The 57,671-nt window shown below is 69.0% G+C and carries 45 protein-coding genes and 1 other annotated feature (1 of these 46 running past the window's edge); of the genes, 14 read left to right on the top strand and 31 right to left on the bottom strand.

Annotated features, from left to right (window positions below; translation table 11 throughout):
• On the top strand, nucleotides 1–1,809 hold the 3' portion of the coding sequence (locus GXY15_04075; GenBank protein NLV40390.1) for an insulinase family protein. 1,110 nt of this gene lie to the left of the window's left edge; only the last 1,809 of its 2,919 coding nucleotides appear in the window; its start codon lies beyond the left edge, outside the window; it ends in the stop codon at nucleotides 1,807–1,809.
• Between the two features lie 9 nt (nucleotides 1,810–1,818).
• Here GXY15_04075 and GXY15_04070 read toward each other — a convergent pair whose 3' ends face one another.
• Together GXY15_04070 and GXY15_04065 are read right to left on the bottom strand one after the other, a co-directional pair.
• The gene (locus tag GXY15_04070) at nucleotides 1,819–2,967 is read right to left on the bottom strand and encodes a SpoIIE family protein phosphatase (protein ID NLV40389.1); all 1,149 of its coding nucleotides are present in this window, start codon (nucleotides 2,965–2,967) and stop codon (nucleotides 1,819–1,821) included.
• A gap of 1 nt (nucleotide 2,968) precedes the next feature.
• Nucleotides 2,969–4,726 (bottom strand): 4Fe-4S binding protein, encoded by a 1,758-nt coding sequence (locus GXY15_04065; protein ID NLV40388.1) that lies wholly within the window; start codon nucleotides 4,724–4,726, stop codon nucleotides 2,969–2,971.
• A 313-nt stretch (nucleotides 4,727–5,039) separates the two neighbouring features.
• Here GXY15_04065 and GXY15_04060 point away from each other — a divergent pair, with 313 nt between their 5' ends.
• Genes GXY15_04060 through GXY15_04050 form a run of 3 tightly spaced genes read left to right on the top strand, consistent with a single transcriptional unit; the run spans nucleotide 5,040 to nucleotide 8,017 of the window.
• Complete coding sequence (locus GXY15_04060; protein ID NLV40387.1) at nucleotides 5,040–6,542, top strand: DUF2961 domain-containing protein; 1,503 nt, start codon at nucleotides 5,040–5,042, stop codon at nucleotides 6,540–6,542.
• 7 nt (nucleotides 6,543–6,549) lie between these two features.
• Nucleotides 6,550–7,629 (top strand): DNA replication/repair protein RecF, encoded by a 1,080-nt coding sequence (gene recF, locus GXY15_04055; GenBank protein ID NLV40386.1) that lies wholly within the window; start codon nucleotides 6,550–6,552, stop codon nucleotides 7,627–7,629.
• Nucleotides 7,616–8,017, top strand: coding sequence for a DUF721 domain-containing protein (locus GXY15_04050; protein NLV40385.1), 402 nt, complete (start codon nucleotides 7,616–7,618; stop codon nucleotides 8,015–8,017). Before recF ends, GXY15_04050 begins: the two co-directional genes overlap by 14 nt.
• 411 nt (nucleotides 8,018–8,428) lie before the next feature.
• Here the strand turns inward: GXY15_04050 and GXY15_04045 are convergent, their stop codons facing one another.
• The 9 genes from GXY15_04045 to GXY15_04005 all read right to left on the bottom strand — a co-directional run bounded on the left by GXY15_04045 (nucleotide 8,429) and on the right by GXY15_04005 (nucleotide 19,309).
• Nucleotides 8,429–10,141 carry a hypothetical protein gene (locus GXY15_04045; GenBank protein NLV40384.1) on the bottom strand — a complete coding sequence of 571 codons (1,713 nt, stop codon included), beginning with the start codon at nucleotides 10,139–10,141 and terminating at the stop codon, nucleotides 8,429–8,431.
• Nucleotides 10,142–10,976: 835 nt separating this feature from the next.
• On the bottom strand, nucleotides 10,977–11,669 hold the full coding sequence (locus GXY15_04040; GenBank protein ID NLV40383.1) for an ABC transporter ATP-binding protein: 693 nt from the start codon (nucleotides 11,667–11,669) through the stop codon (nucleotides 10,977–10,979).
• A complete protein-coding gene (locus tag GXY15_04035; protein ID NLV40382.1) occupies nucleotides 11,662–12,915 on the bottom strand; it encodes a lipoprotein-releasing ABC transporter permease subunit in 1,254 nt (417 codons plus the stop codon). Before GXY15_04035 ends, GXY15_04040 begins: the two co-directional genes overlap by 8 nt.
• Nucleotides 12,905–13,597 (bottom strand): HAD-IA family hydrolase, encoded by a 693-nt coding sequence (locus GXY15_04030; protein ID NLV40381.1) that lies wholly within the window; start codon nucleotides 13,595–13,597, stop codon nucleotides 12,905–12,907. Before GXY15_04030 ends, GXY15_04035 begins: the two co-directional genes overlap by 11 nt.
• Nucleotides 13,598–13,858: 261 nt before the next feature.
• A complete protein-coding gene (locus tag GXY15_04025; GenBank protein NLV40380.1) occupies nucleotides 13,859–14,041 on the bottom strand; it encodes a hypothetical protein in 183 nt (60 codons plus the stop codon).
• Nucleotides 14,042–14,515: 474 nt separating this feature from the next.
• Nucleotides 14,516–15,364: a hypothetical protein gene (locus GXY15_04020; GenBank protein ID NLV40379.1), complete on the bottom strand. Its 849-nt coding sequence runs from the start codon at nucleotides 15,362–15,364 to the stop codon at nucleotides 14,516–14,518.
• Between the two features lie 18 nt (nucleotides 15,365–15,382).
• Nucleotides 15,383–16,198 carry a hypothetical protein gene (locus tag GXY15_04015; protein ID NLV40378.1) on the bottom strand — a complete coding sequence of 272 codons (816 nt, stop codon included), beginning with the start codon at nucleotides 16,196–16,198 and terminating at the stop codon, nucleotides 15,383–15,385.
• A gap of 64 nt (nucleotides 16,199–16,262) precedes the next feature.
• Complete coding sequence (locus GXY15_04010; GenBank protein ID NLV40377.1) at nucleotides 16,263–18,602, bottom strand: M20/M25/M40 family metallo-hydrolase; 2,340 nt, start codon at nucleotides 18,600–18,602, stop codon at nucleotides 16,263–16,265.
• A 182-nt stretch (nucleotides 18,603–18,784) separates the two neighbouring features.
• On the bottom strand, nucleotides 18,785–19,309 hold the full coding sequence (locus GXY15_04005) for an RNA methyltransferase (protein ID NLV40376.1): 525 nt from the start codon (nucleotides 19,307–19,309) through the stop codon (nucleotides 18,785–18,787).
• A gap of 52 nt (nucleotides 19,310–19,361) precedes the next feature.
• Here GXY15_04005 and sfsA point away from each other — a divergent pair, with 52 nt between their 5' ends.
• Complete coding sequence (gene sfsA, locus GXY15_04000) at nucleotides 19,362–20,531, top strand: DNA/RNA nuclease SfsA (GenBank protein ID NLV40375.1); 1,170 nt, start codon at nucleotides 19,362–19,364, stop codon at nucleotides 20,529–20,531.
• A 4-nt stretch (nucleotides 20,532–20,535) separates the two neighbouring features.
• Here sfsA and GXY15_03995 read toward each other — a convergent pair whose 3' ends face one another.
• The gene (locus GXY15_03995) at nucleotides 20,536–21,027 is read right to left on the bottom strand and encodes a hypothetical protein (GenBank protein NLV40374.1); all 492 of its coding nucleotides are present in this window, start codon (nucleotides 21,025–21,027) and stop codon (nucleotides 20,536–20,538) included.
• A 273-nt stretch (nucleotides 21,028–21,300) separates the two neighbouring features.
• On the opposite strand from GXY15_03995, the gene GXY15_03990 reads away from it, so the two are divergent.
• A complete protein-coding gene (locus tag GXY15_03990; GenBank protein ID NLV40373.1) occupies nucleotides 21,301–23,862 on the top strand; it encodes a glycosyltransferase family 1 protein in 2,562 nt (853 codons plus the stop codon).
• A gap of 133 nt (nucleotides 23,863–23,995) precedes the next feature.
• Here GXY15_03990 and GXY15_03985 read toward each other — a convergent pair whose 3' ends face one another.
• The 7 genes from GXY15_03985 to GXY15_03955 all read right to left on the bottom strand — a co-directional run bounded on the left by GXY15_03985 (nucleotide 23,996) and on the right by GXY15_03955 (nucleotide 28,337).
• Nucleotides 23,996–24,373, bottom strand: a complete 378-nt coding sequence (locus GXY15_03985) for a DUF559 domain-containing protein (GenBank protein NLV40372.1) — start codon at nucleotides 24,371–24,373, stop codon at nucleotides 23,996–23,998.
• 337 nt (nucleotides 24,374–24,710) lie between these two features.
• Nucleotides 24,711–25,142, bottom strand: coding sequence for an acyl-CoA thioesterase (locus tag GXY15_03980; protein ID NLV40371.1), 432 nt, complete (start codon nucleotides 25,140–25,142; stop codon nucleotides 24,711–24,713).
• Nucleotides 25,143–25,146: 4 nt separating this feature from the next.
• Nucleotides 25,147–25,617: an SsrA-binding protein SmpB gene (gene smpB / locus GXY15_03975; protein ID NLV40370.1), complete on the bottom strand. Its 471-nt coding sequence runs from the start codon at nucleotides 25,615–25,617 to the stop codon at nucleotides 25,147–25,149.
• A gap of 27 nt (nucleotides 25,618–25,644) precedes the next feature.
• On the bottom strand, nucleotides 25,645–26,520 hold the full coding sequence (gene rfbA / locus GXY15_03970) for a glucose-1-phosphate thymidylyltransferase RfbA (GenBank protein ID NLV40369.1): 876 nt from the start codon (nucleotides 26,518–26,520) through the stop codon (nucleotides 25,645–25,647).
• Nucleotides 26,517–26,720, bottom strand: a complete 204-nt coding sequence (locus GXY15_03965) for a hypothetical protein (protein ID NLV40368.1) — start codon at nucleotides 26,718–26,720, stop codon at nucleotides 26,517–26,519. Before GXY15_03965 ends, rfbA begins: the two co-directional genes overlap by 4 nt.
• On the bottom strand, nucleotides 26,720–27,727 hold the full coding sequence (locus GXY15_03960) for a radical SAM protein (protein NLV40367.1): 1,008 nt from the start codon (nucleotides 27,725–27,727) through the stop codon (nucleotides 26,720–26,722). The genes GXY15_03965 and GXY15_03960 overlap by 1 nt, the downstream gene beginning before the upstream one ends.
• Before the next feature lies 1 nt (nucleotide 27,728).
• Nucleotides 27,729–28,337, bottom strand: coding sequence for a hypothetical protein (locus GXY15_03955; protein NLV40366.1), 609 nt, complete (start codon nucleotides 28,335–28,337; stop codon nucleotides 27,729–27,731).
• A 177-nt stretch (nucleotides 28,338–28,514) separates the two neighbouring features.
• Between GXY15_03955 and GXY15_03950 the strand changes: the two genes are divergently transcribed.
• Entirely contained in the window at nucleotides 28,515–28,931 is a 417-nt protein-coding gene (locus tag GXY15_03950; protein NLV40365.1) for a hypothetical protein, read from the top strand.
• On the opposite strand, the gene GXY15_03945 is transcribed toward GXY15_03950, so the two are convergent.
• Nucleotides 28,913–29,818, bottom strand: a complete 906-nt coding sequence (locus GXY15_03945) for a metallophosphoesterase (protein NLV40364.1) — start codon at nucleotides 29,816–29,818, stop codon at nucleotides 28,913–28,915. The two genes, GXY15_03950 and GXY15_03945, sit on opposite strands and share 19 nt — an antisense overlap.
• A gap of 4 nt (nucleotides 29,819–29,822) precedes the next feature.
• Complete coding sequence (locus tag GXY15_03940; protein NLV40363.1) at nucleotides 29,823–32,357, bottom strand: DUF4965 domain-containing protein; 2,535 nt, start codon at nucleotides 32,355–32,357, stop codon at nucleotides 29,823–29,825.
• A gap of 238 nt (nucleotides 32,358–32,595) precedes the next feature.
• Here GXY15_03940 and GXY15_03935 point away from each other — a divergent pair, with 238 nt between their 5' ends.
• The 3 genes from GXY15_03935 (at nucleotide 32,596) to GXY15_03925 (ending at nucleotide 37,155) form a co-directional block, all read left to right on the top strand.
• Complete coding sequence (locus tag GXY15_03935; GenBank protein NLV40362.1) at nucleotides 32,596–33,459, top strand: ComEA family DNA-binding protein; 864 nt, start codon at nucleotides 32,596–32,598, stop codon at nucleotides 33,457–33,459.
• Between the two features lie 100 nt (nucleotides 33,460–33,559).
• Nucleotides 33,560–35,689, top strand: coding sequence for a hypothetical protein (locus GXY15_03930; GenBank protein NLV40361.1), 2,130 nt, complete (start codon nucleotides 33,560–33,562; stop codon nucleotides 35,687–35,689).
• Complete coding sequence (locus tag GXY15_03925; GenBank protein ID NLV40360.1) at nucleotides 35,686–37,155, top strand: glycosyltransferase family 39 protein; 1,470 nt, start codon at nucleotides 35,686–35,688, stop codon at nucleotides 37,153–37,155. The genes GXY15_03930 and GXY15_03925 overlap by 4 nt, the downstream gene beginning before the upstream one ends.
• A 66-nt stretch (nucleotides 37,156–37,221) precedes the next feature.
• Here GXY15_03925 and GXY15_03920 read toward each other — a convergent pair whose 3' ends face one another.
• The 4 genes from GXY15_03920 to GXY15_03905 form a co-directional block, all read right to left on the bottom strand.
• Entirely contained in the window at nucleotides 37,222–38,505 is a 1,284-nt protein-coding gene (locus GXY15_03920) for a sulfatase-like hydrolase/transferase (protein NLV40359.1), read from the bottom strand.
• A 1-nt stretch (nucleotide 38,506) separates the two neighbouring features.
• Nucleotides 38,507–38,944 (bottom strand): hypothetical protein, encoded by a 438-nt coding sequence (locus tag GXY15_03915; GenBank protein NLV40358.1) that lies wholly within the window; start codon nucleotides 38,942–38,944, stop codon nucleotides 38,507–38,509.
• Between the two features lie 72 nt (nucleotides 38,945–39,016).
• Nucleotides 39,017–39,508 carry a hypothetical protein gene (locus GXY15_03910; protein ID NLV40357.1) on the bottom strand — a complete coding sequence of 164 codons (492 nt, stop codon included), beginning with the start codon at nucleotides 39,506–39,508 and terminating at the stop codon, nucleotides 39,017–39,019.
• 9 nt (nucleotides 39,509–39,517) lie between these two features.
• Nucleotides 39,518–41,086: a hypothetical protein gene (locus tag GXY15_03905; GenBank protein NLV40356.1), complete on the bottom strand. Its 1,569-nt coding sequence runs from the start codon at nucleotides 41,084–41,086 to the stop codon at nucleotides 39,518–39,520.
• Nucleotides 41,087–41,357: 271 nt separating this feature from the next.
• Between GXY15_03905 and GXY15_03900 the strand changes: the two genes are divergently transcribed.
• Nucleotides 41,358–42,584, top strand: a complete 1,227-nt coding sequence (locus tag GXY15_03900; protein ID NLV40355.1) for a hypothetical protein — start codon at nucleotides 41,358–41,360, stop codon at nucleotides 42,582–42,584.
• 6 nt (nucleotides 42,585–42,590) lie between these two features.
• Here the strand turns inward: GXY15_03900 and GXY15_03895 are convergent, their stop codons facing one another.
• From GXY15_03895 to topA, 6 genes are all read right to left on the bottom strand, one after another.
• Nucleotides 42,591–43,733, bottom strand: a complete 1,143-nt coding sequence (locus tag GXY15_03895) for a response regulator (protein NLV40354.1) — start codon at nucleotides 43,731–43,733, stop codon at nucleotides 42,591–42,593.
• A gap of 28 nt (nucleotides 43,734–43,761) precedes the next feature.
• Nucleotides 43,762–46,851 (bottom strand): hypothetical protein, encoded by a 3,090-nt coding sequence (locus GXY15_03890; protein ID NLV40353.1) that lies wholly within the window; start codon nucleotides 46,849–46,851, stop codon nucleotides 43,762–43,764.
• A 393-nt stretch (nucleotides 46,852–47,244) separates the two neighbouring features.
• Nucleotides 47,245–47,691 (bottom strand): IS200/IS605 family transposase, encoded by a 447-nt coding sequence (gene tnpA / locus GXY15_03885; GenBank protein ID NLV40352.1) that lies wholly within the window; start codon nucleotides 47,689–47,691, stop codon nucleotides 47,245–47,247.
• 274 nt (nucleotides 47,692–47,965) lie between these two features.
• Nucleotides 47,966–48,910: an NAD-dependent epimerase/dehydratase family protein gene (locus GXY15_03880; protein NLV40351.1), complete on the bottom strand. Its 945-nt coding sequence runs from the start codon at nucleotides 48,908–48,910 to the stop codon at nucleotides 47,966–47,968.
• Nucleotides 48,672–48,728: a sequence feature (possible 16S ribosomal RNA but 16S or 23S rRNA prediction is too short), on the top strand. It overlaps the preceding gene by 57 nt.
• A complete protein-coding gene (gene gmd / locus GXY15_03875; GenBank protein NLV40350.1) occupies nucleotides 48,907–49,905 on the bottom strand; it encodes a GDP-mannose 4,6-dehydratase in 999 nt (332 codons plus the stop codon). Before gmd ends, GXY15_03880 begins: the two co-directional genes overlap by 4 nt.
• A 36-nt stretch (nucleotides 49,906–49,941) precedes the next feature.
• The gene (gene topA, locus GXY15_03870; protein NLV40349.1) at nucleotides 49,942–52,764 is read right to left on the bottom strand and encodes a type I DNA topoisomerase; all 2,823 of its coding nucleotides are present in this window, start codon (nucleotides 52,762–52,764) and stop codon (nucleotides 49,942–49,944) included.
• A 223-nt stretch (nucleotides 52,765–52,987) separates the two neighbouring features.
• Here topA and GXY15_03865 point away from each other — a divergent pair, with 223 nt between their 5' ends.
• From GXY15_03865 to GXY15_03855, 3 genes are all read left to right on the top strand, one after another.
• On the top strand, nucleotides 52,988–53,845 hold the full coding sequence (locus GXY15_03865) for an SPFH/Band 7/PHB domain protein (GenBank protein ID NLV40348.1): 858 nt from the start codon (nucleotides 52,988–52,990) through the stop codon (nucleotides 53,843–53,845).
• A gap of 199 nt (nucleotides 53,846–54,044) precedes the next feature.
• Nucleotides 54,045–55,457, top strand: coding sequence for an MATE family efflux transporter (locus tag GXY15_03860; protein NLV40347.1), 1,413 nt, complete (start codon nucleotides 54,045–54,047; stop codon nucleotides 55,455–55,457).
• Nucleotides 55,458–55,926: 469 nt separating this feature from the next.
• On the top strand, nucleotides 55,927–57,171 hold the full coding sequence (locus GXY15_03855; protein NLV40346.1) for a Gfo/Idh/MocA family oxidoreductase: 1,245 nt from the start codon (nucleotides 55,927–55,929) through the stop codon (nucleotides 57,169–57,171).
• Nucleotides 57,172–57,671: the final 500 nt, after the last annotated feature.

Below are 57,671 nucleotides of genomic sequence, written 5' to 3'. Positions count from 1 at the left end.
CAGCAGGCGGGCGCCTTCCCCCTGCCCATGAACGACGGCGGCGCGCAGTACCTCTACGGCGTGCCCAAGCCCGGGCAGACCCTGGAGGAGGTCGAGCGGCTGCTGCTGGACCAGGTGGGCCTGCTCAAGCGCGGGGAGTTCGAGGACTGGCTGATGGAGGCCGTGGTCAACGACTTCAAGCGCAAGCGCAAGACCGACCTGGAAAACGACGAGGACCGGGTGCGGACCATGCGCTCCGCCTGGATCGGCCTCGAGCCCTGGGAGCACGCCGCGGGCATGATCGCCCGGCTGGAAAAGGTCACCCGCGACGACGTGGTCCGCGTGGCGAACCAGTATTTCAGCGGCGGCTATGTCGCCGGTTTCCGCGAGGATGCCGACCGCGACCCCGTGCGCGTGGAAAAGCCGCCCCTGCCGAAGCTGGAGATAGACGCGTCGCGCTCCTCCGCCTTTGCGGCGGACGTTCTGGCCATGCCCGCCAAACCCATCGAGCCGTCCTTCCTGCGCGCGGGCCGCGACTACACGCGGAAGGAGGACCCGCGCGGCGTCACGTTCTACCATGTGCAGAACCCCGTGAACGATGTGTTCACCTTCACCCTGTCGGTGGACCGGGGCGCGGTGGAAGACCCCGTCACCGCGCTCGCCGCGCGGCTGATGGACCGCTCCGGGGCGGGCGACCTCGACGCGGGGGAGCTGCGCCAGCGCTGGTACCGCCTGGGCACCACCTTCGACCTGGACGCGGGCGAGCACGAGACGTCCTTCATCCTTTCCGGGCTGGACGCGCATTTCGAGGAGTCCCTGGCCCTGCTCATGGACCTGGCCTGGCGGCCCCGCGTGGACGATGAAACCCTCGGGCAGCTCAAGGAAATCGTGCTCCAGCAGCGCGAGGACGCCCGCAAGGACATGGAGACCATGGCCGACGCCCTGGTCCAGTGCCACCGCCACGGCGACCAGTCCCGCTACCTCCGCATCCCGCCGTCGGACGCCGTGCGCGCGATGACTGCGGCGGAGCTTCAGGGCGTCATACGCAGGCTGGTCTCCAGCCGGCAGACGGCCCAGTACACGGGGTCCCTCCCCCTGGCGGAGGTCATGGACATCTTCCGCCGGACGCATCCGGTGCGCGGGCTGCTTGACGACGTGGCACCCGCCGCCGTGCTTCCGGTGCGCCGCGCGGCGGGCGGCGAGGTGTGGTTCCTCCACCGCGACGCCACCGCGCAGGCCCACGTGCAGATCGAGTTCGGCAGCTTTCCCTACGACCCCGCCCTCAGCCCGCGGGTGCAGCTCTACAACACCTACTTCGCCGACGGCATGGCGGGCATCGTGTTCCAGGAGCTGCGCGAGGCGCGCGGCCTGGCCTATGTCGCCGGGGCGCGCTACATCCCCGGCCGCACCCGGCGCGACCAGAATCTCATGATGGGGGTCATCCAGACCCAGGCCGACAAGGCCGCGGACGCGCTCGGCGCCTTCACCGGCCTCCTGGACGACATGCCCCTGGAGGAGAACCGCTTCGCCGCCGCCCGGGAGGCCATCATCACCGGCTACCGCACCGGAAAGATCGGGTTCCGGCAGATCATCCGGACCGTGCGCGACTGGGAGCGCCGCGGCCTCGCGCCCGACCCCCGCGAGGCGTGGTTCGCCGAAATCCAGGAGAAGGGGACGCTGGACGTCGTGTCGGCGTTCCAGCAGGAGCACATCGCCGGGCAGCCCAAGCTCATCTCCGTGGTCGGCGACCGCGCGGCGGTTCCCCTGGAGGACCTCAGGCGCTTCGGCGACTTCCGCGAGCTGACGCTGGACGATGTTTTTGTGAAATGACCCGCGGCGTCACACGTACTCGACGGTGACCAGCCTTCCCCCGCGCTCCAGGCGCTCGCGGAGCAGGGGGATGATCACCGTGCGCGGGAGGATGTGCTGCTGCTGGAAGCGCACGTCGTTGGACGCCGTGTTCGCCGCCGTGCCCACGATGAAGTTCACGCGGTCGGCGTTCTCCATGAGGGCGCACAGCTCCGAGACGCCCGAGGGGCTGATCCGGCGCTCCGGGGGCACGTCCATGATGTTGTGGGCCTGGTTCATGGTCACCGCGCCCTCCGTCACCAGGTCCACGCCGTCCAGCGCCCACGCGGGCGGGTCCACCGCGCCGGGCGCGCGCGGCAGCAGCCGGGGCTCGCGCCCCGTCACCCGCGCCACAATGGACGCCGTGGTGCCGCCGCTGACTACCCGGTGTCCCGCCATCCCCAGAAAGCGCCCCACCACCTCGCGGTCCCGGGCGGAGTCCGCCGGGGGGCCGGTCAGGATGTTCAGCACAATGCCCCGGCGCACGCGGCAGACCACCGCGGTGGCGTCGTCGCGGGGCCCCGCGCCGCAGAGTTCGTCGGCGCGGGCGCACACCGCGCCGGACAGCTCCGCCGGCGGCACGCCCCGCACCACCGCGTCAGACAGGAAACGGCACAGCCCGGCGACGCCCCAGCCGCCGTGCAGCCCCGCGCCGCGTCCCGCCTCGGTGACCCCGTCGGACACCAGCACCAGCGCCTCCCCCGGCCCGAGGCGGCAGTCGGCCTCCCCCGCCGCGCCCTCGACGCCGTCGAGCCGCCGGACCGGCAGGCTTTCCGCGCCGACAGGGGAGAGGCGCAGGGGCGGGGGCGCGTCATAGGTGAGCACGGTGGCGCGGCCGGCGGGGGAGAGGCGGGCCACGGAGAAGGCGGCGTAGGGGAGGCCGGGCCGCCGGGCGGCGTCCATGGCCGCGGCGGCCGAGCGGAAGGCGTCGCGGAGGGACCATCCGGCCAGCAGGTGGCCCTTCAGCAGGGAGGCGCAGAAGTTCGCCGAGATGTTCGCGCGCGCGCCCGAGCCCATGCCGTCGGCGCAGACCACCCAGGCGGCCTCCGGGGCGCGGAAACACTCCACGACATCGCCGCAGACCCCGCCGGGGGTCTTCGGAATCTGGCGGGGGAAGATGTCCGCGTGCAGGTAGGGCATGTCAGGCGCCGCCTTCGGTGTCCCGCCGCGCCCCGGCGAGGGTCATGAGGTGGCGCACCAGCTCCTCGCTCTGGGCGGTGCTCGCGCCGAGGAAGCGGGCCAGCTCCTGGGCCATGCCGAGCTGGTGGTCGAGCAGTTCCTTCGCCTTGCGGGCGGTCTCGGCGCGCAGCCGCTCCAGCGACTCCTCCGAGGCGGCGGTGCGGGTGATGTCCACGAAGATGCCGACGATCTGGGAGTCCTCCGTGAGGGGGTAGACGAGCTCGTGGCAGACCTTGTGGTAGTTCTCGTGGCGGACCGTCTGCTCCACGGGCTCACCGGAGGCCAGCACCCGCTCGAAGGGCTCCGCGTCCATCAGGCAGGACACATGGCGGCCCAGCACGCCGTCGCCGCACTGGAAGAGCCGCCGGAAGGCCGGGTTCACGCCCAGCACCTTCAGTTCGCTGTCCACGATGAGCACCCCGTTCGGAGTTGTCTCGATGATGCGGTCGCCGCGCTGCTCCGCCAGCCGCCGCATGTGGGGGATGCACATTTCGGGGGTGGCCATGCCCGACAGCACCGCCTCGGCGTGCTCGCGGCAGGAACCATAGCCGCAGGCCCCGCAGTTCAGCCGGTCCTCCTCCGCCTCCTTGCCCAGCGCCTTGAGCACCCCCGCGATCTCCGCCTCGGGGAAAACCGTGCCGGGTCCGGACACCGCCGCGTGGGCCGCCGCGCCGCGGGCGCGCACGGCGGCGGGCACCGGGGCCGCAGGGTCCGCCTCCGCCCCGGGATGGGCACCCGCGTAGTCCAGCACCGCCGTGCGGCGGGCGAAGGGGTTGTCCGGCGCGGGCATGCCGGGGCCGTTCACGCAGCCCTGGGCGCAGAAGAGGGGCTCCAGCACCACGGGGCGGTCCGTGTGGCGCAGGGCGTCCAGCGCCGCCTCCAGGTCCTCCACGCCGCTCACGGCGACGACCCGCGTGTCCAGCAGGTCCGTGGCCAGGCCCGCGGTGCGGGCGAGCCCGCCGGGCACGGGGAAGAAGCGGGCGTCGCCCGGGGGCGTCTCATCGTAGGTTTCCGGGGGGCAGTCGGCCAGGGCGATGTTCCGCTGGGAAAGCCAGTCGAGCATCTCCTCGAAGGTCAGCACGCAGTCCACGTCGCCCGCAAACTCCGGGCGCTCCGCCTCGGCCTTCTTGGTCACGCAGGGGCCGAAGAAGAAGACCCTGGTGTCCGGGCCGTGCTTCTCCCTGAGCTGGCGGGCGTGGGCAATCATGGGCGACGCCACCGGGGCCAGCCGCGACGCCAGGTCGGGCGCGTACTGCTCGATGTGGGCGACCACCGCGGGGCAGGCCGTGCAGATGGTCTGGCGCCCCGGATGGGCGCGCACGTGGGCCCCCGTGAGCGCCGCCGACTCAAAGGCCCCCACCGCCGTCTCGCCGACATGGTCAAAGCCCAGCCGGCGCAGCGCGGCGGGCAGGCGGTCGCGGTCCTCCGGGCCGAAAAGCGCCGCGAAGGACGGCGCCACGCTGGCCGCCTTTGCCCCCGGCCCCGCCATCAGGCGCTCCGCCCGGTCGAGGTCCCGGCGGTACTGTTTGGCGTGCTGGGGGCACTCGCGGATGCAGGTGCCGCAGGCGATGCAGCGGTCCGCGTCCACATAGGCCTGCCCGTCCACCACGCGGATGGCCTTCACGGGGCAGGCCCGCAGGCAGCGGTAGCAGTCGCGGCAGCGGGCCGTGTGGGTGAAGACCACCTGTCCGGGCCGGCGTTGCCATTTTTTGGGGGGCATGGGGGGGCGCCTTTCCCGCGCGCGGGGCGCGCTAATAAGGAAAATTTTCTCTATTGTACCCCCTGGAGGCGCGGCCTGTCAACCCGTCCGTAGCGCCGCCGTCCCGGCGGCCCCGGGGAAACGCGCGGCCACCGTCGTGTTTCGCGTGCCCCCGCGCGAAGAAAGGCTTCAGCAGGCGACCGCACTCCAAGGCGCTGCGCGCTGTGCGGGCCCGGGGCTGCGGTGATGGGCGGCGGCTGTCCATGGCGCGCCGAAAAGGCTATAATGGCTCCAGGGGCGGACGGGCCCGCATCCCCGAAACAGGAGACTCCCCATGAAGACAAAGACGGCCGGACGGGCGCTTTGCGCGGCGTGCGCGGTGTTCCTGCTGGCGGGGTGCCAGACGGCGCCGCCGTCGCCGCTGGTCGGCAACCCGCTGGACGGGCTGGCCCTCCTGCGGGGCGGCGAGACCATGCGGTCCTCGTCGTGCGACCCCGACTGGGTCAACGGCAACGGCGACGCGCGCCCCATCGCGCCGGGGAAGACGCTGACCATCGCGGCGCTGGAGGGGCCGGGGGTCATCACGCACCTGTGGAACACCGTGGCGGCGCAGGACCGCGAGTATTCGCGGATGCTCGTGGTGCGGATGTACTGGGACGGGGAGGAGTGCCCGTCGGTGGAGGTCCCCCTGGGCGACTTTTTCGGCATGGGCCACGGCAAGGACCACCCGTTCAGCTCCCTGCCCGTGACGGTGACCTCGGAGGGCCGCGCGCGGAACTGCTACTGGCCGATGCCCTTCCGCAAATCGGCGCGCATCACCGTGACCAACGAGGGCGAACGCGACGTGAACGCGTTCTATTACTACGTGGACTGGCACAAAGTGGACCGGCTGCCGGGGAACGCGGCGTATTTCCACGCCATGTACCGCCAGGAGCACCCGGCGGTCATGGGCCAGAACTACCTCGTCGCCGACATCGAGGGCCGGGGCCACTATGTGGGCACCCTGCTGAACGTGCGCCAGCGCATCGCGAGCTGGTGGGGCGAGGGCGACGACTTCTGGTTCATTGACGGCGCAGAGGCGCCGCAGCTGCGCGGCACGGGGTCGGAGGACTACTTCTGCGACGCCTGGGGCCTGCGCGAGATGAGCACCCCCTTCTACGGCGCGCCGCTCATGGAGGGCTACGAGGCCATGAACCTGACCACCTGCTACCGGTGGCACATCACGGACCCCGTGGTCTTCCGCAAGGCGCTGCGCCTCGAGTTCGAGCACAAGGGCGTCACGTTCAACGACGACGGCGCCCTCCGCTCCGGGTTCGAGGAGCGCCCCGACGACTTCTCGTCCGTCGCCTTCTGGTACCAGACAGAGCCGCACAAGCCCCTGCCCCCGATGGCCCCGGCAAAACAGCGCGTCTACCGCGACTGGTCCGGCGTGGTGGAGGCGGAGGAGGCGCTGGACACGGTGAAGGTGACCGCCGGGCCCGTGTCCACGCAGGACGGCGGCTACAGCGGCGCGCGGCAGCTCTTCTGGACCCCCGGCGCGGCGGACCAGAAACTGGACTTCCCGCTGGACGTGCCCGCGGACGGCTCCTACGAGCTGGTGCTTGTCCTGACCCACTCCTGGGACTACGGGAAGTTCGAGGCCCAGCTCGACGGCAGGCCCCTCGGCGCCGCCGTCAACCTGCACAGCGAGAGCATCGTGTCGAAGGAGCACTGCTTCCCGACAGGGCCGCTGGCCGCGGGGCCGCATGTGCTCTCCCTCGTGAACAAGGGGAAGGACGCGGACAGCCCGGGGCATTTCCTCGGGTTCGACTGCCTGCTCCTGACCCCGCTGCCGTGACGCCGCCATGCGCCTGACCCGCGTCGTCTGCCGGAACTTCCGGAGCCTCGCCGCCGTGGACTTTGCCCCCGTCCCCGGCGTCAATGTCGTGTGCGGCCGCAACGCCCAGGGCAAGACCTCGCTCCTGGAGGCGGTCGTCTACGCCGCCACCACGCGCAGCCACCGCACCCAGACCGACACCGAGCTGGCGCGCCACGGCGAGGAGGAGTTCCATGTGCGGGTGGAGGCCGGCGCCGAAACGGCGGCGGCGCCCGTGGTGGTGGAGGCGAACTGGTGGCGCGGCGCGAAGCGCTTCAAGGTGAACGGCATCCCCCAGGGCCGCCTGAGCGACCTGCTCGGCCGGGTCAAGGTGGTCCTCTTCTGCCCCGACGACCTCGCGCTGGTGAAGGGCGCGGCCTCCGTCCGCCGCAGGCTCCTCGACATGGAGCTGTCGCAGCTGAGCCCGCCCTACCTCTTCGCCCTCCAGCAGTACCGCCAGGCGCTCCGCCAGCGCAACGAGCTGCTCCGGCGCGGCGAGCCCGACGGCGCGCTTCTGGACGTGTGGGACGCGCAGCTCATCACCCACGGCCGCGCCCTCATGGAGGCGCGGGCGGCCTATATCGGCGAGCTGTCCGAACTGGCCGCCGGGATGTACCGCCGCATCGCCGAGGCCGAGCCCCTCGCGGCGGCCTACCTGCCCGACGTGCGCACGCCCGACGAGCTGGCCCAGACCCTCGCGCGCGGCCGCGCCTCGGATATTCGCCAGCGCCTCACGGGCCGCGGCCCCCACCGCGACGACCTGGAGCTGCTCGTGGCCGGACGGCCCGCCCGCACCTACGGGTCCCAGGGGCAGCAGCGCTCCGCCGTGCTCGCGCTCAAGCTGGCCGAGGTGGAGCTGGTGCGGCGGCGCGCCGGCACCCTGCCCGCGCTCATGCTCGACGAGGTGCTGGCCGAACTCGACGCGGACCGCGCCCGCAGCCTCTTCAGCGCCATCCCCGAGGGCACGCAGTCCCTCGTCACCACCACCCAGACCGCGGAGCCCCTCCGGGGGATGGGCGTGGACTTCGCCGTGTTCCGCATGGAGGGAGGCTGCCTTGGACAGGAATGACCCCGAATCCCTGAAGCGCATCCTCCACCAGATGATCACGCGCACCCCCCTGGGAAAAACCCTGGAGCAGGCGCGCATCTGGGAGCACTGGCCCCACGTCGCCGGACAGGACCTCGCCGGCCACGGCGAGCCCGTCGCCGTCAAGAAGGGCGTCCTCCGCGTGGCCGTCGAAAACGCCGCCTGGATGCAGTCCTTCGCCTACGCCAAATGGGACATCCTCCGCCGCATTAACCGCCTCGCCGGCCGCGAGCTGATCTCCGACATCTTCCTCATCCTCCGCGAGGACCACGAGCAGGAAAAGAAGAAGCCGAAAAAGCGCGGCCTGAAACAGAACCGCCCGCCGAAGAAGGCGGAGGAGACGGGGGGGGAAGCCCTGGACGAAAGTTGACCCCGCACGCGGGTTTGCGGTGAAATGGGGCGGCGCGGGGCCTATCCGACGGGGCAAAGAATGACCGTGGAGACGCCGCCGGTGGGCACCCGCCGCGTCTATCATTCCTCGGAGGAGCTGCCCCCCGGCATGCGGGAGGAGGCCATGCGGCACCGCTGAAAGAGCATCCAGGGCAGGCCCGCATCCGGGGAACGGGGGGGGGCGGTCTGGAGCCGTGGGAGAGGGGACTTGCTTTGTATCTTCGTGGTGAATCTTTCCGGAGTTTTCACCACGAAGGCACCAAGGACACAAAGAAGAAAGGGCATTGGGAAAGGAAAGCAAGGGCAGGGCGCTTTTCCTCTTCCCCTCTCCGTGCGCGCCGTGACTCCACGGTGCGCCGTCCTCAAACCGCCGGGAAGAGAACCCGTTCCCTCACGCCCCCCCGTCCTCCACATCCGCCTCCTCCTCCCGCGCTCGCTGCCGCTCCAACAATTGCTTGAACCACGCCTCCCCCCGCACAGGGTTCATGTCTGTGTCCTCTTCCAGATGCTCAACGGGTGGGAGATCACGAAGTTTCTCCGCCTTCTCCAGCCATTCCCGGCACTTGTCCTTGTCCCCCCGCAGCGAGGCAATGCAGGCAAGGATGTACGCCCCCCTTCGTGAATCTATTTCATTGGCTCTCTGGGCCATTTTCTCGGCCTGCTGAAGTAACTCCAGCCACTTGTCTGACTCTCCCAAGTCCCTTGCAATTTGCGCAAGGAATTGAAGCGCGACCCCTTGGCCGCACCAAGCGGAGACAAGCGAACCATCTCTCTTGATCGCTTCCTTGTATTTTTCGCGGGCCATCTCCCAAAGCAGGCGCTTCTTCTCTTGATCTTCCTCTGTGCCCGCAATCTTTCCTATGACTTCGCCAAGACAAACCCAAGCCAGGGCGAGGGGATCATTCCTCTTGATCGCTTCTTCGAATCTATCTCGGGCGGCCTCTAAGAGGCCGCGCTTCTTTTCCCGATCCCTCTCCGTGTCTGCAAGTTGTTCAAGCGCCACTCCCAAGCCAACCCAAGCTTTGGCAAGCATATCATCCCGTTTGATTGCCTCCTTGCAGATTTCACGAGCCTTTTCCAGCAGTATGCGCCGCTTTTCACCCTTCGCCATGCCCGCAAGTTGTAGAAGCGTTACGCCGAGATTCCCCCATGCAATGGCAGGCGCATCATCCTGTTTGATCGCCTCTTCATACTTCTTGCACGCATTTTCCAGAAGGATACGTATCTTGGCAGTATCGCTCTCGTTGTCGGCCTGCTTCCCCGCGCAATACGCTGCCCCAATAAGAGCCCTGCTGTTGGCCGGTCGCAGAGCAACGAGCGCCTCCCACATCGTAAGTGCTTTTTTCCACTTCTTCTCATCCTCATACACCAAAGCCTTGGCCATGAGACGGTCTGGCATTTCTGCATCCTCGCCATTTGCGGCAGAGGTGGCGACTGCAATCGTTTTGGGCGACGGGGGCTGGCCCATCGGGGCGTCTTTCAACTGCTGCAATTGGTGCATCCAGTCTTGTACTGCCCTAGCAGTGCTTTTTGCCTCTTTCACTTGTTCTTTTGCTTCGGCAAGGGCCGTCATTGCGTGTAATGCTTGATCTTTGGCCTCCGTGAGAGCATTCCTTGCTTCTTCTAGTTTCTTCTTTGCCTCGGCTACGGACTCTATTGCGCCTGACGCCTGGTCCTTGGCCCATTGTGCTAACACGGCGATGGCTATAGATAGCATTGCTGCGAGGACTCCCAGGACTGTTGCAAGGAATCCCAAGATCGCCAAGCCAATCTGGGTCCACCCGATGAACCAGCTGGCACTCCTCTCCATACTTGCTGTGGCCTCGTCAATGCGCTTGTCCTCTAGGCTGTTGATCTTTTCCTCCAGTAGCGTGAGTTCCTTGCCGTCAGTTGCCGGAGGACTTGAGATGGCGGGAGGGGAGGCAGGGGTTGCTTGTAACGCCGGAGTCTGGACGGGCGTTGTCGTGACGGGGGCGGCAGGAGGGACCGCCGCGACAGGGGGGGCGGCTTGTGGCGGGGCTGTGGTCGGGGCGGGGGATTCCTGCGCGGGGGCGTTGAGGGCGCAGAGGATTGCGGCGAGGAGCAGGAACAGGGCAGGGCGCATGGCAGGTCTCCCTCTCGTTATCGGGGAGAGTGTACGGCACGCCGGGGGGGGACGGGCAACTTGTTCCAGGCGCGCGCAGTTGCCGGGCGGGAGGGGCGGGGTATTGGGGCGATGGCGGGCACGGGATTGCTTCAGGCGCTGCGCGCCTTCGCAATGACTGGGGAAGACTGTGGTGATGGCGGGAACAAGATTGCCGCACTCGCTTCGCTCGTTCGCAATGACGGGGGGACACGCGTCATGGCGAGCCCCAGACCGCCCGGAGGCGGGAATTCTGTTCATGAAGGTATGGATGCGAGAGTCCTTTTCCTCTTCACCCCGGAGGGGTGAGGGCTATTAGCCGGTGGTTGAGCGCAGCGACACCACCGGGAACGGGTGTCGCCTCTCCCCTCTGTGGCACCCCGGTAGGGGTGCGGGACTCCGGGGCCAACGGGAGCCGACGCGTCCTGAACCCCTGCCGGGGTTCTTCAAGAAGGGAGGAGGCCTGCTGTCCGGTGGTGTCGCTGCGCTCAACCACCGGCTAATGTCGTGCATCCCTCCGGGATGCCCAAGGCGCTCGTTTCCGGCCATTTCCGCGTTTGGGATTCGTGTTCGGGCGGCAATCGGCAGCCTGCGTTGCGGAAGAAGACGTCTACTTCATTAGCAGCACCGCGAAGCCATCTCGTTCCCGCCGTGGCCCTGCCTGCAAGAGATTGCTTCAGGCGCTGCGCGCCTTCGCAATGACGGGGTGGACGGCTTGCGCTCTCCCTGCTTTCTTTGTGCCTTCGTGGTGAATCTTTCCGGAGTTTTCACCACGAAGGCGCGAAGGCGCAAAGGGAAGAGCGAGCAGGGGAGGCGCTTACACGCGCTTTTCGGCGCGGCCCTCGTGGAGGGCCACCCAGTGGTGGGCGCGGGCGGCGAGGCTCTCGTCGTGGGTCACGAGGACGAGGGTGACGTTTTCGGCGGCGTTCAGCTCCCAGAGGAGCTCGACGATTTCGCGGCCCGTCTTCTCGTCGAGGTTGCCGGTGGGCTCGTCGGAGAGGACGATGGAGGGCTTGTTGAAGAGGGCGCGGGCGATGGCGGCGCGCTGCTGCTCGCCGCCGCTGAGCTTGCCGGGCTTGTGGGTCATGCGGTCGCGCAGGCCGACGCGCTCGAGGAGCTCCTCGGCGCGGGGGCGGCAGGCACGGACCGTTTTCCCCTTGCAGAGGGCCGGCATCATGACGTTTTCAAGGGCCGTGAACTCGGGGAGCAGGTGGTAGAACTGGAAGACGAAGCCGACCTCGCGGTTGCGGATGGCGTTGACCTTGGACGCGGCCATGCGGTGGAGGGGCTCTCCGCGGAAGAGGACCTCGCCGTCCGTGGGCCGGTCGAGGGTGCCCATGATGTGGAGCAGGGTGCTCTTGCCCGCGCCGGAGGCGCCGCTGATGGCCATGATGCCGCCGACGGGGACCTCGAGGTCCACGCCGCGCAGGATTTCGAGCGTGCGCTCGGCGTCGCGGAAGACCTTGCGGACGCCGCGGCATTCGATGAGGCTGGGCGCGGGGTCACTCATAGCGCAGGGCGTCCACGGGGTTGAGCCGGGCGGCGCTCCACGCGGGGTAGAGCGTGGAGAGGAAGGTGAGCGCCACGGCGGACACGGTGATCCAGAGGATGTCGAGGGGAACCACGGCGACGGGGATGCCGTCGAAGTAGTAGATGGTGCTGTTGAACAGGTCAATGCCGAAGAGCCCGGCGACGAACTCGGCGACGGGGTTGATGTTGTAGGCGAGCAGCGTGCCCGCGATGACGCCGAGGAGGGTGCCGCCGACGCCGATCATGAGGCCCTCGAGCACGAAGAGCCGCAGGATGGACCAGCTGCTGCTGCCGAGGGTGCGCAGGATGCCGATGTCGCGCCGCTTCTCCATGACGATCATGATGAGGGTGCTGGTGATGTTGAAGGCGGCCACCAGGATGATGAAGACCAGGATGATGAACATCGCCAGCTTCTCCTGCTTGAGCGCCTCGAAGAAGGCCTCCTGGTTCTGGTACCACGTCTCGGCGCGGTAGGGAAGCGCCTCCTCGACCCGGTTTGCCACGGCGTCCGCCAGGAAGGGGTCGGTGAGCTTCATGTGGATGCCGTCGGCGCCCGGGCGGCCCGTCAGCATCTCCGCCGTCTGAATGTCCACGAAGGCGTAGAGGCTGTCGAAGTCGGACATCTTCGCCTGCGAGATGCCGCTGACGGTGAGGTAGACCTGGTTGCCCGGGCGCACGCCGAAGGGGGTGACGGTGGGCTTGTCGGTGATCACGCCGACCTCCGAGCCGACGCGGGCGCCGATGCGGTGGGCCAGCCGGTACCCCAGCACCACCTCCTTCTCGCCGGGCAGCTTCCCGGCGCCGAACATGCGCCCGCCCTCCTTCGTGAGGTTGCGCTCCAGGTCGGTGACCTCCGCCTCCAGCGCCGGGTCCACGCCGAGGATGATGGCGCCCGTGGTGTCGCGGCCCATCTTGAGCAGCCCCTCCACCTGCGTGATGGGCCCCGCGGCCAGGACCTCGGGGCAGGCGGCGCGCACCTCGCCGATCACCGATGAGTAATCGTCCATGCGCTGCCCGGCGGGCAGCACCACGGTGACGTGGGCGCGGTTGCCGATGATGGTCTCGCGCAGGGCGATGTCAAAGCCCGTCATCACGCTCATCACGACGATGAGCGCGATGACGCCGACGCTCACGCCGGCCACCGAGATGAGGGTGATCAGGCTGATGAAGCGCGTCTTGCGCTTGCCCCGGAGATACCGGGACGCCGCATACCATTCAAACCGCAAGGGAAAGGTCCTTTTCCACGTCCCGCACCAGGGCCCCGAAAGGAACCGCGTCCAGCGACGCCAGGCGCCTCGGGGCCGCGCCCAGGTCCATCCGGGACGTGACGGGGTTGGGCACCGCCACGCAGTATAGGGAAGCCGCCCGCGCGGCGGCAACCCCCTTGGGGGAGTCCTCCAGGGCGAAGGCCGCGCGCGCGCCCACCCCCAGTGTATCCAGCGCGGCCAGATAAAGTTCCGGCGACGGCTTCACCCGCGCCACCTCGTCGCCGCAGACCAGCGCGTCGAACTGCGGCAGCAGCCCCAGCCGCTCCAGATGCCCGGCCACCCAGGCCCTCTCCGAGCTCGACGCGACCCCCAGCCGCAGCCCCATCCGCCGCGCCTCCGCGACGGCCTCCACGACGCCCGGCATGGGCGGCTGCACGCGCACCCGCTCGCGGTAGCGCGCCCGCCGCTCGCCGTTCACCTTCTCCCGGTCCACGGGCCGGCCCAGGCACTGCTCCAGATAGTCCATCGGGTGGAAGGTCTCATAGGAGTACCCGCCGACATTGGCGGTCCAGAGGTCCAGCGGCAGCTCCTGCCCGAAGGCGGCAAAGGTCTCCCGCCACGTTCCGTAGAGCGTGGTCTCCGTGTCCAGGATCAGTCCGTCAAAGTCGAAGAGGACGGCTTGGATTTTGTGTTCGGTCATGGTCGCTCCGGAGAAGTTTTCTCTCGTTCCCAAGTTTCGCTTGGGAATGAGGTGAAAGTCCGGGTCCCCCCTTGAGGGGGGTGGCCGCGTCTTCGCGGACGGGGGATGTTCTTACTGCCCGCCAGCATCCCAGAATCCGGAACATCCCCCGGTTCGCTCCCGCGAACCACCCCCCTCAAGGGGGGACCTAGAGGGAAGGCCTCCGGAATCATCTCGCTCAAGAGGCAACCCGAAGACGTCAGACATCCTTTCGTGGTCACGTCAATGCTCCAACACAATCTTGATCGCCCCGGATTCCCGCTTGTTGAGGAAGGCGCGGACGGCCTTCCGGTAGTCACGCAGGGGGAAGCGGTGCGTGATGAGGAGGCCGGGCAGCTCCGGCAGCCCCGCCAGCGCCTCCGGGTTGCGCCGCGCCCCGCCGGGGGGGCGCATCCGCGCGCGCACAAGGATACACCATGCCGCGGATTCGACAGCCAGCGTGATCGGGCCCGGATTGCCGGACAAGAGGCTGTGAGAGCCGGAGCCGAAGCGAGAACGAGATTGCCGCAGCCGCTCCGCCCCTGCTAATGAAGTAAGTCGGCGAGAACGCCCGCAATGTAGACGCGCCATCTTGGCGCGTTCTTTGGGCCAACGAAAATCCCAGGAACGCGCCAAGATGGCGCGTCTACGTTTCCGGCGCTCCCGCAGCCCTCAGTGTTCATTGGCGGAATTCCCGCCTCCGGGCGGTCTGGGGCTCGCCATGACGTGTGTTTCCGACGGTTATCGCGGGGAGGCCGTCCGGCGGCCGGCGCGGCGGCCTCTTGCCGCAACGTCCGCGGTCGGGCGCATTGCGCGGGCGAACAGGGCCCCCTCGCGCGGCAAGCAGCGGTCCTGCACGCGCTTGCCCTGGACTCTCATGAACAGAATGTTCCGCTTTGCCTACCGGTTTTCGCGGAAGCGGCGGATGTCGTCCAGGGCCGCGGTGATGCGCTGGCGCCCCATGAGGATTTCGCCGGGGGCGATGGCGGGGGTGCCGGGGTTCTCCGGCGCGCGCTTCAGTGCCGCCTCGATGCGCCCGCAGAGGCGCTCCGCCTCGCGCAGCACCTGCTCCCGCTCCCGGTTGCGCTCAAGCAGCAAATCCCGCCGCGCCGTGCCGTCCTGCACGTCCTGTTCCGCCAGCGACTGGTGGCTCATGTATCCGATCTGGTCCGCCAGATAAAGGCCCGCGTGCAGCCGCAGCACCCCCGCCACCCGCTCGTCGCGGAACACCCCCCCCGCCAGACGCCGCACGCATTCAAGCCGCTCCTCGACAGGCAGGCCCTTTGTGTGCTCCGGGTCGTCCGCATACACCCGCGCAAGGTAGAACCGGAGCTTTGCGGCGAGGTCCACATCGTTCTCCGGGGCTGCCGCCGCCCAGGCCTCCACCGCCTTCTCGGCCCCCGGAACGTCCCCCGCCGCCACCAGCATCCGCGACTCCATGAAGACCAGCCACGGCGCGACGGCGGGCGAAAGCCCCGGGAAATCCCGCCGGACGGCGGCCACCGCCGCAGCCACCTCCTCCAGCGGGCGTTCCGTGGCCAGCAGGACGGTCAGCCCGTTCATGCGCTCCTGCAACGCCGGGGGAATCTCCCCGCGCGCGGCGAGCCGCTCGAAGTTGGGCTTGAGGTTCAGAATGTCCCCGTCGTGGCCGGAGGAGATGAACGCGGAAATGTCCTGCGCCGCCGCGAGGGGGAGCAGGGAAAGGCCGGCGGCAAGCGCCAGCAAAAGACAAAATGAACGATGTTTCATGGGATGCCTCCTCCCGAGTCAGGGCATGGGGGTCTCGCCGGGAATGATGTCCACAGGCGGCCGCCCCTGTTCCCGGCGGTCTATCTGGTCGTCCAGGTACTCCAGGCACTCCAGCAACTTCGCATCGCCGGCATATTCCGTCCGAACCCGCGCCAGCAGCGCCCGCGCCTCTGCGGGAGGCAAAACGTAAACCTGACTGCTCACAACACAAGACCGGAACCGGGCGCGCAGTTTCTCCGGATCGCCGCCGCAGGTCACATGCGTCCACGCCTCCGGACGCAGCAGGCCCATGAACTCCTCGTAGTATTCCTCGCCCGCCTCGTAAAGCCCGCCCACGGCGGCGCCCACCGTCATTTCGTAGGAGGTGTAGGCCTGGATCTCGGTGCAGCGGCCGTGCATGACCTTGCGGAAGAGCGCCGCCACCTCCGGCAACTCCGGCGTGAGGCTCGCCAGCGGCCAGATGGCACTGTAGACATACCCCCAGTCCACTTCGGGCTCGGCGAGGGCCTCGGAGGCCATGGCTATCAGATCGGCCGCATGGGTGATCTCGGCCTTCTCTGTTGGGGTCAGCGTCGCCTTGTCCACCTTGCCGCTGCGTGGCAGGGTATACAGGATGTATTCCTGCAGCTCGAACAGCCAACGTTTCTCGTCTTTTCGGTTGCCGGTCGTTGGGCGTGGGCCGGGACCGTTCGCCTGGGACGCCGACCGATCAAGGCTGCTGCCGCTGCCAGGCACGCGCAGCAGGGCCGCGTCTTCCTGGGGAACTTCCTGGGCGGCGCAAAGGCACGCGGCCACCGCCAGGACGGCGATTCCGAAAGGCAGAGATTTCAGCATTTTCGGTCCCTCCTGCCTCAGATGCTACCACAAGGCCAAGCCGCCCTCAAGGACCGGCCTTCTCCTAAATCCTCACCATCCGGGTGACGACGGTCTCATCGGTCTTGAGGCGGTCCTTGTTAAAATCCACGGTGTTGGGCTTGGGGATCATGTGGGGCGGGCGGGGGGAGATGTCCGCACCCTCGGGGAATCCGTAGCTGAAATCGGTGACGTGGAGCTGGAAGACGCGCCCGGCGTCCACGTCGAGCTCAAGGTCGAGGCCGCCGCCCCGGTAAATGCTGCACGTGAGGAACCAGCGGCCGCCGTCGCCCGGTTTCAGGGGGACGCCGTTCAACCGGGCGGCGCGGACCACCAGCCCCGGCTCGGCGGCGATCTCGAGCACCTGCGCGCCGCGCGGCGAGTCGGCGCGGAGTTTTACTCTGCGGACGCCGTCCTGCGTCTCGTCGGCGAGGATCTCGAGCGTGGGTGGCGCGAGGGGGAACGCGGGGGCGGGCGCGCGCAGGTAGTCCGCCGGGCGCGTGGCGAGGGGCAGCAGGTCGTGGATGATCTCGCGGCGCGGGGACTCGCCCAGCTTTTCGGCGGTCCACGCGTCGGGCTCGTCGTCGCAGCTCAGCCAGAAGGCCTGGCCCGTGTCGGCGTTCAGGGCGTAGGTGAGCGAGTTGAGCTTGGGGCGTTCCGGCGAGAAGCCGGCCCTGGACCCCGCGACGGCCAGCGCCGCGACGCCCACGGCAAGAAAGACGGCGGAGGTGGTGCGCAGGTGGCCCCCGGCCATCCACGCGAACAGGGGGAAGACCGCGCCGAGCATGAGCACGAACAGGCTCACCTGGAGGGCGACGCCCAGCAGGAGGATGGCGGTGTAGAGCCCCTGCGCGGTGCCGGTGAGGAAGAACATGGCGGGAAACGACAGGGCGAGCATCACGAGGGCGTCGCCGAAGCCGCATTTCTCCGGGTCCTTCCGGCGCAGCATGAGCCACAGGAACCCGAGGGAGGCCAGCAGCAGGGGAACGAGGGAAAGGTAGCTCGCTCCGGGCATGAAGCGGGAGGACAGCACGAGCAGGGCCGCCCACGGCAGCAGCAGGGCGGCCCACAGGTCCGCAATGCCCAGCCGCCGGTGGGCCAGCCCCATGACGAGGAAGAACAGCGCGCCCGCGGCGGCCAGCGCGGTGACCATCAGGGGCAGGGAGGTGTAGACGAAGTAGAAGCTCTCCCCGTGGTAGGCGACGAGGAAGATGGCCAGCCCGACGAGGGCGCAGACCAGCCAGACCACGGCGTAGAGCAGGAGCCCGTAGAACACGGCCAGCGGGCGGATCCGCCCCCGACGGAGGCCCACGGCCAGCCCGGCGACAAACACCGCGAGGGCGAGCGCCGTCAACGGCCACACCCAGGAGAGGGAATACTGGACCATGCGGATGAGGGGGACGTAGAAGAACACGCTGTTGCCGCCGCGCCCCGCGCCGTCCAGCGGCACGGACCCCAGCCGCAGCGCCATCCCCAGCGCGTTCTGGCCGTGGTGCTGGAGGCTTTTCAGGGAGAGGTTGTCCGGGTTGTCCAGCGCGGTGTGGTAGTGTTCCAGCCCGTCAATGAACGCGAAGTTCAGCCCCGGAATCCCCTCATCGAAGAACATGGTCAGGTCGGTGGCCACGGGCATGCGGTGGTAGATTTCCGCCATGGACGACGTGGCCACGGCGCGGGTGTCGGCGTGGTTCAACTGCCGCACCAGCCAGCGGTTCGGCGCGCTGCACTCGTACATGTAGGACACGCCGCGGATGCCCCGGCAGTCGAAGTTCACCGCCACCCTCACCTCCTTCGCCCAGGGATGGTGGTGGACGAAGCCGTAGGCCCCGCGCAGTCCGGACACCCCGGCAATCCGCCCCTCCTCGCCGTCCGTAAAGAGAAACACCAGGTCGTTCTTCAGCGGCGGGCCCGCCTTAACGGCGCGCAGCGCCTCCAGCAGCCCCGCGCACCCCGCCCCGTCGTCCGCCGCCCCCGGGCCGAAGGCCACGCTGTCGTAATGCGCCAGCAGCAGCACCACCCCGTCGCTGTCCGTGCCGGGAATCCGCGCGAGCACGTTCTGCACCATGGCCGCCTCGCCCGGCCCCCGGTTCACCGTCGCCTCCTGCACCTGCGGCTCCGTGCCCAGGGCGCGCAACTGCTCCACAAGGTAGTCGCGCACCCGGTCATTCTCCGCGGACCCCGCCGGGTGCGGCGCCCGCGACATCGCGCGCACATGGACCATGGCCCGCTCGGCGGAGAAGTCCCGCTCCGGCGCGGTGGCCGGTTTCGGCTGCGGGGCCAGATGCCCCGTCCACGAGAAATACATGCAGCACGCCAGCCCCGCCCCGATGAGCAGGCGCACAAAGATCCTGCGTCGCGGCTTGCGCGCGCCCGTCACTTCATCAGCCATGGCCGAATGACTCCCTTCAGTAACCCGAAATAATCGCCAAGATCCCTGAGGGAGAGTATAAGCAGAAATTCACAAAAAAGACAAAAAATGAGAGGTGTGTAAAATAATAGGGCGGGCGGTGCTCGAGAGAGAACGGCTTGGGGATGTCTGAAAGACGTTTTGCGCGGACGAATGAGTCGGGATCAGACCACGCCCCAATGGTGCAGGATGCCGTAGGCGACGACGCCGAAGGCGGTGGCGACGTTCATGCTGTTCTTGTGGCCGAGCATGGGGATGCGCACCACGGCGTCGCAGCGGCGGAGTACCCGCTCGTTCACGCCGTTCTCCTCGTTGCCGAAAACAACGGCCACGGGCTGGGGCCAGTCGAAGCGCGTGTGCGCCACGGCGCCCTCCACGGTCTCCACGGCGATGACGGGCAGCCCCATCTCCTTCAGCGCGTCAATGCAGTCGCGGTTGCGCTCATAATAGGTCCAGGGGACATAGTCAAACGCGCCGAGGGCTGTTTTCTCCAGTTTGGGGTGGGGCGGGTGCGCGGTCATGCCGCAGAGGTGGACATGCGCCGCGCCGCAGGCGTCGGCGGTGCGGAAGATGGAGCCGACATTGAACGCGCTTCGCAGGTTGTCCAGCACCACATGCAGCGGCACGCGCGCCACTTCGGGGCGCTCGCAGGGGTCCAATCCGGCATAATAGGGCTCAAGATCCGACATGCAAACCGTCTCTCCCGGCGGGAGAGTGTACCCCAGAAGGAGCGCCCCGCGCATGTCCCCGCCCCAGGAATCCCCGCTGCCCGTAAACCCCTCCCGGCTCGTGCGGGCGTCCTTTGTGTCGCGCCCCAACCGATTTGTGGTGGTCGCGGAGGGGCCGGACGGCGCGGCGGTGGAGGCGCACATGCCCAACCCCGGCCGCCTGCGCGAGCTGCTGCTGCCCGGCGCGCGGCTGCTCCTCGCGCCGCCCCCGGCGGAGGCGCCCGGGCGGCGTCCGACAGTGGTCGCCGTGATGCGCGGAAAGCGGCCCGTGCTGCTGCACACGCAGTGGAACAACCGGGTGGCCCGGTGGCTTCTCGACCGCCGTCTCGTGCCCGGCTGGGGGGACCAGGAGGTGGTCCGCGCCGAGGTGCCCGTCGGCGGGAGCCGTTTCGACTTCCTGCTGCGCGGCCCGGCGGGGGAGATGCTGGTCGAGGTGAAGTCCTGCACCCTCTTCGGCGGGAACTGCGCCATGTTCCCCGACGCGGTGACCGATCGCGGCCGCCGCCATCTGGAGGAACTCGCCGAGCTTGCGCGGGCCGGGCGCCGCTGCGCGGTCCTGTTTCTTGTGCACGACGCGGAGGTCGCGTGGTTCAGCCCGGACTACCACACGGACCCGGCGTTCAGCGGGACCCTGTGCGCGGTGCGGGAGCAGGTGCGGGTGGTCCCGCTGGCCCTGTCGTGGAACGCGCGGATGGCGCTGGACACGTCCCGCATCCGGGAGCTGCCCGTGCCGTGGGGGCATGTGGCGTGCGAGCAGGGCGACCGGGGGGCCTACTGGCTGATCCTGCGGCTGGACCGTCCCAAGACGGTGGAAACGGGCGCGCTGGGCCCGCTGGCCTTTCCGGCGGGGCACTGGGTGTATGTGGGGTCGGCGATGCGGGGACTGCGGGCGCGGATGGCGCGGCACCTGCGGCGCGGCAAGGCGCGCCATTGGCACGCGGACTACCTGCGGGACGCTGCGGACGGCGCGGAGGTGCTGGCGCTGCGGAGCGCGGAGCGCCGGGAGTGCGACATTGCGCGGGCGCTGGGGGAGGTGCTGACGCCGGGTCCGAAGGGGTTTGGATGCGGCGACTGCGCGTGCGAAACCCACCTGTTTTTCAGCCGGGAACACCCGCTGGACCGCCCGGAAGTCCACCGGGTTCTGGAGCGGTTCCGCATGACGGTGCCGGACGGGGCGGAGTAGGGGCTCAGCCCTCGGCGGCGGGCTGGGCGTCCTCGACCGCCGGTTCGGCGGGCGCGCCGCCGACCTTCGCGGTGACCGCGTCCAGCAGCGCCTTAGCCTGGGTGTTGTCCGTGAGCTTGCGGTCGTGCCAGCCGGGGTAGGTGAGCAGCGTCACGCCGTAGATCTGGCGGACGGCCTCGACGACCACCTTGGACTCGGCGTCGTTCACGGCGACGACGTCAATGGTGTACTTCTCGCGCTTGGGCTGCACCATCAGCACGCGGCGGGCGTCGCTGTAGGCGACGAAGGCGCCGCGCTTGTCCCGCGTGTAGATGTCGTACTCCTGCTCGCGGAGGACGCTCTTGACCGCCTGCCAGGTTTCCTCCATCGGCGCCTTCACCGTGGCCTCCTCATGCACGGCGAACCCGGTGGTGTCGCGGGCCGCCCGCGCGCAGCCGAAACCGGCCAGCATGACCGCCGCCAGCGCAAGACTCAGGATTGTGGTGTGCCGAGACATGGTCTGTCCTCCGAGATTGGATGCATTCTAGCACAGCGCCCCCCGGTCCGCAAATGAAACCGCCCCTTTCGGTGTTTGTGTTCAAACAGGCCCAGTTGGTACCATGGACGGGACCACACCGGGGTGCGGGGCGGTACGGGAAGCACCCTTTCAGGAAAAACAACCCACAAAGACAGCCCGACGGGGCGCGGCGGCTCCTCCGGCCGGCGCCTTCGGGGGCAGGGGCGGCGGCGCGGGCTGGCCGCCGCAGGCCCCGCACAGGAGAGTCATTCCATGGCGAACGTCACGCGCTACACGGTCCTTCCGAACATTCCGCCGCGCCTTTCGCGGCTGATGGACATTGCGAACAACGTCTGGTGGGGCTGGGACCCCGAGGCGGTGGAGCTGTTCTTCCGCATGGACCGGGACCTCTGGATCGCCCTTGACCAGAACCCCCGGATGCTGCTGGGCAAGATCAGCCAGAAGCGGCTCAACGACCTGGCGGAAAGCGGGTCGTTTCTCGCGCACCTGGACCGGGTGGCCCAGCGGCTGGACGAGTACACGGCCTCGGGCGGCGACTGGCGAAAGCAGCACCCCTCCGCGCCGGAGGACATCTGCGTGGCCTATTTCTCCGCGGAGTTCGGCCTGCACGAGTGCCTCAAGGTGTACTCGGGCGGCCTGGGCATCCTGGCGGGGGACCACCTGAAGGCGGCCAGCGACCTCGGCGTGCCGCTGGTGGGCGTGGGGCTCCTCTACCGCGAGGGCTATTTCCGGCAGTATCTCAACGCCGACGGCTGGCAGCAGGAGCTGTACCCCCGGAACGACTTCCACAACATGCCCGTGACCCAGGTGCGCGAGGCCGACGGCGAGCCCGTGGCCATTGAGATGCCCTTCCCCGGCCGGGCCGTGAAGGCCTATGTCTGGAAATGCCAGGTGGGGCGCGTGCCCCTGTACCTCATTGACTGCGACCACGAGGCGAACAGCCAGGCGGACCGCGAGATCACGGCCCAGCTCTACGGCGGCGACCGCGAGACGCGGATCAAGCAGGAGATCGTGCTGGGCATGGGCGGCGTGATCGCCCTGCGCTCCATGGGCATCCACCCGACGGTCTACCACATCAACGAGGGCCACGCGGCGTTCATGGCCTTCCAGCGCGTCCACGACCTCATGGTGCGCGACAAGATCACCTTCGCCCAGGCCTGCGAGGTGGTGAAGGTCAGCAGCCTCTTCACCACCCACACCCCGGTCCCCGCGGGCAACGACATGTTCGACCCCGGGCTCGTGGCGGTTTACTTCAACGGCTACTGCGCGGGCCTCGGCGTGCCCCTCCAGGACCTGATGGCCCTCGGGCGGCAGAACCCGGCGGACGGCCGCGAGCCCTTCTGCATGACCGTGCTCGCCCTCAAGCTGAGCGCGGCGGCCAACGGCGTCAGCGAGCTCCACGGCGAGGTGGCCCGCGACATGTGGCAGCAGGTGTGGAAGGGCGTGCCCGAGGACGAGGTGCCCGTGACCTCCGTCACCAACGGCGTCCACATCCGCACCTGGATCAGCCGCGACCTGGCGGCCCTCTACGACCGCTACATCGGCCCCGACTGGGTGAACTCCCCCCACGACCAGGGCGTCTGGCAGCGCGTGGACACCGTGCCCGACACGGAGCTGTGGCGCATCCACGAGCGGCGGCGGGACCGGCTGGTGAGCTTCGCCCGCATGCGGCTCCAGCGCCAGCTCATCAACCGCGGCGCGCCGTCGTCCGAAATCCGCGCGGCGGGCGAGTACCTCGACAGCGAGGTGCTCACCATCGGCTTCGCGCGGCGCTTTGCCACCTACAAGCGCGGCACCCTGCTCTTCAAGGACCCCGCCCGCCTGCGGAAGATTCTGCTGAACCCGGCGCGGCCGGTGCAGCTCATCATCGCCGGCAAGGCGCACCCGCAGGACACGCAGTCCAAGGCCCTGATCCGCGAGATCGTCCACCTCGCCCGCGACCCCGAACTGCGCCCCCACATCGTGTTCGTCGAGAACTACGACATCAACGTGGCCCGCTACATGATCCAGGGCGTGGACTGCTGGCTGAACACGCCGCGCCGCCCCATGGAGGCCAGCGGCACCAGCGGCATGAAGGCGGCGGCCAACGGCGCGCTCAACATCAGCATCCCCGACGGGTGGTGGTGCGAGGCCGAGGGCCTGGGCGAGAACGGCTGGAGCATCGGCAAGGGCGAGACCTACGACACCACGGAGGAGCAGGACCTCGTCGAGAGCGAGACCCTCTACCAGATCCTGGAGCAGGAGGTCGTCCCCATGTTCTACAACCGGGGCCGCGACACCGTGCCCCGCGAGTGGATCGCCCGCATGAAAACCGCCATCCGGACCTGCTGCCCCATTTTCAACACCTACCGCATGGTCCAGGAGTACGCCGAGCGCTTCTACGTGCCCTGCTGCTCCCGCCGCAAGGTCCTGTTCCGCGACAACCGCGCCCCGGTCTACGCCCTGTCCGACTGGAAGGCCCGCGTCCGGGCCGCCTGGGGCCAGGTCCGCGTGCAGCAGGTTCTCCCCGGCGAGACCGACAACCTGCCCTGCGGGGCGATGATCCCCGTCACGGCGGCGGTCGCCCTCGGCGAGCTGAAGCCGGAGGATGTCCGCGTCGAGCTGTTCTTCGGGCTCATGGACGCCCGGGGCGAGCTGCCCGCCGGGGACCGCGCCCCCATGGCCTGCGACGGCGGGGCCGACAACGGCGTGTACCGCTTCACCGGCGAGGTGCCCTGCGAGCGCACCGGCCAGCTCGGATTCACCGTCCGCGTGGTTCCGTCCCACCCCGACCTCTTCCAGGAGCACGAGATGGCGCTCATCGCCTGGGCCTGACGGGACCGGGGTCAAAGCGATCGCGGCCATGTGACATTTGTCCGGTGGACGGTCAGGTGACCGCGGGGCGCTCCCCATCCGGGTCCCCCCTTCAGGGGGGGGTGGTTCGCGGGAGCGAACAGGGGGATGTTCTTTACTCCGCGCCTTTCACCACGGCGCTGCCAATGGCCGCGACCACGCGGGAAACGTCCTGCCGCACTTCCGCCTCCGTGAAGCGGATCACCCTGATGCCGAAGGCTTCCAGCCGCTCCTGGCGGACAACATCGCGAACGCCCGCATCGGGGTGTTCATGCGTCTCTCCATCCACCTCCACCGCCAGCATCCTCTCCAGGCAGAAGAAGTCGAGAATGTAGCGGTCCACGGGGACCTGGCGGTGAAATGCCACCCCGAGAGCCTTCCCCTTGAGTGCCTGCCACAGCAGCACCTCGCCCAGGGTGCCGCGCTTTCGGAGATTGCGCGCGAGGGTGGCGAGGTGCGGCTCGTAGGGGAGGTTTTTCCGCGTGACGGCCATGGTGCTCTCCGCGTTGTTCAATTATTCTACGAATGGTGTGACAAGATGGCAATTCGCAAGGGGTAATGGGGGGCCCGGGCAACTGGGAACAGCCCGAAATTAAGAACATCCCCCTGTTCGCTCCCGCGAACCACCCCCCCCTGAAGGGGGGACCCGGACAGTGTTCGCCCGGTTCGTTCTGCTCGCGGCCGAAGGGGGGACCCGGGCAGTGTTCGCCCGGTTCGTTCTGCTCGCGGCCGAAGGGGGTATCCGGACAGCGTGCGCCCGGTTCGTTCTGCGTGCCGCCTTGAGGTCGCGTTTCCGGGACCGCCTACAGAACAGAAGAGCGTCCCCGACCTCAACTGCCCGGGGCGGCGGCGGCGAAGGCCTTGCGCAGCTCTTCGGGGACCCGCGCCGCGCGCTCCGTTTTCCAGTTCACCATCATGACCCGCTGGAGGGCGCGGGTGTGCGTTTCGCCGCCCACGGTGATCTCCGCCTCCAGCGTCATGGTCGCGCGGCCCATCTCGGCGCACCACATGCGCGCCTCCGGCTCGTCGAAGAGCCGCAGCGGCTTCAGGTAGCTGATTTCCGTGCGCGCCACCACCGGCGCGATTCCCGCCTCCGTGAGCGCCCGCGCGTCGCAATGCCGCCGGAGAAACTCCATCCGGAGGTCCTCCAGCCACCGCACATACACCGCGTTGTTCACGTGCATGGCGTAGTCAATGTGGTAGGGCTGGATGAGCGGGCGGATTTCCACCAGCAGCGGGCGGTGCTCGGGGGGCGTCGTCACGGGCCTACTTCCGCTTCGCGGCCTTGACCGCGCGCTCCACCTCGCGCCGGCCTTCCTTTTCCTTCAGGACGGCCCGCTTGTCAAAGGTGTGCTTGCCCTGGCAGAGGCCGATCTCGACCTTCACCTTTCCCTCCTTGAAGTACAGGCTCAGGGGCACCACGGTCAGCCCCTTTTCCGCCACCTTCGCGGCCATGCGGGCGATTTCCCGCTTGTGCAGCAGCAGCCGCCGCGGCCGCTCCGGCGCGTGGTTGTTGATGTTCCCCTGCTCATAGGGGCTGATGTGCGCCCCGATCAGGAACGCCTCCCCCCCGTCGAAGGAGACATAACTGTCCTTCAACTGGATGGCGCCCTTGATCCGCAGCGACTTCACCTCCGTGCCCTGGAGCGCGATGCCCGCCTCCGTCTTGTCCAGGACATGGTACTCATGGTACGCCCTGCGGTTCGTTGTGATGATTTTCTCGCCCATGGAGGGCATTTTACCACACCGGGGCGCATCCCCACGTCAGCCGCCGCTCCGGTCGAGGAGCCGACGCAGGTAGTCGGCGTAGGAGCTCTTGCCCATTCGGTCGCAGGCGGCGCGCAGCTCCGGGAGCCCGATCCAGCCCTGGGCGAGGGCAATTTCCTCCAGGCAGGCGATCTTGAGCCCCTGCCGGTCCTCGATGACCTGCACGAACTGGCCAGCCTCCATGAGGCTGCGGTTGGTGCCCGTGTCGAGCCAGGCAACGCCGCGCCCGAGGACGCGCACCTGGAGCCGCCCCTCGTCGAGGTAGAGGCGGTTGAGGTCGGTGATCTCCAGCTCGCCGCGGGGACCGGGGCGCAGGGCGCGGGCGCGCTCCGCCACGCCGGGGCCGTAGAAGTAGAGCCCCGGCACGGCGTAGGGGCTCTTCGGCTTCGCGGGCTTCTCCTCCAGGCTGACGGCGCGGCCGGCGGCGTCGAACTCGACGACGCCGTAGCGCGCCGGCTCGCTGACGTAGTAGGCGAAGATGAGCGCGCCGTCGGTGAGGGCGGCGGCGTCCTGGAGCGCGCCGCCGACGCCGTGGCCGTAGAAGATGTTGTCGCCGAGGACGAGGCAGGAGGGCCCGTCGCCGATGAAGTCCGCGCCGATGACGAAGGCCTGCGCGAGGCCCTCGGGTTTCGGCTGGGCGGCGTAGGCAATGGACACGCCCCACTGGGACCCGTCGCCCAGGAGCCGCTCGAAGAGCGGCAGGTCGTGGGGCGTGGAGATGAGCAGGATGTCGCGGATGCCCGCGAGCATGAGGACGCTCAGGGGGTAGTAGACCATCGGCTTGTCGTAGACCGGCAGCAGCTGCTTGCTGACCGCCACGGTCAGGGGGTGCAGGCGCGTGCCCGCGCCGCCCGCCAGCACGATTCCCTTCATTGGACGATCCTCCTCCGTTCTTCCGCGCCGCGAGGAACGGTCTTTTCGCGAAACAAGACCCGGTTCTGCCCGGCAGAGGACTTCGGACTCTTCTTTCGGCGCATGCGGCGCCGCTCATTGGAGGCGAACAGGACCCGCTCGCCGTCGGTGAGCGACGCGCCCGCGTCGAACAGGTCCTCGCTGAGGCCGAGAATGAGCATTACTCAAAAATCCTCCGCACCGCGGCCGACAGCGCGCGGGGCTTCATCGAAAAGATCATCGCCAGGTCCACCACGGGGCCGCACCAGCACTGCCCGCAGCCCTTCAGGGGGGACAGCGCCGTGAACTGGTCGAGGAGGGACGGCACCGGCCCGTCTTCCGGGGGCGCGCCGTCAAACTCGCACTGGTGGCACGCGAAGAGCCGGCCGTCCGGCTCGACCACCGCCATGATCCGGCCCGCGCCGCACCAGATGGGCGTGGTGTCGGGCCAGTGCCGCAGGTGTTTCAGGCCCTCCAGCGAGTTGGCCACCGGCGCGCCGGCGCGCTTGGCCGCCGCCACCCGGTCAACAGCCTGCCGGTACGCCTCCGGCTCCGGGGCGATGGGGTTGGGCTTCCGCGAGGAGTCGAGCCACGCGGTCGCCGGGTGGAACATGACATAAACGCCCAGCGACTTCGCCACCGCCAGCACCTCGCCCACCGAGTCCAGATTGAGCGCCGAGAGCGTGCATTGGAGCGACACCGGCACCCCCTGGGAAAGGCAATAAGCCGCCCCCTCCACTGTCTTGTCAAAGGCCCCCGGCCCGCGCACGGCGTCGTGCGCCTCGCGGCCGCCGTCCAGGCTCAGGTTCACATGGTCCGCCCGCCGCACCACGTCCGCCCGGCGCTTGACAAACCAGCCGTTGGTGCTGATAAACACCTCGAAGCCCAGGGCTTTCGCATGGTCCACGAGGGCGCCGATGTCCTCCCGCAGCAGCGGCTCGCCGCCGCCGAAGGTGATCCACCGCGCGCCCAGGGCCCACAGGTCGTCCAGCCCCCGGCAGATGCCGGCGGAGTCCATCTCGGTCTTCGGCGCGTCGCACGCCCCGCAGTATTTGCAGTGCAGGTTGCACCGGAACGTGACGTTCCACGAGACGAACAGCGGCACCCGGCGGCGCAGCAGGAACACCCGTCCCAGCGCCGCGGCCGCTGTCAGCGACCGCCGGATGGAACGCACCGGGCTTCCCGCCATGTCAGGACTCCTTTTCAGGCGCGGCCGCCTGGGCCGGGGGCCACCGCAGCACGCGCAGCAGCGCCAGCCAGCCCACGCCCACCCACACCCAAAACGTTATCAACCGGAACGCGGCCACGGCAAGCAGGACGTGGGCGTCCGGCAGGCTGATCCACCGGACCAGCGTCGCCCCGAGCAGCGTCTCCACCACGCCGACCCCCCCGGGAACGCCCGAGGCCGCCGCGGCGAACATGTAGGACGGCGGCAGGAAAATCACCTGCCAGAGCGCGTAGGGCGGCGCGCTTTCCCGTATGACAAGGTGTAACACCAGGCTGTTGAGAATCCATCCCAGGGGGGTCAGGCAGGACACGGCCAGCACGGCGGGCTTCCGCAGGGTTTCCCCCGGAAAGGCCCGCGCGGAAAGCGGCAGCAGGGGCCAGACCCAGGAGGCCAGCCACAGCGCCGCGGGCGGCGGGAGAAACATCACCGGCGCACCCGCCCAGGGAATCCGGGACATCACCAGCGCCCCCCGCCAGTCCTCGTGGAAGAAGGCGCGCAGGCCGTAGGCCGTGACGGCCGCCAACACGAGCAGCCCGATCGCGAGCCGGTGGCGGTTCAGGAAAGAAAGCATCTGCGGGTTCCGGGGGTTGCGCGACGCGCCGCCGCCCGCAGCGGGCGCGGCCCCCGCCATTGTACCCCAACCGGGCGGCCCGGGCTTGACATTTTCCCGCCGGTCCCCTACCATCGGGAGAGGCGGGCTGTCCGCGTGCCTTCTTTTTTCTTGGCGGAAACCAAAGGAGCGGAGGTCATGGCAAGGCGTTTCATGGTGTGGCTGGGAGTGGCTGTGGGTCTTGTCGCGGTGCTGGCCGGAGTGCCGGGATGCGCGGTGCCGTCGTTTCAAATCTTCTTCACGAATCCGGGCGACTACCCGGTGGTGTCCATTCTGGTCACCCCTGAAACCGCCGAGGACTGGGGGCCCGAGCGGCTCGGGCAGGCCGTCCCCGCGGACGGGTCCGTCCTGCTCCCCGCCAAGTTTGCCCGTGGCGCCGTGTATGACGTGGCCGTTGTCTACAACACCGCGCCCGAGACGGCGGAGGGGAATTTAGTGCCGCTCACCACGAAAGTGGACACGTCGGCGCTGCAGGGGGACTATGTCACCTTGTGGGCCATGCTCAAGACCGACGGCACCAACGGGGCGGGATACACCTACGGTCTGCCGGACTGACCGTCCGGGCGCAGCGTGACGATCTCCACCGACGGCGGCGCGAAGTAGCGCATCGGCGCGACCAGTCCGCCCACGCCGCCGGACACCAGCACGGTGGTTCGTCCGTTGTCCACCCGCCCCGCCCGGTATTTCTGCCCGTGGGTGGAGGGGATGCCGATGAACGGGGACCACAGGCCCAGCACCGTCGCCTGTCCGTCGTGGGTGTGTCCGGAAAGCACCAGGTCCACCGCCCCCGGGGGCAGGGTCTCGGCATAGTCCGGATTATGCGCGAGGAGCAGGAAAAAATCCCCCGGGGCGGCGGTGCCCGCGGCGGCCTCCCAGTTGGGCCGCCCGTGCCAGAAATCCGCCACGCCGCCCACCCGGATGCGGCCGCCGCCGAGGTCCAGCCAGAACCCCTCGTTCTCGAGCGGGGTGATACCCGCCTGCTGCAGCGCGGACAGCACCCTCGCGGGGGCGTGGGTGTAGTCGTGGTTGCCGAGCACGGCCCAAACGCCCAGGGGCGCCCTCAGCCGGGCGAGTTCGCGCAGGCAGTCGCCCAGGCGCTCCAGCTTCGCGTCCGCGTAGTCGCCGCCCAGAAAAATGATGTCCGGGGCCTCCGCGTTGACCCGGTCCACGATGCGGCCCAGCCGCCGCGCCGACGCCAGCCGGTCCAGATGGAAATCCGTCAGGAGGGCGGCCCGCAGCGGCGCGGCCCCGGCGGGGTAGCCGGGAAACGCCAGCTCGTGGCGGCGCACCCGGCAGACGTGTCCCTCCACCACCCCCCAGGCCATGACGGCGAGCAGGAGGAGGATCACCCGGAAAACCGGGACGAGCCTTCGCCCGCGCGGCGCGGGGGAGGCCTCTTCGGCGGGGGCTTCCGTGGTCTGCGTGTCTTCCGGCGGTGTCATGGGATCAGCGGCCCGGCTTTTTCACATCCACGATGCCGAGGTCTATGCCCTGCCCGCCGGTGGTGTTGCGGCAGTGCACGGCGAAGAAGTGCTTTCCCGGGCCGAGGGTGACGGGGCCGGAGAGGGAGGTCGGCTCGTACTCGACACTGTATCCCTTCACCCGCACCGAGCGCACGCCGTCAATGTAGACCTCCGCCTCCTCGTCGTGGAAGAGGCTGAGCTGCAGGTTTTCATAGTCGCCCTTGGGGACGGTGATCTCCCCGCGCAGCCAGATGTCAGGGGTGTTCCACTCGGTTTGCACGCGGATGCCCGGCGTGCCCGCCGTGCCGAAGCCGCCCTTCGCCTTCTTCCATTTCCCGTCCTTGAAGGCGGGCTTGTTCCAGCCGTCGGCGGGCTTCTCCGTGGTGTACCGCCAGACCGTCTGTTCCGGGGCCACCACCGTGGTCACCACCGGGGGCGGCGGCAAGGGGGCCCAGGGGCCGTTGGCGCGGGTCCGGTCGCGGCCGGCCCACTTCTTCCAGACCTCCTTGTCATAGAGCATTTTCAGAAAGACGCCGCCGATGACGGGGCGCGAGTGCATGCGCGCCGTGTCCGGCTTGTCGGTGAAATAGAGGTCCGTCAGGCCCACGCGCTGCTCCGCCGCGTCGAAGAACGCATAGGCGGGCGCCGTGATCGCGTCAAAGTCCTCCCGGTTCTCCGTGAGGCAGGCGGCCCAGAAGGCCCAGTCCGTCTTGCTCCAGAGGGCCTGTCGGTCGCCGGGGGCCGTGTGGGCGCGCCCGTCGAGGGGCAGGCCGTAGGTGTCCAGATTCCGGCGGTAGAAGGCCATCTCCTTCGCGGCCACCTCCAGCGGGAACAGGTCCATCTCCAGGATGCGGTCCCAGACGAGGTTGTATTTCGTGCTCCAGGTGCCGGGCTGGTCGAAGGCCAGGCGGTAGTGGTCCCCGTCGTCGGCAACCTTCATCCACTCCAGGGCGTACTGTTTCGCGAGGGCCGTGTACTCCGCGCCGAGGGCGGCATCGCCCTTGAGGGCGGCCAGCTTCCCGAACGCGCCCAGCGCGCAGATGGATTTCACCGACAGGTTGGCGTTCCGGGCGAGGTGCCCCGCGAAATCGTCGGTGCAGAGCTGGTTCTCCGGGTCGAAGCCCTTGGCCTTCAGATACTCCGCCCATTTCAGGAGGGTGGGCCAGTATTTCATGGCGAAGCCGGCGTCGCCCTCCCCCTGCGCCACCGCCGCCACCAGCAGGAGCATGTTCCCCGTTTCCTCCACGGGCATGCCGCCGTCGCTGGCGCCGCCGCCGTAGACCTGCCCGTTGCCCAGGGGCCAGGCGCCCACGTCGTGCGGCGCGTTCGGCCAGGTCCAGCGCGGCGAGCTGGAGTACTCCAGCACGGGGATCAGCATGGCGCGGGCGAGGGAGGGGCTGAAGAGCAGGGGCAGCGGCGCCTGCGGGTAGAAGACATCCACGGTGCCCATGCACCCGTTGCTCGTGTTCTCCTTGCAGAAGAACAGAGGCTGGCCGTTGGCGTCGGCGACCACCTTGCTCGCCGCGAGAGACTGCCGGTAGGCCAGCGCGCCCAGCAGGGCGTACTTGGGTCCGCCCGCCTTGTGGAGGTCGTTCATGAACTCGTTGTCGAACCAGCCGCAGCGCTCGCACAAGGCGGCGTATTCGGCCGCGGACTTCCGCAGCAGCGCCCCGATGTCGTCCCCGTCCTTCTTCCAGTAGGCCTTCAGGTTTTCGTGGAAGAACTGGACCGAGTCCACGTCGTCATAGGCGAGCATGACCCAGCCAATAGGCCACTCATTGCTGCTTACCGTTCCGAGGGTCAGGTCTGCGGTCAGGCGGGTCGTGTCGGCCCGCAGGCCCTCCCCGGTGTCCGGCTTTTCCGCAAGGATGTCCAGCTTGACGTTTTGCGAGGCGTCGGCGGCGAGATACAGGTGTCCCCAGTTGATCCGGACATCGTCCCCCTTCATCCCCAGCACCGGCTGGTCTACCGACCCCACCTTCACGGCGGCTACGCCGCCAAAGTCCTCCCGTCCGGCGGCCACCCGCTCCGTGGCCGGCGCGTTTACGGCGATCTCCGCGCCGCACTCCAGCCGGACACTGACCTCGTGGGCCTGGCAGTCCACCGCGTGCGCGTGCCAGATCAGGTAGGTGACCGGGCGAGACAGGAGCATCAGATTTTCCGGCACCAGCGGCGTGAGGAAGCTCAGGCGGATGCCGATGCCCGCGCCCTCGAAATGGTAGCTCACGAAGCAGGGATTGATAGTGAGGCCGGTCTGCGGCAGGGCGGGCGCGGCGTCCGTGGGCTTCCCCATGAGGGTGAACGGCACGCCGTCCACGGTCACGACGCTGACCAGGGGGTGGGGCTTCCCGGTCCAGTGCACCGTGTCCGCGTCGTTCAGCCGGTCCGCCGGGGACCAGATGCTGAAATAGGGGTCCACCGGCACCAGCGGCACGGCGGGCGGCCGGAAGGGGAGGGGGTCCACTGCGGCGGCCAGTCCGGACAGCAGGGCGGCGAGGAAAAGGACTCGGATGTTCATGGTCGGCCTCCTGGGGTGGTTCCGTACGAGGACATTTTACACGCTCCGTTCCGGGAAATCCCCCGTTACTCGATGGATCGCCGGACAGGGACGCGGCGTTCCGGCGGTTCCCCTTGTGCTTGTCGGTATCGAACCGGACTGAGCCCCTCTCACGGGACAAGGGAACGAAACGCTTGAACACGGCCGGCCGGCCGATTCATAATGCGCCTGTGCCGCCGCCAAAGGGAGGTCCAGCGGCATGAGGGACTGTGACAGGGTGGGGGAACAGGTCATGCTCTTTTCTCCGAACCGGCTGCTCACCACGAAGGAGCAGCTGCTGCTGGTGGGGGTGCTGTTTGCCCTGGTGGCGGGCGCCGGGGCGCTTTTCTGGCATGGCCGGCATGCCGGGGAGCAGCGGGTGGAGACGGCCGCTCCGGCTGCAGGTCCGCCCGCCGACACGAAGCGTCCGGAACCTCCCCCCACGCCGCCCGCCGGGGCGGACCTTCCCGCGCCGGGCATGGTCGCCATGCCGCCCCCCGCCCCCGTGGCGTCTCCGGCGCCTCCCGAAATTGCCGTGGCCGTTCGGGGCGGCGTGCGCAGTGCCGGTCTTCAGCGGCTTCCGGTGGACAGCCGGGTGGCGGACCTCATCATGCGGGCCGGGGGCACGACGCCGGAGGGCGATGTGTCGGGGCTGAACCTTGCCGCGCGGCTGGTGGACGGCACCACGCTCACCGTGCCGGTGGTGGTGGAACGTGTCTCCGACGGAGACCGCATGGTCCTGCGCAATTCAGGATACCGGCTGGCGGAGAATCCATCGGCCTACCTGGTCGCTCCGCAGCAGGGTGCCCCGGTCCCCACGCCGTCCGCCGCGCCCGCGTCCCCGCCCGCGACCGTGCCCGCGGCGTCCGCGGCGCCGGGGGGCGCGCAAAAGGGGCTGATCAACCTCAACACGGCGACGCAGGCGGAGCTGGAGACGCTGCCGGGGATCGGTCCGGTGTACGCGGGGAACATCATCGCGTACCGCGAGGCGAACCCGTTCCGCACAGTGGAGGACGTGGAGCAGGTGCCGGGGATCGGCCCGAAGCGGCTGGAGGCCATGCGCCCCCTGGTGACGGTGGAGTAGCCGGACGGAACGCAAATCTTGCGAATCGCGAGCGGGCCGCCTATTCTGTATGCGAAGCGGGCGCGCCGCGCCCCCTGGGAACCCCACAAGGAGAACCGCCATGTTTGCAGCCGTGATGTGTGTGATGCTGTCGCTTTCCGCCGGAGAATGGGACGCCCGGGTGGCCACCGTGTCGTCCTATGCGGACCGTCTGGAGGCGGTCGTCGTGGAGGAGGGGGCGGCGGCGGAGAAGACGGCGCGCCTCGCGGCGCTCCGGGAGCGGCTGACTGCCGGGGCGGACAGCGCGGAGTCCTTCGCGGCGCTCTACACGGCCTTTGACGAAACGCGCGCGTGGCTCCTGGCGCACAGCCAGGACAAGCCGGTCATCGCCGGGGGAACCTTCGAGGAGACGCCGGAGCACTGGCGGGTCGCCACGGAGGATCTGACGTTCACCTGGCGGCGCGACACGCTGGCCATGGAGGTCGCCGCCGGCGGGCAGACCTGGACCTTTGCGGAGAGCGACGACCTGGACATCCAGATGGAGGCCGGAAACCTGCGCCTGAGGGACGCGCGCTCGGTGCGGGCGGAGCGCCTCTTCACGGGCTGGTCTGCGGGCATGGTGGTGTCCTTCTCGGACTTCGAGAAGGCCCCGGGTTTCGCACTGCATGTGTCGGCGCACTGCGAGGGGCCGGAGGTCGTGTTTGACCTGGCGGCGGAGGACACGGACGCGGTGCTGAAGGAAATCCGCTGGCCCAAGCCGCTGCTCACCGACAAAACGCCCGGCGAGGTGGCGGTCATCCCCCGGATGCAGGGCATGCTCCTGCCCGGGGACTGGCCCCAGCACATCCAGTCGCTGGAGACCGTCAACTCGCGCACCCACTACATGCCGTGGTGGGGGCACCTCCGGAACGGCCACGGCGCGCAGGCGATCATCGAGACGCCGTTTGACGCGGCGGGCTACTACGTCCACCCGGAGGGCGGGCCCACCCGCGCGGGGGTGGCGTGGCAGGCCAGCCTGGGCCGCATGGCCTACCTGCGGACCGTCCGCTATGTCTTCAGCCAGAACGCCACCCACGTCACCCTGGCAAAGCGTTACCGCCGGCATGTGGTCGAGCGGGGCGACTTCGTCTCCCTGCGGGAGAAAAGTGCGGCCTCCCCGGCGCTTGCCGAGGTCATCGGGCGGCCGGTGGTCCACCTCGGCGCCCTGTACCATTTTGTGCCCCAGGCCTCCATGTACAACAAGGAGACCCCGGAGGACAACCACAATCTGAACACCTTCGACAAGCTGCGGGCCGACGTGGAGCGGCTGAAGGCCGCCGGGATTGACAGCGCTTATGTGCACCTGGACGGCTGGGGGTTCTACGGCTATGACGACGGGCATCCGGACGTCATCCCCGCCGGCGCGGAGCAGGGCGGCGCGGAGGGCCTGCGCGCCCTCGCCGTGAAGTGCGCGGAGATGGGCTACTTCTTCGCCGTCCACGACCAGTACCGCGACTTCTACCTCAACGCGGCGTCCTTCGACGAGCGCCTCACGCTGACGCACCTGAACGGAAAGCGCGACGAGCACAGCGTCTGGTGCGGCGGGCCGCAGACCTTCCTCAACCCGCGCTTCGCGCCGGGCTATGTCCGCCGCAACCACGACTGGTTCGTGGACAACGGCATCCCGGTGCGCGGCGCGTACCTCGACGTGTTCTCCGTGGTGCCGCCGGAGGAGAGCGCGCGGAAGGCGCACCCCACCACCCGCGCCGAGAGCGCGCTCTATCGGCGGCAGTGCTTCGACGTGCTTAAGGCGCGCGGGTATGTGGTCAGCTCGGAAGAGCCCACGGACTACTTCGCGGCCACCCTGCACCTGGTGCACCACGGCCCCTACGCCACCTATCCCCACATCGGCGGCGGCGAAGCGTGCGCCATCCCCGTGCCGCTGTTCAACCTGGTCTACCATGACAGCCTGATGACGCCCTGGGAAATGGGAGAGGACGGCGGCTGGGGCATTCCGAAAGGCGACGCGGGCCGCGTCCACTGCCTGCTGAACGCGGGCATGCCCTATGTGTGGCCGGGGGCGGACGCCGCCGACGTCGCGACGGTGAAGGAGGCCTGCGCCCTGCAGGAGGCCTGCGCCTTCGCCGAAATGACGGACCACCGTTTCCTGGACGACACGCGGCGGAAGCAGGAGACCACGTTCAGCAACGGCGTCGTGGTCCGTGTGGACTTCGACGCGAAGACGGCGGAGGTCGTTTACCCGGAAAAATGACGCCGAACCCCGCGCACACCAGAGAGCCGTTCCTGTCCCCCGCCGCGCGCCGTCTGGCGGCCGGCGCCGCGGGAACGCTCGCGCTCTGGTTCGCGGGCATGCTGCTGCTCTGGGAGGTCGGCGTCGAAAGCATCTACGGCCACCCCACCCCTTTCTACGCGCTCTTCGCGCCGGTGTTTCCGGGCGCGGCGGGGATGGCGGGCGTGCTCGTCTGCCTGATTGTCGGCGGATGGGCGCTCCGCCGCAGTGCGGTGGCGGGGACGCTGGCGTGTCCGGAGCCGACCCCGCCTGCCCCCCGGAGTCTGGCGCGTTTTCTGGCGGGCGTCTTCCTCTTCCTGATTCTCTTCGCGTGCGCCGTCGCGGTGACCCGCGGGTTTGACGGCATCGCGCAGGCCTACCAGCGCGAGGCCTACGAGGTGGTCGGCGACATCGGGAAGGCCCCCTCGATCCGCGCGTTCTTCGGGCGCTATCTGGGCATCCACCCCTACCTTTCCATGCACGGCAAGGTGCATCCCCCCGGGCCCGCCGCCCTGCTGTGGATGCTCTCTTATGTCGTTACCAACAGCGCCCTTGCCCTGTCCCTGGCGACGGTCGCGGTGGCGTCGCTGGCCGTGTTCCCCCTGTACGGGTGGGTGCGCGGGCTGTTCGGGCCCCGCAGCGCCGCCGTCGCGGTCCTCCTCTACGCCGTGACGCCGGGCGTGGTGCTCTTCACCGCCACCAGCGCCGACGCCCTGTTCACCCCGTTCACCCTTGCGGCCCTGTTTCTTTTTCAACGGGCCCTCCGCGGCGGGAGCCCCGGCGCGGCGGCGGCCGCGGGCGTCGCATTCGCCTGCGCGACCCTGCTCAAGTTCTCGCTGCTGGGCCTCGGCGCGTGGTTTGCCCTCTGCGGACTGGCCCTTCTCCTCCGCCGGGACCGGTGGGCCGCGGTGTTTCGCACGGCGGCGGTCATGTTCGGCGCGTTCCTCGCGGTCCACGTCGCCGTGCGCCTGTGGTCGGGCTTCGACTATGTCGCCGCGTTCCAGGCGGCCAAGGCGCAGTTTGACACCGACCAGTTCCACCTCGACGAGCTGGACCCGCGCTACCCCGGGTGGACCTTCCGCGTCCTCTTCAATCCCGCGACCTGGTTCTACTTCGCGGGGATTCCCGTGTCCCTGCTCTTCCTGCGCCATTGCGCCCGCCCGGGGCGCGCCGCGCCGGAACCCGGGGGGGAGAATGCCCTGTTCCCGCCCCGCACCGTGCTGGTGCTGCTCGTTCTGGCGGTGCTGGCATTGAACTTCCTCTATCTGGCCCGGGGCGAGGGGGAGCGTTCGGCCATGTACCTGTACCCCTTCCTCATTGCCCCGGCCGCGCACGCCCTCGCCGAAATCTGCGGCAGGGAGCGCCGCACCGCCGCGCTCTGGACCGTCCTGGCCTTCCTCGCCGGACAAACCCTGCTGACGGAGACGCTCTTCTACACCTACTGGTGAGGGCGGGGTGTCGTCTGACCGGTCGGACTGGTCAGACCCGTCCGACTGCCCCCCCGGTCGCTCCTCTCACTTGAGGTACCCCAACGCTTCCAGGGCGGCGCGGTCGTCCGCCGTGAGGTCGGCGGGCTCGGCGGCCCGCTCGCCGACCGTTGCGGTCCACTCAGCCAGTGCGTCGGTCATTCGCTTGACCCTCTCGGGATGGTCCCGAAACCGGTTGCTGCGTTCGGCGGCATCCTTCCCCAGGTCGTAGAACTCCGGCAGTTGCGCGCGCCGCAGGATGAGCTTCCAGCTCCCCTCCACGACGGTCTGGTGCGTCGGCCCGCCGGAGGCGAGGGCCTGCCGGAGTCCGGGCACCCGCGTGACCGTGCCGCCGTAGGTCTCCGCGAACCGCACTCGGCCCACCCCGTCCCCCTCTGTGTCCAGGAGATTGAGCCCCTGCATGCCGGGGAGTTTCGGCAGTCCGGCCAGGGCGAGCAGGGTGGGTCCAATGTCGAGTCCGTGGGCGGGGAAGGCACTCCGGCCCGGCGGCGCGCCGGGCGCGCGGATCATCAGGGGCACGCGCAGGTTGTCCTGGTAGACATGCCGGCCGTGGCCGAGGTGGCCGTGCTCGTAGAGGCTCTCGCCGTGGTCGGCGACGAAGAGCACCACCGTGTCCGGCGGCAGGGCGTCAAGCAGGCGGCCCAGGTGGTGGTCCATGAACGCCGCCTCGCTCCAGTAGCGGGCGCGGGTGCCCTCGCGCGGCGGCAGCCGCCACACATTCGCGCCGGGGGGCGCGAAGCCCCGGTGGAGCTGGTAGGGCGCGTGCGGGTCTATGTAGTGGACCCACAGGAAGAAGGGCCGTTCCCGGGGGCGCTCCGCCAGCATCCGCAGCGCCGCGTCCGTCACCTCGTCGGCAGGCCGCTCCGCGTTGACGATTCCCCAGCGTTTTCGGTGAAAGTCCTCGTCATACCGGTCGAAACCCCGGTGGAGTCCCGCCATTTTCGCCTTGAGCGTCCAGGTGCTCTGCACGCACCCGGTGAAATACCCCGCGCGCTGAAGCGCCTCGGGCACCGTCGGGAACTCCGGGGACACGGGCAGCGCGTTGTGCGTGGCGCCGTTGGCGCGCGGCGGCACGGAGGTGAGCATGGCACCGAAGGACGGGCCGGTGAGGGGCACGGCGCACAGGCAGTCCTCAAACAGGAGGGCGTCCGCGGAAAGGCGGTCCAGCCGGGGTGTGGGGGACGGCGCCGCGCCATAGCACCCGAGGGCGTCGGCGCGGAGGGTGTCCGCTGTCAGAAAAAGGACATTGGGGCGGTCAGGCGCGGCGGCCGCGCCCAGGAGCGCCGCAAGCGCCAGCGCCCAGGCGGCCACGTCATTTCTCCGGCGGGAGGATGCGCAGGGGCACGACGGCCTGCAGCGGCTTCAGCGTGCCGCCCTTCTCGCGGATGGTCACGGGCTCGCCGTCGTCGGTGTAGGCCGTCATCTCCAGGAAATACTCCCCGGGCGGGGCCTGGAAGGGCACGTCCACCCCCATGCTCCAAGTGCCGTCACCGGCTTTGGCGTCCGGGTCCAGCCCGTCGTCCATCAGGCGGAAGGTGATGCGCGGATCCTCGACCACCACGCCCTGCACCCGGTCAATGATGCCCTGGCGGTCGCGAATGCCCATGGTGACGACGGCGCCCTCGCCGGGTTTGAGCGTGTCTGGCGTGATCGCGGCTCCCTGCAGCCTTGGCTGGCCCGCCAGGGTGTTGCACCCGGCGAGGAAAAGCAGACATCCGGCCAGCAGGACCGGTCCGGTCATTTTCTTCATGCTTCCGTCTCCTGCCCCTCGAAATAGGGCCGTTCACACCCCTTCAAGCCTACCGCAGGCGGGGCGGTCCTTTCAAACCGGCGCGCCCCCGCCGGACGGCGGCGGCCCGCTGTCCAGATGCGGCGCGAGCCGCGCCATCGCCGGATCCCGCAGAAGGGCGTTGGCCGCCTCCGGGTCCAGCTGCCGCATCTCCCCAAAGGCGGCGCGGACGCCGTCCAGGCGGTCCGGCAGAAAGAGGGCATAGAACATGCACAGGGCGCGCCAGCCCTCCGGATCGCGGGGGTTCATCTCCGCCACGAGCCTCGCCTCGCGCTCGGCCTCGTCGCCCCGCCCGAGCCGGGCGAGGGAGCCCGCGAGCATGGACCGCGCCGCGGCCCACATGGGCTCCATGCCCACGCATTTCGCGTAGGCCCGCGAGGCGGCCTCCACGTCCCCCCGCTCCAGGGCGGCGCGGCCCGCCTCCCACTGCGCCTTCAGCCGCAGCCGGGACTGAAAGCGCCATCCCAGGGCGATGAGGGTGTAGAGCGACGCCAGCGCCACGATGAAAAGAATGCCGTTTCCCATGGGGCCGCCCTAGCGCGGCACGCGGCGGGGGCGCAGCAGCAGGGCAAAAACCATCGCCAGGGCAAGCAGTTCGCCCCAGCCCGGGGCCGCCGCCCCGCGCGCGGGGCCGCACCCGAAGAAGGAGACTCTCTTCTCCTCGGCGGTGCCCGATCCCAGCAGCGTGACCGTGAGCGGGGTGTTTTCCCCTCCCGTAAAAGTCAGCACGCCCCGGTAGTCCTCCTCGGCCGGGGGCACAAACTGCACTTCCATCGTGGCCTCGGCGCCTGCGGGCACACTGTACGCCAGCGGTCCCCGCACGGCAAAGACCCCCGCCGGGTCCGACAGCGCGACGGTGCCCGCCACCGGGGCGCTGCCGGGGTTGCGCAGGGTCAGCACCAGCGTCCCTGTCTCACCCAGGCGCACGCGGCCGAAGAGCACCGAGCCGCCGGCCGCCTCGGGAATCTCCAAGCGTGCGGGCAGCCCGGTCTGGAACGGCGCCACCAGTTGCGCCTCCTGCATGCGTCCGCTGAACACGCCGCCGGCATCCCCCACCGTCAGCACCGGCGCGCGGTCCCAGGCCCCGTCGGCGGGTGCCAGGAAGAAGCCCGACGCGGGGTCGCTGTCCAGCAGGGCGGGAAAGGCATGCCACGCCGCGATGTTCCCCGGCTTGGCGCGCAGGCCCGCCACGGAAAAGGTGACCGCGTTGCGCGCCGCCAAATAGGGGTCGGGGTCGCCGAAGGTCGCCCCGCCATCGGAGGACACCACCACGCCGGCAAACAGGAATCCGCCGCCCTCCAGCGAATCGCCGGGACGCAGGGACACGTCCGGCCCCGCGGCGTCCGGCGCGAACATGCCGTCCTCGTTGCAGGCAAGGACCGCCGTCAGAATGCCCCGGCCGGCCGCGCCCATGAGCGCCCCCGGCACCGACACCAACGCCGTGTTGGCGCTGTCATAGGGGTTTGCCAGCAGCACCCGGCATTCGGGCACGGCGGAATCCATCTCCAGCATGCCCACCACCCGGACACAGTCGCCCGATGTGTGCAGGCCATACCAGGTGTCGCCCGGCTTGGCCAGGGCGGTGAAGGGGTCGTCGGGATACCCGTTGCCGTTGTCGTCCGCAACGGTCCGCACGGCGAAGGGATAGGGGTCGGACAGATATTCAGTCTCCTCGCCGGTCACCGTGGCCGCCGCCGTGATGGTTCCCTGAAACCCCGCCGGGGCCACGCTCTCCGCCCAGTACAGGCCGTCCCGAAGCGTGGCGGGCAACTCCTGACCGTTCCATTCAAACACCACCGCGGGCACGGTTCCCGCCGGGGCGTCCTCCGCCAGGGTGACTTCCGCGCAGAGAAGCACCGGCACCTGGGCAATGCCGGGCGCTGTGGCGATGTCGCCCGTGGGGCTCAACAGCGTGATTTCGGTGATGGTGACCGGAACCTCGCCTTCGCCCTCGCCTTCCCCCTCTCCCTCGATTTCGGTGTCGGCCTTGACCGCCGCCGAAGGCGGTCCGGCCGCAACGGTCCCCGCCTGCGCCCACGCCGCCGGTCCGGCGGCAAGGGTCATGATGAACGCCAGGGTCAAGCCGATGTATCGTAATGCCATGGTCCGCATCCCATCATTTCTGCGGCGCCCCTTCCGGGAACCGCGCCGCTGTTCAGCCTGTCCGCATCTCCGGCCCCATTCTACTGTTTTTGACACCCCGGGGTCACCTTGGCCCGATTTCGGGCAGGCTCCCCCCTCTGCAATAATGCCCGAAACGGCGGGAAAGGTTCCGCTTCCTCCGACAAAAAGGGGCATCCCGGGAACATTTCAGGGTATACTTGTGTTTGCTGATAAACATTTGCAGGTATAAGGCCGGAAAGGAACCCCCCTCATGAGTACCGCACCCCATCGCAAGAGCATCGTCCCCGCCGTTTTGGCCCTCTCTCTGGCCCTGCTGGGGGCCTGCGTGACTGCCGACGCCACGGACGGCACCCAGCTCATCGGCATCGGGGCGGTGCAGAAGGGCACCGCCGGAGCGGGGGTGGCGAGCGCCAAGGACTCGACCTGGGTGCTGTTGAACCCGGCGGGGCTGCTGTCGCTGGACCGCCGTCTGGACGTGAGCGTGGAGGTGTTCGCGCCCTACCGGACCATGGATCCGGCGGGCCTCTTCGGCAACCTCACCGGGGAGTCGTATGATGACAGCATCTTCTACATTCCCGCCATCGGATACAGCAACGGACCGGGGGAAAGCGGCGAGGACGCCTGGGGCATTGGCCTGTACGGCGTGAGCGGCATGGGCGTGGAGTACCGGACCTCCCGCGCCATTCTGCCGCGGCTCTTCCTGAAGAACTACGACCGGCGGACAGAGTACAGCGTGGCCACCATGGTGTTCGGGTATGCCCGCGACCTGGGCGACGGCTGGGTGGTCGGCGCCGCGCCGCACCTGAACTTCTCCATGTTCAAGAGCGACATGTTGACGCTGAAATTCCGCCAGGCCGACGCGGAGAACGGGTGGGACACCTCCTACGGCGCGGGGTTCTCGCTGGGGTTCAACAAGCGCTGGGACCGCTTCGCCGTCGGCGCGACCTACACCTCCCGCCAGTGGCTGACGGATTTCGGGAAATACGACGACCTCTTCTTTGAGTCCATGGACCTGCCGCAGAACCTCCAGGCCGGCGTCGCCTTCGACCTCACGCCGAAACTGGAGTGGGCGCTGGACTACAAATGGATTGACTGGACGGGGGTGCGACAAATCGGGGCGGAGCCGCTCCAGGGCGGGTTCGGCTGGAAGGACCAGCACATCATCAAGACGGGCCTCACCTGGGAGGCGACACCCAAGTGGACCTTCCGGGCGGGCGCGGCGTTCGCCAACTCGCCCGTTGACGGGGAGCATGTGTTCGCCAACGCCCTGTTCCCGGCGGTGGTCAAGACCCACGCCACCTTCGGCGTGTCGCACGCCCTCACGGAGAACTCCGAACTGCACTTCGCGTACCACCACGCCTTCAACAACCACCTCACGGACAACGGCAAGGGCGACCTCTTCTCCGTGCTGGGGAAAGGGTCGGAAATCTCCCTGCGGGAGAACACGTTCACGGTGCAGTACACCTACCGGTTCTGAGGGCGGTCAGTCTTCCAGTCCGGCCCCCCGGCAGCGGCGCAGGCGGACGGTGAACACGCTGCCCTCGCCGGGAGCGCTCTCCACCTCCACGCCGCCGTCGTAGAGGGCGGCGAGCTTGCGCACCAGCGCCAGACCGAGCCCGGTGCCGGGGATGTGCTCCGTCTCGCGCTTGCGCACCCGGCCAAACTCGCGGAACAGGCCCGCGATCTCCGCGGGGGTCATGCCGATGCCCGTGTCGCGCGCCTCAACAAAGACATGCTCCCCGTCCTGCCACAGGCGCAGCGCCGCGGCGCCCCCGTCCCGGTTGTACTTGACGGCGTTGGAGAGGAGATTCTGGAGGATGCACTCGATCTCCCAGCGGTCGGCGCGGACCATGAGCCGGTCCGGCGCGGCCAGGGACAGGGTGACGGCGCGCGCACGCGCTGCGGGCGCCTCCTCCTCCAGCACCGTCCGGGCCGACTGGGCCAGATCAAGAAACTCCAGGCTGCGCGGGCGCTCCCCGGACTCCACGCGGGTGAGGTCGAGCAGGCCGCCCACGAGCCGGCGCGCGGCCTCCAGCCGGACCAGCGCCCGCGCGACGAGGGGGGCGTAGGGGGGCAGCGCCTCGCCCAGCGTCTTTGCGTCGAGAATCTGCAGCGCGCTTTCCGCGGCGGCGAGGGGGGCCTTCAGCTCATGGGCGAGCACGGAGACGAACTCGAAGCGGATGCGGCGCTTCTCCAGGGCGTGCAGACGTTCCCGGCGGGTGTCCTCCAGAAAGCGCAGGGCGTGCGCCACCGCGCCCCGCAGGACCTCCGGCGGGAAGGGCTTGGGCAGGAAGTCCACGGCGCCCCGCCGCGCCACATCCACGGCGCAGGCGTAGGAGGGGGCCGCCTCGGTCATGATGACCGCCAGCTCCGACCGGCCCTCGCGGGCCTGCGCCATGAGGTCCGCCCCGGCGGCGCAGGTGAGCTCGTTGTCCAGAATCAGGATGTCGGGCGCAAACGCGGCGATGCGGGCGCAGCAACGGCAGGACGAGGCCGCCTCCTCCACCTCGAGGACGGCGTCGCCGCCGCCGGGCAGGGGCATGGCGCGGCCCCGGAGCGCGTCGGCGGCCAGGCGCCGCACACCCGCGTCCGCGTCCACCACGAGCACCCGGACCGTCCCGTCCATGGACCGCTCCTTGCCGCGTGTCAGGGGGTCAGGGGGCCAGCCGTTCCACGGTGAACGGGGCCCTCAGGCCGTATCCAACAAAGGCGTACTCGGAGCCCGCGGGCTGGGGCGACTCGGGCGCGTTGTTCCACGACCCGGGGTGGGTCAGGCCGGCGTCCTTGTTGCCCAGGTGCGGGCCGAGGGGGTTGCGCAGGCTGCCGTACACCAGCACGGAGACCGTGTTGACGCCGGGGTTCAGCAGGGCGGTGATCTCGCGCTCCGCGGGCTGGAGGTAGACGGGGCCCGCAGGCTTGCCATTCACCGTCACCGCCGCGACGACCCCCGACCAGTCGGGAAGGGTCAGGAGATGGCGCGCTTTCGGGTCGTCCACCGTGACCGTGGCGGTGTACGCCACCCGGTGGCCGAAGAAGGGAAGCCCCTGGTCCCTCCACTCGCCCAGCCCCAGCGGCGCGCCCGGCGCCACGATGAAGCCTTTGTCGGCGGCCTTCAGGGAAAAATCGCCGACGAGGTAGGCGGCTTCCAGCTCATGAAACACTGTCATGGGCGACGCTTTGATCGTGAGGGTGTTGTCCCCCTTCTTCGCCGCGCCCGCCAGATTGATGCCGAGGAAGGCGCGGTCGAGCCACCAGTAGTGCGGGGCGGGCTTTACGGCCTGGCCGTTGCAGGTGATCTCGTAGAGGTCGGCGCGCTCCACGACGGCGAAGAGGTGCTCCGGCGCCGGACCCTCCAGGGTGAAGTGGTAGGTCGCCTCAAACCCGCTGTCCGCCGGGAACTCGGTCTTCAGCAGCTCGTCGCGGAACTGGACGCAGTGGTCCCAGATGTTTCCGCGCAGGCCGTTCTTCTTGAAGATGTGGTCTGCGGCCTTCTTCCAGTAGACGCCCTCGAGGGTTTCGCCGCCCGCCGTCACGTCCACGTAGTCGAGGATGAGCACATTGTCGTCCGCGCGGCTCACGGCGATGTCCGACACCGCCAGCGCGGTGCGCCCCGTGACGGGCGCGGGCGCCGGGTCGGCCTCCTTCGCCGTCTTGTCGAGGAAGAGCATCAGGCTGCCGCAGGGGCCCAGCGTGAAGGGCGCCGAAACCCCGTCCGCCGTCTTCTCGAAGGGGCGGGCGCGCACGCCCCCCTGGTCGAGCACGGCCTCGCGGACCCCCGCCATGCCCTTCGCCACCACGGAGCCCGACGCCGAAACGTTGTTGCTGGTGTTGACGATGAAGACGATTTCGCCGTCCGCCAGCTGGCGGCGGTGGTGGTAGACGGTGGCGGCGTTGTCCGCCGCGAGAACGACCTCCGTGGGCTGCGGGCGCAGCTCGCGGATGCGGACGGCCGCCTCGGACGGGGCAATCTGGCGCCATCCGGCCATGCCGCGCAGCTCCGCGCAGCGCGCGTCGGCCGCGCCGTCCACCAGCGAGGGCTGGTCCGGCCCGGCGCAGGAAAGCACCACGCCGCCCTTCTCCAGGAAACCCTTCAGGAGTTCGGCGGTCTTGGCGTCGAGGGTCTCCATGAACTCCGGCACCACCACGACGGCGTAGGCGCGCTCGCCCACGCGGAACCGGGCGCCGCCGTCTTCGGCGGCCTCCACAGCGCCGCGGTCGGCGATGACGGCCTCGCTGCCCAGGTCAAACTCCGCCTGCGCCTTGGCCAGCGTGGTGACCAGGGCCTGGAAGGTGTCGCCCACGGCGGCCAGGCGCTCCCCGTTGGCGAAGTGGTGCATCCACGCGGTGGTCGTCGGCTCCAGCACGAGGACCTCGTTGATCTGCCCGCCCTGCGTCAGGCACCAGGTCACGCGGGAGAAGTACTCCGCGAGCGTGCCGTAGGCCTCAAACCACGGCGAGTGGTAGGAGAAGGTGGGCGGGTAGTCGCGCTTGCGCGCGCCGCGCATGGTGACGTGGGACAGGTGCTCGTTGAGCGTGTTCACCCCCAGCACCTGGAGCCAGTCGCCGATGCGCTTGTAGTCCTCGAAGCGCATCTCCGCGCCGCTGCCGCCGTACAGCTCGCACAGCGTGCGCGCGCGGCCCGCCTGGCTGGCCACGCTGGCCAGCTCCAGCACGGCGCGCACGTTGCCAAACTGCGCGTGCGGCCCCTCGTTGTACTGGTTGAACAGCGTGTCAATGCCGGGGCGCTGCTGCCACGACGACATGGCCATGTTGTCCGGCACGGAGGCGCAGTTCGGCCACTCATGCTCCCAGTAATGGCCCGTGGCCTCCAGGCCGTTCGCCTCGCAGTAGTCAAAGTACTTTTTCGCCCAGCGCTCGATGAACAGGCGGTTAAGGGTGTGGAAGTAGTCATGACGGAAACGGCGGCCCTCGGGCGTGTCCGCCTTGAGCAGGGGCAGCTCCGCCATGAAGTCACGGCCCCACACCTCCTGGAAGCGCTCCGCAAAGTCCGGCGTCCAGTGCATCTCGCCCGCGCCCTTCAGGTGCGGCTCGTCGTAGAAGGATCCGGGGATGCGCTTCCCAAACTCGTCGCCAAAGTGCTTCTTGTAGGCGTCCAGCGTGATCTCCAGAAACTTCTCCGTGACGCCGGGCCGCAGGAGGTCCGTGTGGAACTTGCCGGCGTACCACGGGGACTCCTTCGCCTGCTCCAGCGTGACAACGGTGAATTCGCCGTCCATGAACCCGTCGCCTGCGGCGTCCTTGGCGATCATCTCGAAGCCGTCACCGGCCTTCTTGTAGACGGCAAACACCGACGGGTCGGAGGGTTTCACGCGCTTGCGCTCCTCCACCTTGAGGCCCAGGGCGCGGGATTCCGGCATGGCCTCGGGCAGCAGCCCCCCCGCGAAGCAGGTGGGGTACGAGTTCTCGTCGTAAATCCACACGAGCATGTCGTGTTTCTTGGCCACCCGCAGCGTGTCCGCCCACCGGGCGAACCAGTCGGTGTCCAGGTACGGCGTCATGAGCCCGGGCCGCGGATGCACCCACACCTGCCGGATGTTCGACGCCGCCAGCGCGTCCAGCGTGGTCTCGATCTGCTCCGTCGTGAGCAGGTCGTTCCACACCCACAGCGGCCCCGAGCTGTATTCGCTCCCCGGCCTCTCCAGCCCGGCGGCCACACCGTCCAAAGTGTCCCCTGCCGCGCCCGTCAGCGCGCACGCAAGAAGGCAGGTTAAATTCAGCAGCATGGCAGAATCCTTTCGCTGGTTCCCGGTCCGGAGGGCTATTGTACCCGCCCGCGCCCCCCGGGGAAAGTTAATGTCCCTCCCCCCGTGTCGCCGGATAAGAGGCGGTTTCCGCATCCACTGCGGGCGCGGCATGACCGTGTCACCGAACGGCGGAGGCGGCTATGCTGAAAAACTTGGGCATGCAGGCCCCGGGCGCCGCAGGTCTTCCACCCCGGAGGGGTGGAGGATATTAGCCGGTGGTTGCGCGGTCTTGAAAGCAGGATAGTTGCGGGCGCAATGAGTGCCGCTTGCCGGGACCGCGCCCGACTCCATGCCGGAGCGCCACCACCGGACATCGGACTCCCCGCCTTATGTGGCACCCCGGAGGGGTGCAGGACCCTTCCCCCTCCCGATTCACGCAAGATAATCCGGATTGTATTCGATCCCGGCTTGTTCCAGAAGGCCGGCCAACTCCTCTGAGAAACTCTTGGCCCGGTGGTGTTCACCCTGCCGGGATATGTATGTCTTCACCCCCTTGCGCGCCGTGGCGCTGACCGTAAACGCGGCATACCCTTCCTGCCAGGCGAAATCGCGCATGCCGATTTCCCTGTGTACCCACAGGGATGAGTTCTTCTTCAAATCCCTCACGAAATCCGACAGGCAATGGGTGGCCCTAAGACCCACAAGAAGGTGGACGTGATCCGCCATACCGCCGATGCGTTCGGGATAGCCGCCCATGGATTTCACAGTACCGCCGAGATATTCGTTGAGACGCGCGCCCCAAGGGGGATCAATAAAGGGACGGCGTTCCTTCGTTCCGAAAACCAAGTGATAGTGGAGGCTGAGATAGGTGGACGACATGGCAGTATCTCCCCGCGGCTATGGTCCTGCACCCCTCCGGGGTGCGTTGGTTTTCGCTCCCTTTTCCGGTGGTATCGCTTCGCTCAACCACCGGCTAATATCCTGCATCCCTCCGGGATGCTTTGAGTCATGACCCGTCGATGCGCCAAGAATCTCCCTCTCCATCACCGAGACAGAAAGGCCATGAGCGGCAATCCGCCGCATCACGCGTCATCGCCCACCGCCTGCTCTGTTCCAAGCGTCAATCTCCGAAAACAGCGGCCGGAAGCGCCACCTACCACCCCTCTGCGATCCGCCTGCGCCAGTGATCGAGGAGCTCGCCGAGGAGGGTGTCGAAGGGGATGGCGGGCTCCCATCCGGTGTCGGTGCGGAGCTTTTCGGCGCTGCCGCGCAGTTCGGGGATGTCCGCGGGGCGGTGGAGCGCGGGGTCGGGCGCGACTTCGAACGAAACGCCGGAAAGCGCGCGCATCCGGTCAAGCGCCTCGTCCAGCCGCCGGGACACGCCGGAGCAGACGTTGTAGGCCTCGCCGCTCCGCCCGCGGAGGGCGGCGGCCAGGTAGGCGCGGACCACGTCGTCCACATGCAGAAAATCGCGCCGCACCGTGAGGTTTCCGGTGCGCAGGACGGGCGGGCGCAGGCCCGCGGCGACCTCGGTGATCTGGCGGGCGAAGGAGGGGAGCACAAACACGTCGGGTTGGCCGGGGCCGGTGTGGTTGAAGGGACGCAGGCGCACCACGTCGAGGGCGCCCGCCGCCGCCAGCCACGCGCAGTACTGGTCTGCGGCGGCCTTGGACACGGCATAGGGGTTGGCGGGCGCGAGGGGGTGCGCCTCCGTCATGGGCAGGAATTGCGGGGGGCCGTAGACCTCCGCGCTGCCTATGTACACAAGCCGCGCCCCGGGCCGCCGCGCGCGCAGGGCCTCTGCGAGGAGGATGGTCCCCCCGGCATTGATCCGCAGGTGCTCCAGGGGGCGTTTCAGGCTGTCCGCGACGGAGGTCGCGGCGGCCAGGTGAAAGACGTGGGTGACCTCCCCGGCAAAGCCGAGCGCGGCGTCCACGCCCTCCGGCGTGGACAGGTCCGCGGCCACATGGTCCGCCGCGCCGCCGGGCGCGCGCAGGTCGGCCCCGGCAACCTCCCATCCCGACGCCTCCAGTAGGGCGCGCAGACGGCGTCCCACGAAGCCCCCGCTCCCCGTGACCAGCGCGCGCGGGGCGGTCATTGCAGGAGGGCCCTGGGGTGCGCGATCTCGAAGCGCACCCGCTCCATGTCGGCGTCCACCATCATCTCGATCAGTTCACGGAAGGAGACCCTCGCCTCCCAGCCCAGGGCCTTCTTCGCCTTGGCCGCGTCGCCGAGCAGCAGGTGCACTTCGGCGGGCCGGAAGAAGGTCGGATCCTCTTGGACGAACTTCTCCCAGTCCAGCCCGACGCGCGCGAAGGCGATCTCGCACATTTCGCGGACCGTGTGGGTCTCGCCGCTGGAAATGACATAGTCGTCCGGCGCGTCCTGCTGGAGCATGAGCCACATGGCGCGGACGTAGTCCCCCGCGAAGCCCCAGTCGCGGCGGGCCTCCAGGTTGCCCAGGCGCAGCTCCGAATCCAGCCCCTGTTTAATGCGGGCGACGCCGTTGGTCACCTTGCGGGTGACAAACTCCAGCCCGCGCCGGGGGGACTCGTGGTTGAAGAGGATGCCGGACACGGCGAACATGCCGTAGCTCTCGCGGTAGTTCACGGTGATCCAGTGTCCGTAGACCTTGGCCACGCCGTAGGGGCTGCGCGGGTAGAAGGGGGTGAGCTCGGTCTGGGGCGTCTCGCGCACGTGGCCGAACATCTCGCTGGACGACGCCTGGTAGAAGCGGATGGACGGGTCCACCACGCGGACGGCTTCCAGCATGCGCGTGACGCCGAGGGCGGTCACGTCGCCCGTGAGGATGGGCTGCTTCCACGACGTGGGCACAAAAGACTGGGCCGCCAGGTTGTACACCTCGCGCGGCCGGGTCTGGGAGAGCACGTCCACCATGGACACCTGGTCCGTCAGGTCGGCCTGGAGCAGCGTCACCCGGTCTTTAATGTGCAGGATGCGCCCGAAGGTCTCCGTGCTCGCGCGGCGGACCACGCCGAACACCTCGTACCCCTGTTCCAGAAGCAGCTCGGCGAGGTAGGACCCGTCCTGCCCCGTGATGCCCGTGATCAGGGCGCGGCGCGTTTCAGCCATGCGCGTTCTCCCGTCCCCGCGCGCGTTGGCGGGGGACTATTCCGTCTTCTTCCGGCGGGCGCCGCCCTTTGCGGCGGTCTTCTTTGCGGCGGTCTTCTTCGGCGCGGCTTTCCTGCGGGCGGGTTTCCGGGGCTTCTTTTCCGCCTCGGCGATCAGCTCCAGGGCCCGCTCCAGCGTCACGGCCTCCGGGGTCGTGTCCTTGGGCAGGGTGGCGTTCACGTCGCCGTTGGTCACATAGGGGCCGTAGCGCCCCTCGTACAGCTCGACCGGGGTGTCCGTGCCGGGCATCACGCCCAGGGTCCGGAGCACCTGCTTCACGCGCACGCCCTTGGGCTGGCTCAGCAGGGCGAGCGCCCCGGCGAGGTCCACTTTGAACACCGCCTCGGAGTCGTTCTTGGGCAGACTGCGGAACTCGCCGTCGCAGCCGACGTAGGGGCCGTAGGGGCCGATGGAGGCCATGACCGGTTTGCCCTTTTCGGGGTGCGCCCCCAGGGTGCGCGGCAGGGACAGGTATTTCAGCGCCGTCTCCAGGGTGACCATGCCGACGTCCGTGCCCTTGGGCAGCGAGGCGCGCTTCACCTTTTCCTTGCCCTCCCTGGCGAAGCCCAGCTGGACATAGGGGCCGAATCTCCCCTCGAACGCGTAGACCGTCAGGCCGGTGGCCGGGTCGGCGCCCAGCCCCTCGCCGGTCTTCGCCTTGGTCTCCAGCACCTCCAGGGCGCGCTCCACCGTCAGCTCGTCATAGTAGAGCCCGCGCGGGATGGTGGCGAAATTGCCCTCGCCGCCGGGGCCCCGCTGGAGGAAGGGCTCGCCCTTGCCGAGGCGCACGACCAGCGGCTCGCCGTCCGGGGTGTCGCCCACGGGAATGGCGGGAAACTCGATTTCCGGAAGCTTCTCGGCGATCTGGGGCTTGAGCCCCTGGCCGTAGTCGTGCTTGTCGCCGAAATAAAAGTCATGGAGGAAGGCCTGCCAGTCCAGCCCGCCCTCGGCGATGCTGTCCAGCACGTCCTCCATGCGGGCCGTAAAGCCGACATCCACATACTCGCCGAAATGCCGGCGCAGCAGCAGGGTCACGGCGATGCCCAGATAGGTGGGGGCCAGCACCTTGTCCACCCGCTCGACATATTCCCGCGCCTGGATCGTGGAGATGGTCGGCGCGTAGGTCGAGGGGCGGCCGATGCCCTCCTCCTCCAGCCGCTTCACCAGCGACGCCTCGGTGAAGCGCGCCGGGGGCTGGGTGTTGTGCTGTTCCGGGGTCACGCCGTCCAGGGCGATGTCGCCCCCCGGGCCCACGGTCATGCCCTCTTTCAGGGGGGGCAGCTCGGTCTCCTTCTGCATTCCCTCCAGCAGCCGCAGGAACCCGGGAAAGGTCACCACGGACCCGTTGGCCCGCAGGACCGCCGGGCGCCCGTTGTCCGCCTCCGCGTGGAAGTCCACCGCCGTCTTGAACAGTTTTGCGGGGGCCATCTGCGAGGCGATGGTGCGGTTCCAGACGAGCCGGTAAAGCTTCAGCTCCTCGGGCTTGAGGAAGGGGGCCACGGCTTCCGGTGTCTTGCCGAGGTGGGTGGGGCGGATGGCCTCGTGGGCCTCCTGCGCCATTTTGGACTTGGTCGTGTACTGCTGGCGGTGGTGGTATTCCGGGCCGTACAGGCGGGAGATGACCTCGCCGGCCTCCTGGAGCGCCTTTTCGCTCAGGACCACGGAGTCCGTTCTCATGTAGGTGATGAGACCCTCGCGCTCGCCGCTGCCGAGGTCCACGCCCTCGTACAGCCGCTGGGCGATCTGCATGGTCTGGCGCGGGCTGAACCCGCACACCGACGAGGCCGCCTGCTGGAGGCTCGAGGTCGTGTAGGGCGGCAGGGGCCGCTGCACCGCCTCCTTCTGCTCCACCGCCGCCACGCGCCACGGCGTGCGCGCCTGGAGCGCCCGGGCCACCGCCGCCGCGCCGTCCGCGTCCAGCCAGGCCACCTTGTCGTCCAGCCGCTCCTTCAGCGCGCCCGTGGCCGCGTCGAAATCCTTGCCCTGGGCGATCCGCTGGCCGTCGAGGGCCGTGAGGGTGGCCGTGAAGGCCTTGCCCCCGGCGGACAGCGCCGCCTGCACATCCCAGTACTCCGTCCGGTGGAAGGCGCGCCGCTCCTCCTCGCGCTCGACCACCAGCCGCACCGCCACGCTCTGCACCCGGCCCGCGCTCAGGCGGGTCCGGACCTTTTTCCACAGCACCGGCGACAGCTCGTAGCCGAAGAGGCGGTCCAGAATCCGCCGCGTCTCCTGCGCGCGCACCAGCTGGTCGTTCATGCTCCGGGGGGACGCCATGGCCTGGTCTATGGCCGATTTCGTGATCTCATGGAAGGCGATGCGGCTCACCGGCACCTTGGGCTTAAGCTCCTCCAGCAGGTGCCAGCTGATGGACTCTCCCTCGCGGTCCTCGTCCGTGGCCAGAATCACCGCGTCGGCCTCCCCGCAGAGCTTCTTCAGCTCCGAAAGGTGCTTCTTGCTGTCCTTCTGCACCACATAGCACGGGGCAAACCCGTTGTCCACGTCCACCCCCAGCCGCGCCCACGGCTTCTGCCGCAGGGCCGCCGGAATCTCGTCGGCCGACTGCGGCAGGTCGCGCACATGGCCGTAACTGGCCACAACGCGGTAGTCGCGGCCGAGGAATTTGCCGATCGTCTTTGCCTTCGCGGGCGACTCCACAATCACAAGTTTCAAGGGACAGTTCCTTGCAGGTTTCCCAAAAAACCGATGCCCGGACGGGGGGGACAAACCCCGCCAACCCGGCGCAAACGGACCCCAAACCCGGAACTCCACCACAATTCGAACCCCGAATGCAACCCCGGTACGATTTCCCCGAAGTAACATTCCTCCCCTCGACACCCCGCAGGAAGGGGGGTGGGGGGATGTTTGACATACCTCCGGGGCCTGTCCTATCCTGTTTCGCAGACGCCGGGCGGGAGGGCGGAAACGTCCCGACCCCGGCGCGAAAGGGCAACTTGAACCCGGGGGGGCACCCAATGAGGGCGGCGGGCCGGACCGCCGCATCCTCCGCGCCGCCGCCCCGCACCGCAAAGGGAAGGGAAGCGTCATGCGGATCATCATTTCCCCCGTGTACATCGTCAGGCAGTACGAGCGCGGGATCGTCGAGTTTCTCGGCAAGTACAGCCGCTTCGTCGAGCCGGGATTTCACCTTCAGTGGCCCCTGCTCAATGTGACCCGCATCCGTGATGTCCGCGAGCACACCATGGACATCGAGCCGCAGGCCGTCATCACGAAGGACAACGTGGAAATCCAGGTGGACGGGCTGATCTGGGTGCGCCCGGGGCTGGATGCGGAAAACATCAAAAAGACCTTCTACAGCATTGACGACTGGACCCTGGCGGTCATCGAGCTGGCCAAGACGAATCTCCGCCAGGAGTTCGGCCAGCTCACCCTCGATGACAGCCTCACGGCGCGGGAGCGGATCTCCAGCAACCTGCAAACCGTGCTCGACCAGATGGTGGCCGACTGGGGGCTCAAGGTCTGCAAGGTCGAAATCCGCCTGATTGACCCGCCCGAGGACATCAAGAAGGCCATGCACAAGCAGAAGACCGCCGAACAGGAGCGGCGCGCCATGAAGCTGCTGGCCACCGGCAAGTTTGAGGCGGCCGAACAGGAGAAGCTGGCGGCCATTCAGATTGCCGAGGGCCGCCGCGAGGCCGAAATCCGCGTGGCCGAGGGCAAGGCCCGGGCCATTCAGCTCGTAAACGAGGCGGCGGAGCGGTACTTCGTGGGCAACGCCAAGGACCTCAAACGCCTGGAAGTGACCGAGGCGTCCCTCAAGAACAACGCCAAGATCATCGTCACCGAACGCGGCATCTCCCCGCAGCTCATCCTCGGCGACCTCCCCGTCTCCACGCACACGGACCGGGAAGACACCGCCGTATCCCCGGCGAAGGAAGACTAGCCCCCGAATGGACAGCCGCCCATTGGGCCGACCGCCGGGAAGCGCCGCCCCCCCTTAACCGGGCGCTTGCGCCTCCTTCTCTCCGTGCCCCCCGTGACTCCGTGGTGAAATCCCCTGCCGCGCGCCCGCTGACTCCGCGGCGGGGCGCGCGTGGTCTATACTACCGGACACCCCCAGAGCCGGAGACCACGCCCCGCCCATGAAATCGTTTGACAAGGAAATCGTGTCGGGAAGTCTTCTGCGCTCGGTGTGGAAGCTTGCCTGGCCGCTGGTGCTGCTGAACCTCGTGAACGGGGCGCACGGGGTGGTGGACCATGTGCTGGTGGGGCGGTTCGTGGCGTCGGCGGACAACGCGGCGAACGCGGCCATCGGCGTGGCGTGGCAGGTGTTTCTGGTGGTGGTGGTGTCCGTGGCCTCGATTTTCCACGGGACCAACGTGCTGATCGCGCGCTACGCGGGCCGCGAGGACCGCGAAACGCTGAGCGAGGTTTTCCATTCGTCCCTGCTGTGCGCCGTGTTCGTGCTGTTCTTCGTGGTGGCGCCGCTGGGGTGGCTCGCCGCGCCCCGGCTGCTGGATTTTGTGGAGGCCGGGCCGTCGGTCCGGGTCCACGCGCTGCCCTACCTGCGCATCCTGTTTGCCTGCGGCGCGCCGCTTTTCCTCATGTTCATGCTGACGGGCGCGTTCAACGCCTCCGGCGACCCGACCACGCCGCTGAAACTGGGCGTGCTGACCACGCTGCTCAACGTCGCCATCAGCATCGTGCTGATCACGGGGGCGGGGCCCTTCCCCGCGCTCGGCACGACGGGGGCGGCGCTGGGCACCGTGCTGGCGCCGGCGGTTTCCATGGCCATCGGGTTTTGGCTGATCCACCGGCGAAAAATGATCATCCAGCCGCCCCGGCGGTGGCGCCTGCTGCCCGACCCCGCCATCATCGTCCTGGTGGCGCGCATCGGCCTGCCCACGGGGGTGCAGGGCGTGCTGCTGAACATCGGCGGAGTCTTCCTTCTCCGCTACATCGGCATGCTGGAGAACGGCCCGGCGGCCCAGGCCGCCTACACCATCTGCTACGCCCAGCTCTTCTCCCTCGTCGCGTGGACCGCCTTCGGCCTGCGGTCGGCGTCGGGCACGCTCATGGGACAGAACATCGGCGCGGGCGACCCCGGCCGGGGCAAGGCCGCCGTGGGGGTCACCGCCGTTGTCGGCTCGCTGTGGGCCGTGTTCGTGGGGGTGCTGTTCTGGATCGTGCCCGGCCCCCTGCTGGACCTGTTCAACGCCGCGGACGAGCCCCTGCGGGGCTACGGCGTCTCCCTGCTGCACCACCTGAGTTTTGCGGGCGTCGCGCTGGCGGCCACGCTGGCCCTGACCGGCGGGCTCCAGGGCGCGGGCGAGACCAAGCTGCCCATGTTCATCGCCTTCATGACGCAGATCGTCATTCTCGTCGGGGTGTGCCAGGCGCTGGCCTGGGCGGGCATGCTCACCCCCCGGGCCGTCTGGATGACCCTGGTCGTCACGCAGACCGCCCGCCTCCTGCTCACCTGGGCCGTCTTCCGCACCGACCGCTGGACCCGTCTCCGCATCGAGCTGCCCGTCGCCGCGGAACCCATCGAATAACCCGAATCGCGGGATAATCGGTGGTTCTCGTGTCCGTGTCCGGGCGCGCCAGGCGGCGCCCTCTTCCTGCTGTCTCACCCGGCAGGGGACAGGCTTCAATTGGCGATTCAGGTCTTCGATGGGTGCGAAGGCGGAACGCCCCGGGTCGCGCTTGACCTTTTTTCGCCGCTGTGCTACGCTGGGCGGGTGGAAAACGCATGATTCCGGACCGGGCACCGTTCCGGCCGGACGGGAGAAGAACCATGAAGCATCTTCGGCGGGTCACTGTGGTGAAGGCGCATGACGACGAGGCGGTGCTGGGCATTCTGGACCGCGTGTTCGGCTTCGTCATTGAGATCGTCTCGATGAAGGGCAAGAACGCGTCCCACCTGGACTAGTCCCTTCTTCGCGGACCACAAGGGTTTCTCACCGCTCCTGCGGGGCGGGGATGGGTGTTTCTGTTTTCGGACGCCATCAGGAGAGGTATGTCATGTCTGACCCCCGCCGCATGGGCCGCCGCGCGTTTCTGCGCGGCGCGCTGGCCGCTTCCGTGTTTCCCCTCATTCTGCCCCGCCGCGTGTTCGGCGCCAACGACCGCATTCAGGTCGGCTTTATCGGCGTGGGGCGCCGCTGCCAGGACCTGCTGAAACTTTCCAAGGGCATGGAGGGCGTCGCTGCGGCGGATGTCTTCCAGCCCCGGCTGAAGAAGTTCAGTGACAAGGGCTGGAAGGTCTTCACGGACTACCGCGAGCTGCTGGCCGACCCCGGCATTGACGCCGTGGTCGTGGCCACGCCGGACCACTGGCACGCCCAGCCCTCCATAGACGCCTGCCGCGCGGGCAAGGACGTCTATGTCGAGAAGCCCATGACCCTCACCATCCGCGAGGGGCGGCTCATGTCCGACGCCGCCCGCGAGCACAAACGCATCGTCATGACGGGCAGCCAGCAGCGGTCCATGGAACCCAACCGGGTCGCCTGCGCGCTCATCCGCGAGGGGAAGCTCGGCGCCGTGCGCGAGGTGCACGCCGCCAACTACCCCAGCCCGTGGGCCTGCGACCTGCCGGAGCAGCCCCTGCCCGAGGGGCTCGACTGGGACCGTTGGAGCGGCCAGGCCCCCGTGCTCCCCTACCATGAGGACCTTTTCCTGCCGCGCGCCAACGGCCGCAAGGACGCCCAGGGGCGGCCACTCGGCTGGATTTCCTTCACCCCCTTCTCCGGCGGCGAGATGACCGGCTGGGGCGCCCACGGCCTCGACCAGATCCAGTGGGCCCTCGGCATGGACGCCTCCGGCCCCGTCGAGGTGTGGGCCGACGGCAAGGGCCTGACCGACCCCGTGCACATGCGCTACGCCAGCGGCGTCGTTGTCCATCTCGACGGCCAGGGCCGCGACGGCGGCGGCAAATTCATCTGCGAGGGCGGCACCCTCGAGATTGACCGGGGCATCTTCCGCACCGATCCCCCCGAACTCGGCAAACAGCTCGCCGGGGACATCGCCGGCAAGGCCAACGGCCGCGAGGACCACCTGGGCCACTGGGAGGCCTGCATCCGCTCCCGCGAACTCCCCGTCACCGATGTGGAGATTGGCCACCGCTCCACCACCGTCTGCCACCTCGGCAACATCGCCCGCTGGGTCGGCCGCCCGCTCAAATGGGACCCCGTCGCCGAGCGCTTCGACGACGAGGAGGCCAACAAGCACGTGGACCGTCCCCAGCGCGCCCCCTACACCGTGGGCTGACCGACACCGCCTGCCCGCCCCCGTACCGACAGCGTCCCGCTGGCCCTGTCTTCTGCCTACCGTAGCGCAGGCGTCCCGCCTGCCGTGTCTTCTGTCCCTGCCGTACCGCCAGCGTCTCGCTGGCCCTGTCTTCCGCCCTGCCGCAGCGCAAGCGTCACGCCGGTCACCCACACCCCCGTCACCCCCGCGAAAGCGGGGGCTCATGCCTTGGCGCGTGGCGTCACCCGCCGACCCAGGATGGATTCCCGCGTGCGCGGGAATGACGGGAAGGCCGGGTGTCTGCGCCGTGGAAGCGCTTCCCGGCCGCCGGTCCGCCGTGCGCCCGAAGACAAGGCCGCCGGGACGGCGGCGCCACGGAACAGCCCCCGCCTGCCCGCCGCACTAGCGCAGGCGTCCCGCCTGCCGTGTCTTCTGTCCCTGCCGTACCGCCAGCGTCCCGCTGGCCTTGTCTTCCGTTCCAACCGCCGGGCTGGCGTGAGCCCGAAGACTAGGCCGCCGGG

The organism is Candidatus Hydrogenedentota bacterium (assembly GCA_012730045.1).
Lineage (GTDB): Bacteria > Hydrogenedentota > Hydrogenedentia > Hydrogenedentales > CAITNO01 > JAAYBR01.
The sequence above is the reverse complement of the archived record's forward strand: the minus strand, read 5'-3'. Positions and strand labels throughout refer to the sequence as shown.

Coding starts and splice junctions, on each gene's coding strand:
- GXY15_03880 (NLV40351.1), bottom strand. CDS start 48,910: ATGACCGCCCCGCGCGCGCTGGTCACGGGGAGCGGGGGCTTCGTGGGA.
- GXY15_04020 (NLV40379.1), bottom strand. CDS start 15,364: ATGAAACATCGTTCATTTTGTCTTTTGCTGGCGCTTGCCGCCGGCCTT.
- GXY15_03940 (NLV40363.1), bottom strand. CDS start 32,357: ATGAACATCCGAGTCCTTTTCCTCGCCGCCCTGCTGTCCGGACTGGCC.
- GXY15_03915 (NLV40358.1), bottom strand. CDS start 38,944: ATGAAGAAAATGACCGGACCGGTCCTGCTGGCCGGATGTCTGCTTTTC.
- GXY15_03905 (NLV40356.1), bottom strand. CDS start 41,086: ATGGCATTACGATACATCGGCTTGACCCTGGCGTTCATCATGACCCTT.
- GXY15_03895 (NLV40354.1), bottom strand. CDS start 43,733: ATGGACGGGACGGTCCGGGTGCTCGTGGTGGACGCGGACGCGGGTGTG.
- GXY15_03995 (NLV40374.1), bottom strand. CDS start 21,027: ATGTCTCGGCACACCACAATCCTGAGTCTTGCGCTGGCGGCGGTCATG.
- GXY15_04060 (NLV40387.1), top strand. CDS start 5,040: ATGAAGACAAAGACGGCCGGACGGGCGCTTTGCGCGGCGTGCGCGGTG.
- GXY15_04065 (NLV40388.1), bottom strand. CDS start 4,726: ATGCCCCCCAAAAAATGGCAACGCCGGCCCGGACAGGTGGTCTTCACC.
- GXY15_04015 (NLV40378.1), bottom strand. CDS start 16,198: ATGCTGAAATCTCTGCCTTTCGGAATCGCCGTCCTGGCGGTGGCCGCG.
- sfsA (NLV40375.1), top strand. CDS start 19,362: ATGTCCCCGCCCCAGGAATCCCCGCTGCCCGTAAACCCCTCCCGGCTC.
- GXY15_04040 (NLV40383.1), bottom strand. CDS start 11,669: ATGAGTGACCCCGCGCCCAGCCTCATCGAATGCCGCGGCGTCCGCAAG.
- tnpA (NLV40352.1), bottom strand. CDS start 47,691: ATGTCGTCCACCTATCTCAGCCTCCACTATCACTTGGTTTTCGGAACG.
- GXY15_04070 (NLV40389.1), bottom strand. CDS start 2,967: ATGCCCTACCTGCACGCGGACATCTTCCCCCGCCAGATTCCGAAGACC.
- GXY15_03865 (NLV40348.1), top strand. CDS start 52,988: ATGCGGATCATCATTTCCCCCGTGTACATCGTCAGGCAGTACGAGCGC.
- topA (NLV40349.1), bottom strand. CDS start 52,764: ATGTTACTTCGGGGAAATCGTACCGGGGTTGCATTCGGGGTTCGAATT.
- GXY15_03965 (NLV40368.1), bottom strand. CDS start 26,720: ATGCTCATTCTCGGCCTCAGCGAGGACCTGTTCGACGCGGGCGCGTCG.
- GXY15_03925 (NLV40360.1), top strand. CDS start 35,686: ATGACGCCGAACCCCGCGCACACCAGAGAGCCGTTCCTGTCCCCCGCC.
- GXY15_03900 (NLV40355.1), top strand. CDS start 41,358: ATGAGTACCGCACCCCATCGCAAGAGCATCGTCCCCGCCGTTTTGGCC.
- GXY15_03930 (NLV40361.1), top strand. CDS start 33,560: ATGTTTGCAGCCGTGATGTGTGTGATGCTGTCGCTTTCCGCCGGAGAA.
- rfbA (NLV40369.1), bottom strand. CDS start 26,520: ATGAAGGGAATCGTGCTGGCGGGCGGCGCGGGCACGCGCCTGCACCCC.
- GXY15_03985 (NLV40372.1), bottom strand. CDS start 24,373: ATGGCCGTCACGCGGAAAAACCTCCCCTACGAGCCGCACCTCGCCACC.
- GXY15_04010 (NLV40377.1), bottom strand. CDS start 18,602: ATGGCTGATGAAGTGACGGGCGCGCGCAAGCCGCGACGCAGGATCTTT.
- GXY15_03960 (NLV40367.1), bottom strand. CDS start 27,727: ATGGCGGGAAGCCCGGTGCGTTCCATCCGGCGGTCGCTGACAGCGGCC.
- GXY15_03950 (NLV40365.1), top strand. CDS start 28,515: ATGGCAAGGCGTTTCATGGTGTGGCTGGGAGTGGCTGTGGGTCTTGTC.
- GXY15_03955 (NLV40366.1), bottom strand. CDS start 28,337: ATGCTTTCTTTCCTGAACCGCCACCGGCTCGCGATCGGGCTGCTCGTG.
- GXY15_03855 (NLV40346.1), top strand. CDS start 55,927: ATGTCTGACCCCCGCCGCATGGGCCGCCGCGCGTTTCTGCGCGGCGCG.
- smpB (NLV40370.1), bottom strand. CDS start 25,617: ATGCCCTCCATGGGCGAGAAAATCATCACAACGAACCGCAGGGCGTAC.
- recF (NLV40386.1), top strand. CDS start 6,550: ATGCGCCTGACCCGCGTCGTCTGCCGGAACTTCCGGAGCCTCGCCGCC.
- GXY15_03945 (NLV40364.1), bottom strand. CDS start 29,818: ATGACACCGCCGGAAGACACGCAGACCACGGAAGCCCCCGCCGAAGAG.
- GXY15_04045 (NLV40384.1), bottom strand. CDS start 10,141: ATGCGCCCTGCCCTGTTCCTGCTCCTCGCCGCAATCCTCTGCGCCCTC.
- GXY15_03990 (NLV40373.1), top strand. CDS start 21,301: ATGGCGAACGTCACGCGCTACACGGTCCTTCCGAACATTCCGCCGCGC.
- GXY15_03860 (NLV40347.1), top strand. CDS start 54,045: ATGAAATCGTTTGACAAGGAAATCGTGTCGGGAAGTCTTCTGCGCTCG.
- GXY15_03935 (NLV40362.1), top strand. CDS start 32,596: ATGAGGGACTGTGACAGGGTGGGGGAACAGGTCATGCTCTTTTCTCCG.
- GXY15_03890 (NLV40353.1), bottom strand. CDS start 46,851: ATGCTGCTGAATTTAACCTGCCTTCTTGCGTGCGCGCTGACGGGCGCG.
- GXY15_04030 (NLV40381.1), bottom strand. CDS start 13,597: ATGACCGAACACAAAATCCAAGCCGTCCTCTTCGACTTTGACGGACTG.
- gmd (NLV40350.1), bottom strand. CDS start 49,905: ATGGCTGAAACGCGCCGCGCCCTGATCACGGGCATCACGGGGCAGGAC.
- GXY15_03910 (NLV40357.1), bottom strand. CDS start 39,508: ATGGGAAACGGCATTCTTTTCATCGTGGCGCTGGCGTCGCTCTACACC.
- GXY15_04005 (NLV40376.1), bottom strand. CDS start 19,309: ATGTCGGATCTTGAGCCCTATTATGCCGGATTGGACCCCTGCGAGCGC.